Source organism: Terriglobus sp. RCC_193, from assembly GCF_041355105.1.
Taxonomy (GTDB): Bacteria; Acidobacteriota; Terriglobia; order Terriglobales; family Acidobacteriaceae; genus Terriglobus.
In genome coordinates this window covers 634,388-692,058 of sequence record NZ_JBFUPK010000001.1, presented here as the reverse complement: position 1 = coordinate 692,058, position 57,671 = coordinate 634,388, and the positions used below count along the sequence as shown (strand labels likewise).

53 protein-coding genes (2 of these 53 running past the window's edge) are annotated in these 57,671 nt (G+C 58.1%); 25 read left to right on the top strand and 28 right to left on the bottom strand.

Translation table 11 applies throughout. From position 1 onward, the window contains the following. The 12 genes from AB6729_RS02870 to AB6729_RS02815 form a co-directional block, all read right to left on the bottom strand. A protein-coding gene (locus tag AB6729_RS02870) for a hypothetical protein (RefSeq protein ID WP_371080045.1) crosses the window boundary here: on the bottom strand, positions 1–1,007 show its 5' portion. Its footprint begins 472 nt before the window's first position; only the first 1,007 of its 1,479 coding nucleotides appear in the window; its start codon is at positions 1,005–1,007; its stop codon lies off the left edge, out of view. A gap of 2 nt (positions 1,008–1,009) precedes the next feature. Further along, on the bottom strand, positions 1,010–1,444 hold the full coding sequence (locus AB6729_RS02865; RefSeq protein ID WP_371080044.1) for a hypothetical protein: 435 nt from the start codon (positions 1,442–1,444) through the stop codon (positions 1,010–1,012). Between the two features lie 29 nt (positions 1,445–1,473). Then, positions 1,474–2,781, bottom strand: a complete 1,308-nt coding sequence (locus tag AB6729_RS02860) for a FliI/YscN family ATPase (RefSeq protein WP_371080043.1) — start codon at positions 2,779–2,781, stop codon at positions 1,474–1,476. 4 nt (positions 2,782–2,785) lie between these two features. Further along, entirely contained in the window at positions 2,786–3,430 is a 645-nt protein-coding gene (locus tag AB6729_RS02855; protein ID WP_371080042.1) for a FliH/SctL family protein, read from the bottom strand. After that, positions 3,414–4,487: a flagellar motor switch protein FliG gene (gene fliG, locus AB6729_RS02850; protein WP_371080041.1), complete on the bottom strand. Its 1,074-nt coding sequence runs from the start codon at positions 4,485–4,487 to the stop codon at positions 3,414–3,416. The genes AB6729_RS02855 and fliG overlap by 17 nt, the downstream gene beginning before the upstream one ends. After that, entirely contained in the window at positions 4,488–6,170 is a 1,683-nt protein-coding gene (gene fliF, locus AB6729_RS02845; RefSeq protein ID WP_371080040.1) for a flagellar basal-body MS-ring/collar protein FliF, read from the bottom strand. 18 nt (positions 6,171–6,188) lie between these two features. Continuing rightward, positions 6,189–6,509 carry a flagellar hook-basal body complex protein FliE gene (fliE, locus tag AB6729_RS02840; protein WP_371080039.1) on the bottom strand — a complete coding sequence of 107 codons (321 nt, stop codon included), beginning with the start codon at positions 6,507–6,509 and terminating at the stop codon, positions 6,189–6,191. A gap of 19 nt (positions 6,510–6,528) precedes the next feature. Next, entirely contained in the window at positions 6,529–6,975 is a 447-nt protein-coding gene (gene flgC / locus AB6729_RS02835) for a flagellar basal body rod protein FlgC (RefSeq protein ID WP_371080038.1), read from the bottom strand. A 10-nt stretch (positions 6,976–6,985) separates the two neighbouring features. After that, a complete protein-coding gene (locus tag AB6729_RS02830; protein WP_371080037.1) occupies positions 6,986–7,336 on the bottom strand; it encodes a flagellar basal body rod protein FlgB in 351 nt (116 codons plus the stop codon). Between the two features lie 120 nt (positions 7,337–7,456). Beyond that, positions 7,457–8,710 (bottom strand): sigma-54 dependent transcriptional regulator, encoded by a 1,254-nt coding sequence (locus tag AB6729_RS02825; protein ID WP_371080036.1) that lies wholly within the window; start codon positions 8,708–8,710, stop codon positions 7,457–7,459. Then, complete coding sequence (locus AB6729_RS02820; protein WP_371080035.1) at positions 8,707–8,949, bottom strand: hypothetical protein; 243 nt, start codon at positions 8,947–8,949, stop codon at positions 8,707–8,709. Before AB6729_RS02820 ends, AB6729_RS02825 begins: the two co-directional genes overlap by 4 nt. After that, complete coding sequence (locus AB6729_RS02815) at positions 8,946–9,683, bottom strand: response regulator transcription factor (protein ID WP_371080034.1); 738 nt, start codon at positions 9,681–9,683, stop codon at positions 8,946–8,948. Before AB6729_RS02815 ends, AB6729_RS02820 begins: the two co-directional genes overlap by 4 nt. A 238-nt stretch (positions 9,684–9,921) precedes the next feature. On the opposite strand from AB6729_RS02815, the gene lexA reads away from it, so the two are divergent. Both lexA and AB6729_RS02805 read left to right on the top strand, forming a co-directional pair. After that, positions 9,922–10,527, top strand: coding sequence for a transcriptional repressor LexA (lexA, locus tag AB6729_RS02810; RefSeq protein WP_371080033.1), 606 nt, complete (start codon positions 9,922–9,924; stop codon positions 10,525–10,527). Further along, positions 10,520–11,233, top strand: coding sequence for an HAD family hydrolase (locus tag AB6729_RS02805; RefSeq protein WP_371080032.1), 714 nt, complete (start codon positions 10,520–10,522; stop codon positions 11,231–11,233). Before lexA ends, AB6729_RS02805 begins: the two co-directional genes overlap by 8 nt. Here the strand turns inward: AB6729_RS02805 and AB6729_RS02800 are convergent. Together AB6729_RS02800 and AB6729_RS02795 are read right to left on the bottom strand one after the other, a co-directional pair. Next, positions 11,230–12,684 (bottom strand): DHA2 family efflux MFS transporter permease subunit, encoded by a 1,455-nt coding sequence (locus AB6729_RS02800; RefSeq protein WP_371080031.1) that lies wholly within the window; start codon positions 12,682–12,684, stop codon positions 11,230–11,232. The two genes, AB6729_RS02805 and AB6729_RS02800, sit on opposite strands and share 4 nt — an antisense overlap. Before the next feature lie 13 nt (positions 12,685–12,697). Further along, the gene (locus AB6729_RS02795) at positions 12,698–14,110 is read right to left on the bottom strand and encodes a DUF418 domain-containing protein (RefSeq protein ID WP_371080030.1); all 1,413 of its coding nucleotides are present in this window, start codon (positions 14,108–14,110) and stop codon (positions 12,698–12,700) included. Positions 14,111–14,328: 218 nt separating this feature from the next. Here AB6729_RS02795 and AB6729_RS02790 point away from each other — a divergent pair, with 218 nt between their 5' ends. The 3 genes from AB6729_RS02790 (at position 14,329) to uvrB (ending at position 19,393) form a co-directional block, all read left to right on the top strand. Then, positions 14,329–14,670: a PadR family transcriptional regulator gene (locus AB6729_RS02790; RefSeq protein WP_371080029.1), complete on the top strand. Its 342-nt coding sequence runs from the start codon at positions 14,329–14,331 to the stop codon at positions 14,668–14,670. Next, positions 14,667–17,324: an ADOP family duplicated permease gene (locus AB6729_RS02785; protein ID WP_371080028.1), complete on the top strand. Its 2,658-nt coding sequence runs from the start codon at positions 14,667–14,669 to the stop codon at positions 17,322–17,324. The genes AB6729_RS02790 and AB6729_RS02785 overlap by 4 nt, the downstream gene beginning before the upstream one ends. 83 nt (positions 17,325–17,407) lie before the next feature. After that, positions 17,408–19,393, top strand: coding sequence for an excinuclease ABC subunit UvrB (uvrB, locus tag AB6729_RS02780; protein WP_371080027.1), 1,986 nt, complete (start codon positions 17,408–17,410; stop codon positions 19,391–19,393). A gap of 18 nt (positions 19,394–19,411) precedes the next feature. Here uvrB and AB6729_RS02775 read toward each other — a convergent pair whose 3' ends face one another. Further along, entirely contained in the window at positions 19,412–20,200 is a 789-nt protein-coding gene (locus AB6729_RS02775) for an EAL domain-containing protein (protein WP_371080026.1), read from the bottom strand. Positions 20,201–20,443: 243 nt separating this feature from the next. Between AB6729_RS02775 and AB6729_RS02770 the strand changes: the two genes are divergently transcribed. Continuing rightward, positions 20,444–22,615: an Ig-like domain repeat protein gene (locus tag AB6729_RS02770; protein ID WP_371080025.1), complete on the top strand. Its 2,172-nt coding sequence runs from the start codon at positions 20,444–20,446 to the stop codon at positions 22,613–22,615. Further along, positions 22,612–23,190, top strand: coding sequence for a hypothetical protein (locus tag AB6729_RS02765; RefSeq protein WP_371080024.1), 579 nt, complete (start codon positions 22,612–22,614; stop codon positions 23,188–23,190). The genes AB6729_RS02770 and AB6729_RS02765 overlap by 4 nt, the downstream gene beginning before the upstream one ends. A 114-nt stretch (positions 23,191–23,304) precedes the next feature. Here AB6729_RS02765 and AB6729_RS02760 read toward each other — a convergent pair whose 3' ends face one another. Further along, entirely contained in the window at positions 23,305–24,735 is a 1,431-nt protein-coding gene (locus AB6729_RS02760) for a glutamine synthetase family protein (RefSeq protein WP_371080023.1), read from the bottom strand. Between the two features lie 312 nt (positions 24,736–25,047). Between AB6729_RS02760 and AB6729_RS02755 the strand changes: the two genes are divergently transcribed. The 10 genes from AB6729_RS02755 (at position 25,048) to AB6729_RS02710 (ending at position 34,173) form a co-directional block, all read left to right on the top strand. After that, a complete protein-coding gene (locus AB6729_RS02755) occupies positions 25,048–25,611 on the top strand; it encodes a pyruvoyl-dependent arginine decarboxylase (RefSeq protein ID WP_232296297.1) in 564 nt (187 codons plus the stop codon). 266 nt (positions 25,612–25,877) lie between these two features. Continuing rightward, positions 25,878–26,924: a low specificity L-threonine aldolase gene (locus AB6729_RS02750; RefSeq protein ID WP_371080022.1), complete on the top strand. Its 1,047-nt coding sequence runs from the start codon at positions 25,878–25,880 to the stop codon at positions 26,922–26,924. 494 nt (positions 26,925–27,418) lie between these two features. Next, positions 27,419–28,330: a carbon-nitrogen hydrolase gene (locus tag AB6729_RS02745; RefSeq protein WP_371080021.1), complete on the top strand. Its 912-nt coding sequence runs from the start codon at positions 27,419–27,421 to the stop codon at positions 28,328–28,330. Between the two features lie 93 nt (positions 28,331–28,423). Beyond that, entirely contained in the window at positions 28,424–29,473 is a 1,050-nt protein-coding gene (locus tag AB6729_RS02740) for an agmatine/peptidylarginine deiminase (protein WP_371080020.1), read from the top strand. A 120-nt stretch (positions 29,474–29,593) separates the two neighbouring features. Next, complete coding sequence (locus tag AB6729_RS02735) at positions 29,594–30,181, top strand: cytochrome P460 family protein (protein WP_371080019.1); 588 nt, start codon at positions 29,594–29,596, stop codon at positions 30,179–30,181. 10 nt (positions 30,182–30,191) lie between these two features. Further along, complete coding sequence (tadA, locus tag AB6729_RS02730) at positions 30,192–30,638, top strand: tRNA adenosine(34) deaminase TadA (protein WP_371080018.1); 447 nt, start codon at positions 30,192–30,194, stop codon at positions 30,636–30,638. Between the two features lie 22 nt (positions 30,639–30,660). Further along, on the top strand, positions 30,661–31,437 hold the full coding sequence (locus tag AB6729_RS02725; protein WP_371080017.1) for an SDR family NAD(P)-dependent oxidoreductase: 777 nt from the start codon (positions 30,661–30,663) through the stop codon (positions 31,435–31,437). Between the two features lie 23 nt (positions 31,438–31,460). Beyond that, positions 31,461–31,721 carry a glutaredoxin family protein gene (locus AB6729_RS02720; RefSeq protein ID WP_371080016.1) on the top strand — a complete coding sequence of 87 codons (261 nt, stop codon included), beginning with the start codon at positions 31,461–31,463 and terminating at the stop codon, positions 31,719–31,721. Positions 31,722–31,889: 168 nt separating this feature from the next. After that, positions 31,890–33,209 carry an adenylosuccinate lyase gene (gene purB / locus AB6729_RS02715; protein WP_371080015.1) on the top strand — a complete coding sequence of 440 codons (1,320 nt, stop codon included), beginning with the start codon at positions 31,890–31,892 and terminating at the stop codon, positions 33,207–33,209. A gap of 379 nt (positions 33,210–33,588) precedes the next feature. Continuing rightward, positions 33,589–34,173 (top strand): YkgJ family cysteine cluster protein, encoded by a 585-nt coding sequence (locus AB6729_RS02710; RefSeq protein WP_371080014.1) that lies wholly within the window; start codon positions 33,589–33,591, stop codon positions 34,171–34,173. 4 nt (positions 34,174–34,177) lie between these two features. Here the strand turns inward: AB6729_RS02710 and AB6729_RS02705 are convergent, their stop codons facing one another. Then, positions 34,178–35,230 carry a hypothetical protein gene (locus tag AB6729_RS02705; RefSeq protein WP_371080013.1) on the bottom strand — a complete coding sequence of 351 codons (1,053 nt, stop codon included), beginning with the start codon at positions 35,228–35,230 and terminating at the stop codon, positions 34,178–34,180. A gap of 129 nt (positions 35,231–35,359) precedes the next feature. Between AB6729_RS02705 and AB6729_RS02700 the strand changes: the two genes are divergently transcribed. Beyond that, entirely contained in the window at positions 35,360–35,989 is a 630-nt protein-coding gene (locus AB6729_RS02700) for a UbiX family flavin prenyltransferase (protein ID WP_371080012.1), read from the top strand. A gap of 1 nt (position 35,990) precedes the next feature. Here AB6729_RS02700 and AB6729_RS02695 read toward each other — a convergent pair whose 3' ends face one another. Then, complete coding sequence (locus AB6729_RS02695) at positions 35,991–36,962, bottom strand: alpha/beta fold hydrolase (RefSeq protein ID WP_371080011.1); 972 nt, start codon at positions 36,960–36,962, stop codon at positions 35,991–35,993. Further along, the gene (locus tag AB6729_RS02690; RefSeq protein WP_371081184.1) at positions 36,959–37,606 is read right to left on the bottom strand and encodes a nitroreductase family protein; all 648 of its coding nucleotides are present in this window, start codon (positions 37,604–37,606) and stop codon (positions 36,959–36,961) included. Before AB6729_RS02690 ends, AB6729_RS02695 begins: the two co-directional genes overlap by 4 nt. A gap of 100 nt (positions 37,607–37,706) precedes the next feature. Here AB6729_RS02690 and pdxT point away from each other — a divergent pair, with 100 nt between their 5' ends. From pdxT to AB6729_RS02670, 4 genes are all read left to right on the top strand, one after another. Continuing rightward, on the top strand, positions 37,707–38,312 hold the full coding sequence (gene pdxT / locus AB6729_RS02685; protein WP_371080010.1) for a pyridoxal 5'-phosphate synthase glutaminase subunit PdxT: 606 nt from the start codon (positions 37,707–37,709) through the stop codon (positions 38,310–38,312). A 76-nt stretch (positions 38,313–38,388) separates the two neighbouring features. Beyond that, positions 38,389–39,168, top strand: a complete 780-nt coding sequence (locus AB6729_RS02680; RefSeq protein ID WP_371080009.1) for a heme-copper oxidase subunit III — start codon at positions 38,389–38,391, stop codon at positions 39,166–39,168. 455 nt (positions 39,169–39,623) lie between these two features. Continuing rightward, complete coding sequence (locus AB6729_RS02675; RefSeq protein WP_371080008.1) at positions 39,624–39,956, top strand: PadR family transcriptional regulator; 333 nt, start codon at positions 39,624–39,626, stop codon at positions 39,954–39,956. Positions 39,957–39,969: 13 nt separating this feature from the next. Beyond that, a complete protein-coding gene (locus AB6729_RS02670; protein WP_371080007.1) occupies positions 39,970–42,720 on the top strand; it encodes an ADOP family duplicated permease in 2,751 nt (916 codons plus the stop codon). Positions 42,721–42,970: 250 nt separating this feature from the next. On the opposite strand, the gene AB6729_RS02665 is transcribed toward AB6729_RS02670, so the two are convergent. Next, positions 42,971–43,699 (bottom strand): alpha/beta hydrolase, encoded by a 729-nt coding sequence (locus AB6729_RS02665; RefSeq protein WP_371080006.1) that lies wholly within the window; start codon positions 43,697–43,699, stop codon positions 42,971–42,973. Between AB6729_RS02665 and AB6729_RS02660 the strand changes: the two genes are divergently transcribed. From AB6729_RS02660 to AB6729_RS02650, 3 genes are all read left to right on the top strand, one after another. Further along, positions 43,698–44,726, top strand: coding sequence for a M20/M25/M40 family metallo-hydrolase (locus tag AB6729_RS02660; protein WP_371080005.1), 1,029 nt, complete (start codon positions 43,698–43,700; stop codon positions 44,724–44,726). The genes AB6729_RS02665 and AB6729_RS02660 overlap by 2 nt on opposite strands. A 287-nt stretch (positions 44,727–45,013) precedes the next feature. After that, positions 45,014–47,947: an ATP-binding protein gene (locus tag AB6729_RS02655; protein ID WP_371080004.1), complete on the top strand. Its 2,934-nt coding sequence runs from the start codon at positions 45,014–45,016 to the stop codon at positions 47,945–47,947. After that, a complete protein-coding gene (locus AB6729_RS02650) occupies positions 47,940–49,361 on the top strand; it encodes a sigma-54-dependent transcriptional regulator (RefSeq protein WP_371080003.1) in 1,422 nt (473 codons plus the stop codon). Before AB6729_RS02655 ends, AB6729_RS02650 begins: the two co-directional genes overlap by 8 nt. 617 nt (positions 49,362–49,978) lie before the next feature. Here AB6729_RS02650 and AB6729_RS02645 read toward each other — a convergent pair. The 8 genes from AB6729_RS02645 to shc form a co-directional block, all read right to left on the bottom strand. Next, on the bottom strand, positions 49,979–50,902 hold the full coding sequence (locus AB6729_RS02645; protein ID WP_371080002.1) for a diacylglycerol kinase family protein: 924 nt from the start codon (positions 50,900–50,902) through the stop codon (positions 49,979–49,981). A gap of 70 nt (positions 50,903–50,972) precedes the next feature. After that, a complete protein-coding gene (locus tag AB6729_RS02640) occupies positions 50,973–52,046 on the bottom strand; it encodes a zinc-dependent dehydrogenase (protein ID WP_371080001.1) in 1,074 nt (357 codons plus the stop codon). A 117-nt stretch (positions 52,047–52,163) separates the two neighbouring features. Continuing rightward, a complete protein-coding gene (locus tag AB6729_RS02635) occupies positions 52,164–52,853 on the bottom strand; it encodes a nucleoside phosphorylase (protein ID WP_371080000.1) in 690 nt (229 codons plus the stop codon). Then, positions 52,850–53,854 carry a hopanoid-associated sugar epimerase gene (gene hpnA, locus AB6729_RS02630; protein ID WP_371079999.1) on the bottom strand — a complete coding sequence of 335 codons (1,005 nt, stop codon included), beginning with the start codon at positions 53,852–53,854 and terminating at the stop codon, positions 52,850–52,852. The genes AB6729_RS02635 and hpnA overlap by 4 nt, the downstream gene beginning before the upstream one ends. Next, a complete protein-coding gene (locus tag AB6729_RS02625; protein ID WP_371079998.1) occupies positions 53,851–54,261 on the bottom strand; it encodes a DUF6334 family protein in 411 nt (136 codons plus the stop codon). Before AB6729_RS02625 ends, hpnA begins: the two co-directional genes overlap by 4 nt. Positions 54,262–54,265: 4 nt before the next feature. Further along, positions 54,266–54,718 carry a hypothetical protein gene (locus AB6729_RS02620; protein WP_371079997.1) on the bottom strand — a complete coding sequence of 151 codons (453 nt, stop codon included), beginning with the start codon at positions 54,716–54,718 and terminating at the stop codon, positions 54,266–54,268. A 2-nt stretch (positions 54,719–54,720) separates the two neighbouring features. Next, positions 54,721–55,872: an adenosyl-hopene transferase HpnH gene (hpnH, locus tag AB6729_RS02615; protein WP_371079996.1), complete on the bottom strand. Its 1,152-nt coding sequence runs from the start codon at positions 55,870–55,872 to the stop codon at positions 54,721–54,723. A gap of 56 nt (positions 55,873–55,928) precedes the next feature. After that, positions 55,929–57,671 carry the 3' portion of a squalene--hopene cyclase gene (gene shc / locus AB6729_RS02610; RefSeq protein WP_371079995.1) on the bottom strand. The gene runs 291 nt beyond the window's last position, so 1,743 of the gene's 2,034 nt are visible here — the last part of the coding sequence; the start codon falls outside the window, past its right edge; it ends in the stop codon at positions 55,929–55,931.

Sequence of the window (57,671 nt, the reverse complement as noted above, 5' to 3'; positions counted from 1 at the left end):
GTCGGCTCATCGTCCGAAACTATGAACGACCCATTCGATCTCGTCTCCCGCAACAGGGACGCATGAAAAATAGCAGCGGGCTGCGGAGAAGAAACAACGAAGGATGGCTCCCGGAGACTCGTAGTACGACCAGCCTTCGTGTTACTTTCTATCGCAATTGCATCGTGGGAAGAGCTCTGGTCGTCCGCGGAAGATAAGACACTCGCTACAACCTTATCCACCTGGTCCGTGGGCTCATTTTTCTGAGACGCCACTTGCGCCATCGCCACTGGCCACTTAACAGAGCTTGATGGTGCAATCTTCTGAGAAGACGTTGCTGCGCCTCCTGCAACCGGGGAGTTTACCAACGATACTGCCGGTGCAGGAGGTGCTTGCGTATTGGAATCGATGGCGGCACTACTCACGTTCACCACGGTTACTTCTGTCGAAACAGGAGGGATTGTCTCCGAGGCCGCGGTTCGTTTAGACGGCAATTTACTTTTTATGGGAACCTCGGCATCCGTCTTTCGGTCGGGCTTTCCTGTCACCGATCCTTTGGGCATGGGAGGCACAAGGATCACCTGCGGTTCGTCGTCACCGGATTGCGGTACGGCAGGACCATCTGGTTGCAGTTCACTGCCTGGCGGTGCTGCTGCACTGTTCTCTGTGGAGTTCGATGAGACCTGCTGAACAGCAGACTTATCAAGCGCGTTGGGTGCTGGCTGCAGTACGGGCAGAACCACACTATCGTCACTCACAACCAAAGAAGAAAGGTCTGTCGACTTTCCGCTACCCGTTACTACTGTCGCAGCAGTATCCACAATATTTGGCAGCGGAGGAGTTACTTCCCCTGCGGTTTGTAGCTCTAGTAATAGGTCCTTGAAAGGAAGTGAAACAGGTAAACCGTCACCTTTAAACGCTGCCTCAGATGTCACACCTGGCATCGTAGTCGGTATACCGGAAAGAGGAATCGTATTCGGCAGCATCACACAGAGATAGGCATTCGTAATGCCTATCTCGATAAGCATTTCTATGTAGGTTCTAACGGGAGACTTATTTTCCCTCGCGAATTTCCCACCAGCCGCGCTACTTCTTCCAGTTGCTGCTGCTCCTTGCGGCTCGTGAACACACGTTCTTCGCGGACTGCACGTGCCATCACCTGCTCCACCTGGCGCAACTCGCGCCTTAGCTGCACCTCGTTCTGCGCCACAACTGCCACTGCCTGCTCCCGTGTGCGTTGGTGTTGAAGCATCTGCACGGATGCAATCGACGACAATGTCGTTCCTGACCGCGCCATGAGCCACTGCTCGTGATCTCCATCCACCATCGCCGTCATTTGATCGGTGCGGTATGCGGATATTCGTTGTTGCCCGTCGGTGACCGCCTGCATTGCCACAGCGACTTCCGCCTGTGCCATTTTCAGCACAAGAACTGACCGTTGGTGCAGTTGGTCCCGAAGAGACACGATCCTCTCCAGACGCTTCCTGCGCACACTCATGCCATCTCCGGAAGTGCCATCAACCGATCCACTGCATCGTTAAATGACGATAATTCCAGCGGCGTTTGCTCCATCAGTGACCGGAAGCGAGGACGCAACGCAATCGCACAATCCAGCTCAGGATCGGCTCCGGGTTTGTACGCACCCACACGAATCAGGTCTTCACCTTTCACATAAGCGCTCATCAATCTACGTACCTCACGCGCTCTCTCTTGATGTGGGGCGGTTGCCACCGCAGGCATCAACCTGCTCAGCGATCGCAGAACATCGATGGGCGGGTACATCCCTTCACCTGCCATCTCACGCGAAAGAACAAAATGACCATCCAGAATGGAACGAGCACTATCCACCACGGGATCCTGCTCGTCATCGCCCTCCATCAACACCGTATAGAAACCCGTGATGCTTCCATTCGCAAAGTTTCCAGCCCTTTCCAGCAAACGTGCCAACTTCGCAAATGCAGACGGAGGATACCCCTTCGTCGACGGTGGCTCGCCTGCGGCAAGGCCAATCTCTCGCGCAGCCATGGCAAAACGCGTTACGGAATCCAGGATCAGCAATACATGTTTCCCCTGCGACGCAAAGTATTCCGCAGTGGTTGTCGCCGCCAGCGCACAGCGCATGCGCATCAGCGGTGATTCATCCGATGTTGCAATATGAACCACGGAACGTTGGCGTCCCTCTTCACCAAGAGAGTCTTCCAGAAACTCAATTAGTTCTCTGCCTCGCTCCCCCACTAATCCCACAACGGTAAGATCTGCGGCAGTATTCCGCGTCATCATACCCAGCAGAGTGCTTTTACCAACACCCGAACCACCAAAGATGCCTATCCTCTGACCACGCGCAACGGTCAACATCGTATCGATGGCACGCACGCCTGTGCCAAGAGGTTCAATCATGCGAACACGTTCTAAAGGGGCCGGCGCATTGCGATCCAGCGGTAGCTGCATACTCCCATTCACCGGTGGCAGACCATCCACGGGCAATCCATTTGCATCCAACACCCGCCCCAGCATGTCCTCGCCAACACTCATACCGGCACGATGCCGACTGACGCAGACGCGATCACCATAGCGAATCCCGGCACCGGATGTCAGAGGCATGGAAAGTACATGCTGGCCACGAAACCCGATCACCTCTGCCAGATGCCGCTTTCCTTCCGCCGTCTCAATCTCACAGCAGTCGCCGACAGAGCACGGCGGCCCAACAGACTGCACATAATTTCCGTTCGCCTCCACCACTTCGCCATAAAGGCGAACCGGTACGGCATCTCGAAGCTGGTGAAAAAATGTTTCCAGCGCCATCAGCTTATACAACCATGGCGGGTCTGCAACGGAGCAGTTCAAAGAAGCCCCGCTCAATTTCCGCCAACTGTGCCTTCAGCCCAAGCTGCACGCTTCCGCTGCGGGTCTTCAACACAGCTTCACCTTTTGTCATATGCTCATCGGGTTCAATCTGAACGGCTGTTGCCACCTTTTCCAGCATTTCGTTCCAGCACTGAGCTTCTTCTGCGGCAACCCGCAACACCGCTTCGCTTCCATCCGCTACCTGCTCTAGCGCAACACGCGCCGCACCTGCCAGCAGCGTAGGGTCCATTGCTGCCTCACGATGGAGAACACGCTCTGCAATCGCCAGGGATAGACGGACCACTTCACTCTCCACTTCGGTGAAATAGCGTTTCTTCTCCTCCTCGAACTGCTGAACCATTCGCGAAACCGCTGCGCGTTCTGCCGCAACCTTTTGTTCCATCTCCGCTTTCAAACTTTCCATAGCCTCACTCCGACCGCGTTCATGAGCTTCTCGGAGCGTCTGATCCAGTGATGGAATTGGATCGGCCACAACGGTTGGTTCCATCGCCATCGCAACTTCCGATGCCGCCACGCCCTCCTGCACATTGCGAAATGCAAGAGGTTCCACCTTCGGGTCGCACCCGGCTTTATCGTCCCAGATCACCGTCAGCCTCCACCTTCAGAATCATCTTGCCCTCAGCCTCCAGCTTTCTGGCCAACGACAGCAGATCATGTTGCGCCTGAGCGACATCGCGTCCACGGACAGGGCCGAGAGTCTCCATGTCCTCCTGCAACATCTCCACGGCGCGCGAACTCATTGCGGCAAACAAATGCGCCTTGAGATTCTCATCGGCAGATTTCAGTGCCAGCGCGAGCATTCTTTTATCGGCTGCACTGACAAGCTCACGAATACTTCCCGGCGGCACCGTCAACAGGTCCTCAAACGTGAACATCAGGTTGCGAATTCCCAGTGCCAGCGTGGGTTCCTGCTGCTCAATACTGTCCAGAATGCTGCGACTCGCATTGCCCTCCATCCGATTCAGCAGATCGGCCACTGCCTTGAATCCCGCATAGGATTGCCGGCCCGTTGAGCCCAGTGCATGGATTCGCTTGTAAAGAATCATGGCGACACGTTGCGCCATCTCCGGTGAAAACTGGCGCATCTCAGCAAGACGGCGTACAGCCTCCACGCGTAGATCCTCTGGCAATTGCATCAGTACCAAAGAGCCACGTTTCGGGTTCAGATGCGCCAATACCACCGCAACGGTCTGAGGATGTTCTCCCTCCAGGAACTTGCTTAACTGCGTGGGATCCATCTTCTGCAAGGCCGCAAGGTCACTCGCCTTATCTTCCACGCTTGCACGGTTGGTATCGCGAATCAGTTCCTGCGCGCGCTGTCTGCCAAATGTCTCTGTGAGCAATCGTGTGGCATAATCCATGCCCCCACGCAACATGTATTGCTGCGTCTCCTGCAGGCCATAAAATTCCAGCAATACCTGCGTCTGCTCTTCCGGGCTGATATCACCCACACGAGACAGCTCTTCGGTCAGGCGCTGCACCTCCAGTTCACCCAGCTCACGCAACAATGCCTTCGCAGTTTCCTCGCCCAGGGTCACAATCAGGATGGCCGCCTTGCGCAGGGGTGAAATATTCAGCAGCGGCATCTCCGGCAAAGCCAGGCGAGACGAAGGAGAAGGTAATGCAACCGGTGTCGGAGTCATTTAGTCCAACTCCTCGCTACCAGCCCTGATCCAGGAACCGATTAATCTCGTGTTGCTTTTCGGCTCTGCCTTGATCTGTTCCGTCACACGATCAAAGATATGCTGGGTGTTCATGTGGGCGCCGCTTCTTCCTAACACGGCTTCATTCGCAATCGCCTCTTCCGCCGAAGCTGCCGCCAACATTGGACGTTCCGGCATAGGCGCCCGTAACAGGCTTTGTGTCTGTTTCGTCAACGGTCGGAGTACCAACATCCCCAACAGCACAATACCTGCCAATGTTGCCAATGCTCGTGGCAGCGTAGGCTGTGTTCGCAACAGCTCCGTCGTCGACGTTGTAAATCGTGACCAGCCCGACACCTGGGCATCGTCGTTATTCCCGGAAAATGCCAGATTCTCCAGCACCACGGAGTCTCCCCGTCTCTCGTCATATCCCACGGCTGCCTGCGCCAATTGCTGCAGTTGCTTCATCTCCTCCGCGGTGCGATGCTGCCATGCTGTGTGCAGTTCTTTCCCACTCATCTGTCGAATCTCGCGGTCATTCACCACAACCGCAGCAGTAATACGTCGTATACGTCCAGGTGACTCGGCAGTATGGCTCACGTGTCGTGTCACGGCATACTGCGTACTCTCTTCATGCGAGTTCTGTGTCTGACCAGACGTTGCAGTCGATGGGGATGGTCCTGCAGCAACCGCCGCGGTCGTACCGTTGAGTGGAGCATTTTGCGCCGTTGGTTGCGCTGCGGGTGTGTTGCTTCCCGTGCCGGCAACACCACCGGGTCGCGATGCCTGCGCAAGCTGCTCCGTCCGCTGCATACTTAGCGGAGCAGAGAGTTGCGGATCATAAACCTCATCGGTGTGTTCTTCCGATCCCTGCACATAGCTGATCGAAACCGTCGCATGAACATTGCCTGCACCCGCCATCGGCTCCAGCACCTGCGTCAACTTGTTCTGCAGCGCAATCTCTTCTTCGCGATCATTGGCGGACGCAGCATTTGCAGCGAAGTCCATGTGTCCGTCCGCGTCCACCAGCGTCACGGCTTCCGGCTTTAAACCCTCAATCGAACCTGCAATCAGATTACGAATCGCATCACTCTGCTCCCGTGGCAGATTCGATCGCCGCAACTTCAGCACAGCCGAAGCCTTTGCAGGCTGATCTTCCGACGCAAACGCACCCTGCTTCGGCAACACCACATGCACCCGCGCTGAACGCACCGATTGCAATGTTCCAATCGTGTGCTCCAACTCTCCTTCCAGCGCACGCTGATAATTCACCTTTTCATCGAACTCGCTTCCGACCCAGTTCGGCTTATCAAAAAGCTCAAACCCCATGCGCCCGGATTGCGGCAGCCCCGACGACGAAATCGCAACGCGAGCCTTGTCCAGTTGCTCCACCGGAACCTGCAGCGCCGTTCCATCCGGCGTGATCTGATAGCGAATCCCTGCCGCGCTCAATTGCTGTTGCATGGTCGCAGCATCTCTGCCATCCATCCCGCTGAACAGGACGCGCCAATCGGTACGCGTACTCCACCACACGGAAATACCGGACAGGACCAGCAACGCTGCGACACTTCCCACCAACAGATGCCTGCGGGCAGGCTCCATGGCACTCCATCGTTCACGGAACGTCGCCAGCATCGCGTTGCTGCGACTCATCGCCGTTCCTGGTTCCATCGTCGCTGCCATCGTTCCTCGTCCGTCGCGTTAAAACTGCATCTGCATCATCTGCTGGTAAGCAGCCACGGCTTTGTTACGCACCTGTAGCGCAAGTTCAAAGGTCAGGTCCGCCTGCTGCGTTGCGATCATGGCCTCGTGTACATCCACACCCTGACCACTCAACAATCCCGTCACCGCCTGCTGTGCCTTCGTATCGGTAGCGCGAATCTGCTCCTGTGTCGCCTGCACCATATTTCCGAAGACATTTGAAGACGAAACGCTCTCCGCAGAGTTTGGCCCCGCAGCCACCGGAATCCTGCTCTGCAAAAGAGCTTCACGAAGCAATGTGGGATTTTGAATCGGCAACATCTTTTTCTTTTCCTTCCGTTTACTTCAGTAAGTCAATCGAAGCGCTCAACATGCCTTTTTCGGCCTGCAAAGCACTTGCATTCAAGCCATACGAGCGACTGGCGCCCATCAGATCCACCATCTCCGTCACTGGATTAATATCCGGAAAAGAGACATAACCATCTGCATCTGCATCCGGGTGCGAAGGCTCATAACGTCGCAATGCCGGCGCCTCGCTCTTAAGTATCTCTGCTACTTTCACACCACCTTCCGGCGTACTCGCATCGTTCACACCAAAATTTTTCATCGCGGAAGCAAATGGGTTTTCTCCCACGCTCTGCAACACAACACTCTGCCGCTGATACGGAACTCCATCTTCGGTTCGCGTGGTCTCGGCATTCGCCATATTTGCAGCCACCACGTCGGCCCGCACGCGCTGTGCCGTCAGGGCCGAACTCGTCACCTGCATCATTCCAAAAAGATTCATTTAGTTAGGCTCACTTACCATCTGACTTGATCGCTTCCATCATTTGCGAGTACTGATGCCGAAGCAGTTCCACACCGGTTCGAAATTGCAATTGTGTCTGCGCCATCAGCGTCGATTCCCGATCGAGTGAGACATTATTGCCATCCGGCCGCGATGTCAGTCCACCAACATCACTTACCGTCGGATCACCAACAACACTGTGCGCATCCAGCGCCTTCCCAAACTCACCCTGAAAGTCCAGGCCCTGCGTGCGGTAGCCAGGAGTGTCTACATTGGCCATATTCTCCGCGGTCAGCTTCATCTGCTGTGTCGCAAGCGTTAGATAACGCTCCAGTGCATCCGCTGTCGGCATCTCAAGCATCAAAATCTTCCCTTCGCTCAAGTCAGAACGACTTACTGACGATGAAGCAAGCAGAAGACCAAGAGTTAAGCCGCTCCTGTGAGCGGCCTAACTGCAATAGGAAGGTTGATTGCGAATCTTCTAATGTTGCATAGCGGGCATACACCCCGGCAGCCGTATATGTTCCGGCCGAATGCCCGCTTCCTCGCCGCAAAGAATCACTGCGCGATGGATCATGTGACCAAGCTCACGAACATTGCCCGCCCAGTCAAGATCCATTAACAGTGAAAGAGCTTCGCTGCTGATGGATTTGCGCGGCATAGTGTCGCCAAGTTTGCGCAGTGTATGTTCCACCAGCATGGGAATATCCTCGCGCCTCTCACGCAACGCGGGTATCTCCACGGGAAATACAGCAAGGCGATAGTACAGATCCAGCCGGAATCGATGATCATGCGCGAGCTCTTCCAAAGGCTGATGCGTGGCCGCGACAATGCGCACATCCACGCGAATGGGCTCATTTTCGCCCACCTTCTGAATCTCGCCATTCTCCAGGAAGCGAAGCATCTTCGCCTGGAGCGGCAGAGGCATCTCTCCGATTTCATCCAGAAACAGCGTGCCACCATGCGCCGCTTCAATGCGCCCCATACGCGATGTCACAGCGCCCGTAAACGCGCCACGCGTATGACCAAACAACTCAGCTTCCAACAAGTGTTCCGGGATCGCAGCGCAGTTCAGCACCACAAATGGTTTTCCTGCACGAGGGCTCAATCGATGCACAGCCTTTGCAACCAGCTCTTTTCCCGTACCCGTTTCTCCCAGCACCAGAACGTTCGCGGCATGCGGAGCCACCAGGCGAATCTGCTGCGCCAACTCCCGCATCTTCACAGCATCGCCAACAAATTCTGGAAGATGCATCCTGACCTCTTCCGAAACCTCAGGCTGCACTACTTTGACCGCAGTCACAGGCGCAACAGATGGTGGCGTCACAGGCGCATGCAGCCAGGCCGCACCATCAAATCCCCCCGTTGCAGGTGCGGTTTCCATGCAGCTTTCCTGCGCCTCTCGCAGTGCATGCAGAAGCTCATTGCGACGCGCACTACGGGCTGCAGAACCGTTGCAGCTACCGTCCATCTGCAACATATCCGTCGCCGGGCAAAGGGTCGCCGCATATTCCGCAAACTCCGCCGCATCAAGGTCCGGCAGCCAATGATCCACGATCATCGCCTCTGGCGCCATACTTCCAAGATGCATCATTGCCTCGGCCCCGCCAGACGCAGGAAATACATTCCAACGCATGCCTGCAAGCAAAGAAGAAAGCTTGTGTCGCAACTCCGTATCCGGAATCACCAACACCACGGAACGCTGTTGAACCGATGCCGCCGCTACAACACTCATTGCGATCCCTCCGCACGCAAACGCGCTGCTGCCTCACGTACGCGTTCCAGCTCCGAAACCGCTCGACGGCACTCCGTGCGCGCTGTGTTTAACGCATCCTGAATCTGCTCCGGCGCAGTGCGAAGAAAAGCCATCTCCACGGCGAACAGCAACGCGGTCATAGGCTGTGAGAGCGCGTGGATGGCGTCATCCAGTTCTTCCAGCGCAACATCCTTCATGGTCAACTCCATCTGATTCATGCAACCTCCAGGGCTGCATGAAAACCAGCAGCCGGCATTGCGTTGAATCGTGGCGCATCATTTTTATTCGCGGCAATGCAATATCCCTCGCCGCGCATCGTCTGCACCAGCCGCGACGCGCCGACGGTGCTCAACTTGCGGCGAAGATAATTCACATACACATCCACCACATTCGTTCCAGCATCCGGGGACATCTGCCAAACGTTCTGCAGCAATTCACGTCGCGACACAGCGCGGCCCTTCTGTAACAGCAAATACTCCAGCAGCATGAATTCCTTCGAGGTAAATTCCAGCACCTCTTCCTGATACGAAACAGTGCGCTGAATGCGATCCATACGCAGCCCCGCGCACTGCAACACACCGGCTGCGGACCCCATCCTGCGTCGGCCAATCGCGTTACAACGCGCTAATAATTCATACATAGAGAATGGCTTCAACAGATAGTCATCCGCGCCCAGATTCAAACATTCAATCTTTTCCGATAGCTGCGACCGGCCTGTCAATACCAATACAGACATGGACGCAACCCGGTCGTGCAGTGCCCGCAGTACATCCACGCCATCCATCTGCGGCAGGCCCAGATCCAGCACTAACAGATCAGGCATATCTTCCTGAATGCCTTCTAATGCACTTGCGCCATCTGCAACTGCGCGAACGGTGTGTCCTTCCAATTCAAGCGCCTTCTTCAAAAACAAAGAAAGTGCCGTATCGTCTTCTGCCACCATCACTCTCATTGCTGCTCCTTTGCGTCCATTTCTGCGATTCATCTGTCCATCTGTGGCAGGTGAGCTTTTCAATCCGTCACCTGTCTCCATCTCAAGATGACGCGGACATGAGAGCAAAACAATCATTCACTGGCGGCAGTGTGTGCGAGTCGTACCACATCGGGAACAGCTACGCCACCCCATTGCCTATCTTGGTGCAAAAAACTTTTACCTTGCAGTTCGCCTTTTATTCGCTACAATTTCAGCCATGGCGATTACGCGGCGACAAAAAGAGGTTCTGGACTTCCTCTCAGGCTTTACCCAGCGCAAGGGATACTCCCCTTCCTATGAAGAAATTGCGGCTGGACTCGGTCTGAATTCGCTGGCCACGGTCCACAAACACATCACAAATCTGCACAACAAAGGCCTGCTGCAGCGCGCCCATAACCGCAGCCGCTCCATCGACGTCCTCTCACCAAGAAATTCTCGCAAGGGTGGCGAACGCCTACCTCTCCTGGGACGCATCGCGGCCGGTCAGCCTGTGGAAGCCATTGAAACCGCGGAATCTATCTCGCTTTCCGAGATCATCGGCAACCGCGAGGTCTTCGCCCTGGAGGTCCGCGGCGACAGTATGCGCGACGAACACATCGTCAACGGCGACTATGTTCTGGTGGAACGCACCAGCACTGCCCGCGAAGGTGAAATCATCGTTGCCCTGGTCGACGGTTCCGATGCCACGCTGAAGCGCTATTACAAGGAAGGCAATCTGATCCGCCTGCAGCCTTCCAATAATGAGATGGCTCCCATCTTTGCCCCTGCGGACCGCGTCGCCATTCAGGGCAAGGTCCTTGGTATGTTGCGCAAGTATGCCTGAGGAAGCCAGCAGCGTATTACGCTGCGATCTTCTCGTCTTCGATCTGGATGGCACCTTGATCGACTCGGAACAGGACCTGGCTGCATCCGTCAATGCCACACTCGCCTTCCTGGGGCGAGAAAAACTCCCACCCCATCGCATTGCGGAGTTCATTGGCGACGGTGCCGCCATGCTCGTTCGCCGTTCCCTGGAAGCCACAGGCAGCATGGACGAAGTAGCACTCGCACAGGCGATTCCCTTCTTCCTGGACTATTACCGCGCACACAATCTCGACTTCACCTACGCCTATCCCGGCGTAATCAGCGAACTCCGCAAGATCCGTCAGGCCGCACCCGCCTTGCCGATGGCAATCCTAACCAACAAACCTTATCGCCCATCACACGTCATCTGTTCCGGTCTGGGGCTGTCTGAATTCTTCTTTGCTAATTACGGCGGCGACAGCTTCCCCACCAAGAAGCCCGACCCCGAAGGTATGCAGGCACTGATGGAAGAAGCATCACGCCTGTTGGGCAGGCAGGTGTCCCCGCAGCGAACAGTTCTCGTCGGCGACTCGCACGTCGACGTAGCCACGGCACGCAGCGCCGGTGTCCTCTGCCTGGGATGCAGCTATGGATTAGCGCCGGCAAAGCTGCATGAAGCTGGCCCGGATGCCGTCGTCGACAGTCCGACGGAGTGGCTCACCGCCCTGCAAAAACTGCTGCGCTAGCCTTCTGCAGGTGTCGCTTCCCGCTCCTGCCGGATCAGGTTTCCGCTCACCGCCGCACCCGCCGCAGGATGCATTGTCCAGTACGACGGCAAACTCAGCGCAGCCAGCCCTGCCATCACACAGAACGCCACGCGAAAATCAAATGCACTCGCGCCACCCCGCATCAGTGCGCTCCCATGCAGAGCGAGCGCAGAAACAGCCACACCAAGACTCGTCGTCATCTGATTAATCGTTGTGGCCAGTGTCGTGCCGCTGTTCTTCAGCTTCTCTGGCAGGTCCGCGAATCCCATGGTCGTAAGCGCCGTCAGCTCCATGGAGCGTCCCAGCCCGCCTGCAAACAGAACCAGCAGAGTGATCACCTTCGGCGTGTTTGCGTGGAGCCATCCACACGCTACAAGCGCCATCGCGGTCAACGCCCCATTCCATAGCAGGACCGTACGAAAACCATACCGACGAAGCAACGGCCCGGTCAGCGGCTTCATCGCAAGGTTCCCCGCAAACACTGCCATCGTCAACGAACCCGATTCCAGCGGATTCAGCCCGAAAGCCTCCTGAAACAGCAGCGGCAACAGGAACGGCACGGAATACACCGCCATCCGGAACATTGCTCCGGGTCCATTCGACACGCGGAACGTCTCAATACGAAATACTTCCAGCGAAAACAGAGGTTCTTCCGCACGCCGCAGCCACCACACCATCGCGAATGACAGTGCAACAGTTGCCACCAGAAGCACCGCAGCTTTCATCCCCGGGGCGTGCTGCACTTCCAGCGATTCCAGCAGATACATCAGGCAGAACGAAGCCGATCCGGCCAGCAGAAACCCCGGAAGGTCAAAACTCTCGCGAACCGTCTCACGGTCTTTCGGTACCAGTTTCAGCGCCAGCGCAAACAACACAATACCAATCGGAACGTTCAGCAGGAACATCCACGGCCACGTTGTAAACGAGAGAATCCATCCACCCAGCGGCGGCCCTAGGATAGGCGCCACCAGCGCAGGCCAGATCGTGTAAGCAATCGCCTTCATCAACTGCGCCTTGGTCGAAGCCCGCAGCACCATCAACCGCCCCACCGGCACCATCATCGACCCGCCAATGCCCTGCAACACACGTGAAGCCGTAAACAACGGCAGCGTATGGCTAAGTCCACACAAAGCAGAGGCACAGGTAAAGATCAGAATGGCCGATGTGAAAACACGCCGCTCGCCAAACCGTGTTGCCACCCATCCGCTCACCGGAATGAAGATCGCCAGCGTCAGCAGGTAAGCCGTAATACCAACATTCACCGCAATGGCTGACGTGCCAAAATCGCGCGCCATCGTCGGCAACCCGGTCGCGATAATCGTCGCATCCAGGTTCTCCATGAACAGTGCGCCCGCCGCCAGTAAAGCGATAGCCAGCGCATGTCCGCGCAGCGTAGACGGGTCTTCGGTTTTCTTTGAGGTGTTAGCCAAGTCCCTAGTTTAACTAAGCCACCGCTGGCTCCGCTGCGGACACCCGCAGCTTCATCGGCTGGCGATGCCAATACGTAAGCGAACGCCATGCCCACTCCACCGGCCCGAACTGGAAATACCGCAGCCAGATCGCGCTGAAGATCAGGTTAAACGCCCACACTCCCGCCATCACGTAATACACCTTGTAATACGTCATGTAGCCATACCAGTGGGTTGGCCCCCACACAAACAGGAAGCGGCAGATCACACTCGTCGCCAGGTAGTTTGATAGCGCCATCTGTCCCACATTCGCCACGGCCTTCGTCGCCCAACGCAACGCACCGGCACGCACAATTAACAGGATCACCGCGGCATTCGCCAGCGCTCCACTCACGCGACAAATGTCGTAAGGCGCAAAGAGCCAGATGGTGGACTTCACAATCTCAAAGCCGCTCTTCCACGCAATGATCGCACCAGCCGCACCCAACGGCAGCGAAATCGCATAGCCAATCACAGCAGTCCACACATACACCTTTGTCGGCTGCTCGCCGGTAAGAAATCCGTTTTTGTACAGGGCCATACCCAGCAACATAAAGATCAGCACATCCGGAAACGCGAACTGAATCGCCTGCTCTGACTGCAACGCATCCTTCGCATCTGCCCCCAGCGCTTTGGCGTAATTCTTATGGTCGGCAATCTCTTTTTCGGTATCCACACGCAGGCGGCTCCACTGCTTGTCCTGGGACACCTTGTCCACGATGTCTTTGCGTTCCTTCTCCGTCAGCGTTTTGCCCGCATGCAACTTGGCAATCGCGTCATTGCCGCCCTTGTTCGTGAAGTACACGCCCACACTACGCCCAACACCGGCAGCCAACACCCATACCAGCAGCAGCCATCCCGCTGTCCTCCGCAGCATCTTCGACTTCAGATGACGCATCGGATACAGAAACAGCAATCCCGTAATGCCGTACCAGAAAAGAATGTCGCCATTCCAGATCAGGAAGGCGTGCAGCATCCCAATCACCACCAGCCACATATTGCGGCGAAGAAAGATATCCGCCACGCGATCACCGCCGCCACGCCGCTCCGCACGCTCCGTCAGCAATACCGCGCCTGCACCGAACAACATGCTGAACATGGCGCGCATCTTGCCTTCGGCCAGGACCCAGCGCAACATCCACGCAATCGTATTGGCCTTTGCATGCGGCCCATTAAATACCGGCGAAAGCATGCTCAACGGCAATGCATAGTTGGTAAAGCCAAAGGCAAAATCCGTGATGTTCATAATCAGGATGCCCATCAGCGAAAAGCCGCGCAGCACATCCAGCGATCCGATGCGCTCCTGCCGAGCCACTGGCCCAAGCGACGGCTCGGGCGGTCCCGCAAGCTCTTCCGGCGCGCCAACAGGCAAAGCCGATTCATCAAACGCAAACGACGAAGTTGCCATACTCAACTCCATTACGGAACGGCAGTGGATCGTGCAGGCAGACTAACACTGGAATTACCCTGCATAACATCAAACTTTCCCCGAACCTTCTCGATGCCTGCTGCGTATACAGCCCCGAGGAACAACGCACGGGCAAGAATCTCCTTGCCAAATCCTCGTCACAGTGTTCTATTGGATAACCATAGGAGTCCCTATGGGTTCCCTATAGGAGCTATCGTATGAGCGAACGCGCGGATGTGTGGCAGGGAACCCTGAGCCTGATGGTGCTGAAAACCCTGCAAAGCATGGGCGCACAGCACGGCTATGGCATCGCGCGTCGCATCGAGCAGACCAGCGGCGACATCCTCGCACTCAACTACGGCACGCTCTATCCCGCACTCGTGAAGCTGGAACAGGAGGGCTACGTCGCATCGGAGTGGGGAAACTCGGACAACAATCGCCGCGCCAAATTTTATTCCCTCACCCGCGCCGGTCATCGTCGTCTTGCCGCCGAAGCAAAAAGTTGGCAGCAAACCAGTGAAATCATGGCTCGCTTCCTGGCGCTGGAGGCTGCAAAATGATCGCCGCTCTACGCGCCTTCTTCATCCGGCTGCGAGGTCTCTGGATAGCTCCGTCCAGCGAACCCGGCATGCGTGAAGAACTCGCACACGATCTTGCCCTGATGACGGAAGATGGCGAACTCCGCGGTCTTTCCCATGAAGAAGCGCGCCGTCAGGCACTGCTGCAATTAGGAGGACTGGAACAAACCATGCAATCCGTTCGTGATCGTCGCACACTCCCTTCTGTGGAGGAGCTCCTTCAGGACCTCCGCTTTGCCTTCCGCCAGCTTCGCCATCGCCCCGCATTTACCCTGACCGCCATCTTCACCCTGGCACTGGGTTTCGGTGCCAGCATCGCCATCTTCGCTTTTGTCGACGCAGCCATGATCAAGCCGCTGCCCTACCGCGAACCGCAGCGTCTCGCGTGGGTTACCGAGACCGTCGAAATCATGGGCCCCGCCAACCTCTCCTGGCAGGATTATCAGGACTGGCAACGGCAGAACAGAAGCTTTGAATCGCTCGCCGTATGGCGTTACGGTGGCTTCCAGATGCGCATCGGTGAAGGCCTTGTCTTCACGCCGGCAATGCGTGTCAGTGCAAACTTCCTTTCCACGCTCGGCGTTCATCCAGTGGCGGGCCGCGATTTCGCCGCGACAGACAATCTCGTCGGAGCCGCAAAGGTTGTCATGATCAGCTACGAGCTGTGGCGAGACATTTTCCACATGGATCCCGACGTAGTGAATCGCACGCTGGATTTCAGCGGTGACAAATACACCGTCATCGGCGTCCTACCGGAAAAATTCCAGTTCGCCCCACGCGGTCGCCTTCAGGCTCTTACAGCCATCACGCCAGAGCAGGGTTACTGTGAAGGACGCAGAAGCTGCCATTCACTGAATGGAGTCGCACGTCTGAAATCTGGCGTCACCTTCCAGCAGGCAGATGCCGATGTGAAAGCAATCGCGCATAACCTGGAGTCGCAATACCCTGACTCCAACCGCGGCCAGGGCGGCATCGCCATGCCGCTCACAGAACAGATCGTTCGAAAAATCCGTCCTGTGTTCTACGTCCTGTTGTCTGCGGCTCTGTTGCTGTGCTTCATCGCCTGCATCAACGTCGCCAGCCTCTTGCTGGCACGCTCTGAAGGCCGCCGCCGAGAGTTTGCGCTGCGCACCGCACTCGGAGCAACACGCCGCAGAATGTTCCGGCAATTCGCAACAGAAAGCATCACGCTCGTACTCACCGGCACCATTACAGGCATCGCACTCGCTTTATTGAGCGTGCGTTCCATCATGCTTCTGGTACCGCAGAGTATGCGTGACCAGATGCCGTTCTTCGATTCCGTATCCATCAACCGCGACACTCTGTTCTTTGCGGCTTCCATCGCCATCGGCGCCATCATCCTGTTCACACTCATCCCCGGCCTGCGCATTTCATGGAACGCGTTACAGCGCGCCATTGCCGAAGGCAGTGCTGGTGCAGGCTCCGGCAGTCTCAGTTGGAACCGTGTGGGATCGTTGCTGGTCATCGCAGAAGTCGCGGTTGCGGTCGTGCTCCTGGCCGGGGCTGGACTTCTCTCGCGTAGCCTTGCCAATCTTCTGCGCACTGACCTCAACTTCAATCCCGATCATCTGGTTACTGTGAACGTCGTTCCGCCAGGAAAGAAGTTCCCCACAGACGCGGCGCAAATTGCGATGGAGCGTCGGGTCGTAGAACGCCTCTCCACTCTTCCAGGTGTCACCGCAGCAGGATTTGGAAGCCTGTTGCCGGTCACCTTCAACGGCAATACCGATTGGATTCGCTTCCCCGATCGCCCCTACGACGGCAAGCACATCGAGATCAATGGGCGCAGCGCTTCCTCTACCTATCTTCAGGCGCTCGGCGTGCCTCTGCTCAAAGGACGCTTCATCTCCGAGCAGGACACCGCCGACAAACCTTTGGTAGCCGTCGTGAATCGTCATTTCGCGGAGAGTTATTTCCCCGGTCAGAACCCCATCGGCAAGACCTTCGGAGATACCTCACTCACTCCCAAATCCATGAAAACCATCGTCGGTGTCATCGACGATCTGCATGAAGGTTCGCTCGACGATCCCATCTGGCCTGCAGCGTATTACTCCGCATATCAGTCGGTGGATCAGGCGGCCATCGTTCTCCGCGTAGCTTCCGGAGAAAGCTCCATCATCGCGTCTCTGCCCGGCGTGATTCGTTCTGTCGATCCCGATCTTGGTATGAGCGACGTCATGACCATGAACGACCGCATCAACAGTTCGCAAAGCGCTACGCTACATCGCGGTGCCGCATGGCTGGCGGGTGCATTCGCCATAACCGCGCTGCTGCTCTGCGCCGTCGGTCTCTATGGCGTCATCAGCTACTCCATCTCCCTGCGAACCCGCGAAATCGGCGTCCGCATGGCGCTCGGTGCGCGACGCGAATCCATTTACGGCATGGTGCTGCGCGAAGCTGGACGGCTTAGCCTGGCTGGCATCTTAAGCGGTCTGCTTCTTTCCGTACTCGCCGCTTCGCTTCTGAAGTCGGTCCTCTTCGGTGTCTCCGGATGGGATCCTCTCACACTCGGCATCTCCTGCGTCGTACTTGGAGTTTCCACATTCCTGGCAAGCGCTCTACCTGCCCGCCGCGCGGCAACCGCCAACCCCATGGAGGCGCTCCGCACGGAATAAACACCGCATGTGCCAACAGAAAGTCCATCTGTCTTGAGCCATCTCTTCACCGCAAAAAGGCGAAGAAACGGTAAACTAAATGGATGGACTTCCAGCTCGCGACGGACTACAAACCACAGGGCGATCAACCCACCGCCATCGCCGATCTGACGCAGGGATTGCGCGACGGCGAGAAGCATCAGGTGCTCCTCGGCGTCACCGGCAGCGGTAAGACCTTCACCATGGCAAAGGTCATTGAAGCCTCCAACCGGCCCGCCCTCATCCTGGCGCACAACAAGACACTCGCCGCACAGCTGTATCACGAGTTCAAACAGTTCTTCCCCAACAACGCAGTCGAATACTTCGTCAGCTATTACGACTACTACCAGCCCGAAGCCTACATCCCTTCCGGCGATCTCTACATCGAGAAAGAAGCCACCATCAACGACGAGTTGGACAAGCTGCGCCTCAGCGCAACGCGTTCTCTCTTCGAACGTCGCGACTGCATCATCGTCTCGTCCGTCTCCTGCATCTACGGCCTCGGTTCGCCGGAAGCGTATTACGGCATGTTGATGCTGCTCGAAAAAGGCCAGAAGATCCGCCGCGAAGACATCACCCGCCGTCTCGTCGAAATCCTTTACGAGCGCAACGAAGGCGACTTCCGCCGCGGCACCTTCCGCGTCCGCGGCGACATCATCGAGGTCTACCCCACCTACGACGAACTCGCTTACCGCATTGAACTCTTCGGCGACGAGATCGACTCTCTCTCGCAGATCGATCCACTCTTCGGCACCGTCAAGCAGAAGTACGCGCGCCTGCCCATCTATCCCAAATCGCACTATGTCGTACAGCCCGAACGCAAATCCGCGGCCATCGACTCCATCGTGAGCGAACTCACCGATTGGGAAGCACAGCTTGAAAAAGAGGGCCGCATGGTCGAAGCGCAGCGCATCCATCAGCGCACGCGTTTCGATCTTGAGATGATCAAGTCCGTAGGCTACTGCCACGGCATCGAAAATTACTCGCGCCACTTCAGCGGACGACTCCCCGGCGAACCGCCACCAACACTGTTCGATTACTTCCCACGCGACTTCATGATCTTCATCGACGAGTCGCACGTCACCGTCCCGCAGCTTCATGGCATGTGGCACGGCGACCGCTCACGCAAGGGCAACCTCGTCGACTACGGCTTCCGCCTGCCTTCCGCAATGGACAACCGTCCACTCAAGTTCGATGAATTTGAGACCCGCACCGGCCAGATCATCTACGTCTCTGCCACGCCCGGCCCATACGAACTCACCAAGGCCGCGGGCGTGATCACCGAACAGATCATCCGCCCCACCGGTCTTGTCGATCCGCCCGTAGAAATCCGGCCCATCAAGGGCCAGATTGATGACCTGCTCGCCGAAATCCGCGACCGCGTCAGCAAGAACGAACGTGTTTTGGTAACAACACTCACCAAACGCATGGCCGAAGACCTCAGCGGCTACTACACCGAAGTCGGTGTGAAGTGCCGTTACATGCACTCGGAGATCGAGACGCTGGAACGGGTGAAACTCCTGCGCGACCTGCGCAAAGGCGAATACGATGTCCTCGTCGGCATCAACCTTCTCCGCGAAGGCCTCGACCTGCCAGAAGTCTCGCTCGTCGCCATCCTCGACGCGGACAAGGAAGGCTTCCTTCGTTCGCAGGGATCGCTCATTCAGACCATCGGCCGCGCCGCACGCCACCTCAACGGCCGCGCCATCCTGTACGCCGACAACATGACGGACAGTATGCGTCGCGCACTCGACGAGACCAACCGCCGCCGTGAAAAGCAGCTCGCCTACAACGAAGAGCACGGCATCATTCCGCAGTCCGTCGTGCGTCCCATCGGCGAAGCGCTCGTCGGCATTGCCGAAGCCGATTACGTCGATGTCAGCATGGACAGCAGCATTCAGGACTTCGCATCGCAGCAGGAGCTGGACAAGCACATTGCCGGTCTGGAAACCGAGATGCGCGAAGCGGCAAAGAACTTTGAATTTGAGAAAGCCGCGAAGCTGCGCGACACCATTAAGGAACTGCGCACAAAGGAATTCTTCTTCGCTTAGGAGGGGCCTGCAGATCGTCTAACCGATCTGCAGCTCCGGCAACTCGAACTGAATGGCAGGAAGCGATTCAAAGGCGGGGCGGGCAAAGTAATAGCCCTGCTGGTAGACCACGCCCATATCGCGTAGGCGCATCGCCTGGTCATACCGCTCCACGCCCTCTGCAATGGTAACGATACCAAGTTCAAAACAAGCCTGCACAATCGCCTTCACAATCACCTGCGACGTGCGGTCCTCATCCATCGCATGTACCAGCGCCATATCCAGTTTGATCAGGTCAGGCTTCAGTCGCGAAAGCAGCTTCAGCCCGGAATAGCCCGCGCCAAAGTCGTCCATCGCCACCTTCACGCCATACTCGCGATACTCATCGATAATCGGCTTCAGCTTCGCCAGGTCCCAGATCTCTTCATCTTCCACCAGTTCCAGTACCAGCCGTTCCAGCGGAAATCCCATTTCAGCAGCTTCATCGCATGTCCGCCGAAGATCGCTGGCTTCATTCACGGCCGCATTCGGGTTCACATTCACGCAAAGACGCGTGGAACCCGTCGTGAGAAATCCGCAGCGGATCGCCTCAGACATTGCTTTGGAGCGGCACGCACGATCAAACGTATGAAAATGTTCGGTAGGTACACGCGAAAGAACACTGTGCGCAGAGTCGCCGCTCTCAGACCGCACGAGCGACTCGTAACCGTAAACGCTACCGCTGGCCACATTCACAATCGGCTGAAACGCCATGGAAAACTTTGGTATGCCTCCGAGTACACGACCGGAGTGGGGTGCAGACCGCAATTTGCGTTCCTGTTCACGCACCCAGCATTGGTACTCCAAATCCTGCATACTCCTGACTGGCCTCTCTCAAACTGACTCTCGGCAATCCCTTAGACCAGCTCACATCCTGAATGATTCAAACATCCATTCCCGTTCTGGGAAAATTTTGAGGTGAACTACAAAGCTGATAGTAAGGCTACCCCCAAAGGTGGGTCTTCACTATGTACCAAAGGTGTTAGTACCTCGTTCGTGACATCTGAAAAACTGCGATAATCTCCTGAATCCATGAAGCTCCGTTCCCTCGTGGCCACAGTCCGTGGTCACATCCGCAGCACAGTGTCCCGTGTCCCTCGATTTTCCCGACACGGATTGACGCCTGTCCTGCTCTTCATGGCGGCCTTCGCACCTTCTCAAACCCGCCTGATCCTGAACTCTGGCAATACCGTGGCCACGCTTGGCGGCAGCGGCAAGGATGGCGCCACCGCAACTGGAGACGCCCTTACAGCGCGATTCGGGACCCCGCGCACGGTGCAATATGATGTCGCAGGCAACCTCTTCGTCGTCGACAGCCGGAACAACCAGGTCACCCGCATTACCCCCAATGGCCAACTGACCGTCATCGCCGGAACTGGACGCGAGGGCTACGACGGCGATGGTGGCCAGGCCACAAAAGCTCTTCTCAACCGCCCCGTGGCCATTGCCCTCCGCAGCGATGGAACGCTCTTCATTGCAGATACAGGCAATCACTGCATTCGCAGCGTAATGCCCAACGGGACGATCACCACCGTAGCGGGCATCGGTAAACCCGGAGACTCTGGAGACGGAAGCTCCGCCCAAGCCGCCAAACTGCGCAATCCCGCAGGCCTGGCTATGGGTGCAGACGGCACGCTCCTCATTGCCGATACCGGCAATCACCGCATCCGCCGACTCACCACGGATGGAACCATCGTCGCGATTGCTGGCACTGGAAAAGAAGGAGACTCCGGTGACGGAGGGCCAGCCACAAATGCCACATTCCGCAGGCCGGCAGCTCTGCTCGTCTTGAACGATGGCCGCGTCCTCATCGCCGATACCGACGCCCGACGCATCCGCATCCTGTCGCCCAACGGCAACATCGCCCCTTACGGCAACACAAGCTTTCGCAGCCCCGAAGGCATGACCCTCGACGCCTCCGGCAACATCGTCGTCGCCGATGCACAACTCCAGCAAGTGGTGCAAACCGCAGCCACAGGCAACAGTGTTCTGACCGGGAGCGGCAAACAGGGTACGTTGGCCACCGGTGCACTCAACTCCCCCTCCTCTGTCGCAACCGACGCCAGCGGCGGCATCGCCATCAGCGACCGCGGCAATCATCAGGTGCAACATCTCGCATTGCCAACACTGGACTTCGGCAGCATCCCCATCGGGTTGACCTCCTCAGCACAAACTCTGCAACTGCAAAATGCCGGGAACACCCCACTCCCGATCACCTCCATCGCTTTTTCGCCCGCATTTTCCATCACTTCAAACGGCACCTGCGGCACGCTCCCCTTCACACTCGCCGCACACGCACAGTGTTCGCTCCAGTTAGCCTTTACACCACAAACCAACGGAGCCGCCCAGGCAATCGGTCTAATCCAATCAGCCGCAGCGCCGCCCTCGATGCTGCGGCTCACAGGCATCGGAATACCCGGCACCAATCTCGCCACATCACGCATCGCGCTGGTCAGCGACGGTTCCATCAGTTATTCCGGAGCGCCCATCCGGCTCACCACCACCGTAGCGGGCTCTTTGCTGACACCGCCCACCGGCAATGTCGTCTTCCAGGATGGCGCGAATAACATCGCCACAGTGCCGCTCACCTCGGGCACAGCCGTGCTCTCCACGGCAGCACTCACCGCAGGCCCACACACACTTCGAGCCATCTATAGCGGCGACAGCACATACGCCACCAGCACCTCCGCATCCATCACGCAGACGGTCGTTGCAGCACCCGATTTTTCTCTCACCACATCCGCCACCGGTTACAGCGGCAATGCCAACGGCTCAGTCACCGTTCCCATCACGCTTCTTCCGCTGAATGGCACCTTGAATCACGCGACAACGCTCACCATAAGCAACCTGCCCAGCGGAGCCACGGCCACCTTCACGCCATCCACATTCACACTTGGCGGCGATCCGGTCGCGGTATCCCTTCTGATCAAAATCCCCGCAACGCTGGCGTGGCAATCAGATCCTGGCGTTCTGTTCACGGCGTTGCTTCTCTGTGGAATCTTCCCGCTGAAACTAAAACGTCTCCCCGTCTTCCTTCTAATCTTCGGCACGCTCACCTTGCAGGGATGCGGAGGTTTTAGAACCAGCACCGGCCCCTCAGACAATACGCACCGCTACAACTGCACGATCACCGCCACCACAACAGGCGTAGTGGGCGACACGCTCACACACTCCGTCCCCGTAGAACTGGATCTCACTCAATGAAGCTCGTCGTCTCACTGCTTGCTGTCGCATGGTCATGCACGGCAGCACACACCCAGATGCAGGACAACACGCTGCAGGTAGGCCTGCGCTACTCTGCCACAGCCGCCAATGCCCCTCCGGGAAGCTGCGGCTGTTTCATCCTGCAGGGAGGCGCCATCGAAGCCTCCATCCCCGTCCTGCCGCATCTCCGCGCAGTTGTGGAGGTAGGCGGCGGCACGGTGAATCGCGTTCCCGCAAGCACCCGCGGGCTCAGCGAAATCACACTCCTCGCCGGCCCGCGCTACACCATGCCCATCCACCGCATCCGTCTCAACGCGCAGGCACTCGTCGGTGCAGTCCGTGGCTTCGATAGCGACTTCATTCTCACCACCAACACGCACACGGACACATCAACAAATCTCGCTATGGCGTTCGGCGGCAGCATCGATCTCCCCATGAGTCACGCAATCCTTTTGCGTCCGGTACAGGTCGACTATCTGCAAACCAATCTGCCCAACGGCGTCGACAATCGCCAGCGCAACATCCGCTTCGGCGCAGGCATCATCTTCCGCATCCATCTCCCCTCCAACCGCTAAAGTTACTTCCCTACCAACCTCAAAAGCAGAAAGCCCGGCGCGAGGCCGGGCTTCCAACACTGCAGGTAGTAGTACGAATCACGCACAAAGTGCGTCGAGAACGGCACGAAGTGCCTAGAACTGGCCCCAGAGAAGCTGGTTGTAGACTTCGTGGTGGAACTGCACTTCGCTGCCCTTCACAATGCTGCCCAGCAGACGCGGGCTGCGATCTGCGGCGGCCTGCTTCAGGTCTGCAAAACGATCCTTCACATCGGCGCCCAGCAGCGTTGTGGTCCAATCGGCGCCGCGGAAGTTTTCGATCGCCGTGTAGATGTTGTCCGGCAGATAACGTGAAGCCTGACGCAGGTTTTCGATGTTGCTCACCTGTCCATCAAGACCCGTCTTGAAGATGGAGTACAGCACGCCATACGGATTCGCATCCGGGCCCACCGAACGGACCTCAACGCGCGCCGACTTCTCGTTGCCGATGGGAATACGAACCATCGATCCACGATCGGTCGCCGAAGCCTTGATCTGGTTCGGAGCTTCGAAGTGCGGATCCAGGCGGCGGTACGCATTCACAGACGAGTTCAGCAGCAGGCAGAGGTCGTTGCCGTGCGTCAGAACCTTGTCGATGAAGCTCCACGCCAGTTCCGACATGTTCTCTTCGCCAGCCTTGTCGAAGAAGAGGTTCTTCTTGTCCTTGGTGATGGAAACGTTGGTGTGCATGCCGCTGCCATTCACGCCGGTCACCGGCTTGGGCAGGAACGATGCCGTCATACCCATCTGCGTGGCCACTTGGCGACAGATCAGCTTGTAGAGCTGGATCTGATCCGCAGCGGAAACCACATCACCGTAGGTGTAGTTGATCTCAAACTGCGAAGGCGCAACTTCCGGATGGTCCTTCTCGTTTTCAAAGCCCATCGCGCGCTGCACTTCTGCGGTGGTGTCAATGAACTCACGCAGAGGATCACCCGGCAGCGAGTGGTAGTAGCCACCTGCGTTCACATACTCGAACGAACCGGTCTTGTGATAGCTGCGCTCCGCATCCACGCCTTCGAAGAGGAAACCTTCCACTTCGTTCGCAGCGTTCAGCGTGTAGCCCTTCTCAGCAAACTGATGGTTGGCATACTGCTTCAGAATGCCACGCAGATCGGCTGCATAGGGCTGACCGTTCTTGTCGATCACTTCACCGAACACCAGCACCTTGCCGCTACCGAACACGTCGGAAGGTGTCCAGTAAAACGCATTCCAGTCCAGGCCCAGGCGCAGATCCGATTCCTTCTGCGCCGTAAAGCCACGGATGGACGAGCCGTCAAAGGTCAGGTTGTCATAGCTGTTGACCAGGAACTTCTTGTCATAGTCCAGCATGTGCAAACGGCCTTCCAGGTCGCTGAAGCAAACGGTCACGGCCTTGATGCCCTTCGTGTCCGTCAGGTACTTCAGCCGCTCTTCCTGAATCTTGTCGATTGCCACGCGCTGTTTGCGCTGGTCCTTAGCTGCCAGGTTAAGGTCTTCGAGCTCTGCATACGACAGTTCGAGAAAATCGCGGTAATTGCCGGACATACGACTCCTTGGTTTTCCCCCAGGCTGGCTTTGCCAGTACCCCGGTGGGTTTTCGCTACAGATGTGGTGTGAAAAGGCGGTGAATCACCGATTCTTAAGTTAGCAGAAATCCGCCGAAAACCTCTACTGAAGATTGACGTTCTGAGGTACGAAAAAAGAGCCGGGCTTTCGTGAATGTAAATATTTGCGATTCGTGCAATTCTCACGGCTCACACGCCCCGGCAAAGCCTCCAACATGTGATAATTTCATTTGGGCTTCTGCTTATAGGCAGCAGTTCTCGAATCAGTCTGGAGGCTACGACTACATTGGGCATGAACATGGTTCCGAAGCGCATCTTCTTCACGAAGGGCGTAGGAAAGCACAAGGAACGACTGACATCGTTCGAGATGGCGCTGCGCGACGCCGGTATCGCGGCTCAGAATCTGGTACGCGTGTCGTCCATCTTCCCGCCCAAGTGCAAACTGATCACCCGCAAGGAAGGTTTGAAGTACCTGAACCCCGGCGAGGTCGTCTTTGCAGTGGTCGCGGAAAACAGCACGCGTGAAGCACACCGCCTTTGCGTGTCGTCCATCGGCGTGGCTATCCCCACCGATCGCAACACCTACGGCTATCTCTCGGAGCACCACAGCTTCGGTGAGACCGAAGATCAGGCTGGTGACTACGCAGAAGAACTGGCCGCGGAGATGCTCGCCACCACGCTCGACGTGGACTTCGATCCGGACAAGAGCTGGGATGAGAAGAAGGAAATCTACCGCATCTCCAACAAGATCGTGCGCACGGCAAACGTAACGCAGTCCGCCGTGGGCGACAAAAAAGGCCTGTGGACCACCACCATCGCCGCCGCCATCCTCATCATGGATGACGAGGAGAAGTAGCGCTCCGCAGCAATTGGAATCTGCAAAGAGCGCTGGCAAATTCGCCAGCGCTCTTTGCATGTAACGCATAAATGAAGTGTCGTCATCTGAGCGGAGTAACGAATCAGCATCGCTCAAAGAAAACCAGCGAAGCTCATACGAACGTAGTTCGTCATCCTGAGCGAAACGAAGTGAAGCCGAAGGACCTGCTTTCTTCTCGCGCAACTGGAATGCTTCAGGGAAGGCCGAATCACTTCCCTGCAGAAAGAATCCAAAGAGAAGCACACATGAGCCATATCAGCACTGACAATTCGCAACAGTTCGCCAGCGACAACTACTCCGGCATCTGCCCTGAAGCATGGGCCGCCATGCAGGAAGCCAACCACGGCCACGCCACCGCCTACGGTGACGACCCATGGACGGCACGAGCCTCTGATCTCTTCCGCGATCTCTTCGAAACAGACTGCGAAGTCTTCTTCGCCTTCAACGGCACTGCGGCCAACTCCATGTCGCTGGCGTCACTCTGCCAGAGCTACCACTCCGTCATCTGCGCGCAAACAGCGCACGTGGAAACCGACGAGTGCGGCGCACCCGAATTCTTTTCCAACGGCAGCAAGCTCCTCACCGCGCAGACCATCGACGGCAAGATGACGCCGGAAGCCATCCGCACACTTGCCACCTCGCGCCAGGACATCCACTTCCCGCGCCCCAAGGCCGTCACCATCACGCAGTCCACCGAAACAGGCCGCGTCTACTCGCTCGATCAGCTCAAAGCCATCAGCGAAACCACGCGCGAGCTGAAGATGCACCTGCATATGGACGGCGCACGCTTCGCCAACGCAATAGCCCACATCGGCTGCACGCCCGCTGAGATGACCTGGAAGTCCGGCGTGGAAGTTCTCTGCTTCGGTGGCACCAAGAACGGCATGGCCGTCGGCGAAGCTATCCTCTTCTTCAATCGTGCACTCGCGGAAGACTTCGACTATCGCTGCAAACAGGCAGGCCAGCTCGCCTCCAAAATGCGTTTCCTCTCATCGCCCTGGGTCGGCATGTTGGAAAGCGGCGCATGGAAGCGCAATGGCGAACACGCCAACGCGATGGCCAGGCGTCTGAAAACCGCCATCAAAGACGTAGCCAACGCCAGCATCATGTTTGATGTGGAAGCCAACGCCGTCTTCCTGATGGGCAGTGAAGCGCATCTGCAACAGCTTCGCGAACGCGGCTGGCGCTTCTACACCTTCATCGGCGGCGGCGCACGCTTCATGTTCGCCTGGGACACTGATCCCGCCCGCGTTGACCAACTAGCAGCAGACATCCGCACCATCATGAGCTAAACCGGGTGCGACAAAAATAGTATGGGGTGCCCCACATCTCGATTTTGAGATGTGGGATTTCATCTAGCCCCCACCAAACCGGGTGCGACAAAATGGAATGGGGTGCCCCACATCTCGATTCTGAGATGTGGGATTCAACAGACCGGCACAAAACCGGGTGCCCCAGGTGCGCGAAGCTCACCTGGGCATTCGCGCAAAGCGCGAACCATTTGACCAACAGTCATTACTGCCGAGTCTTCAAACATGTAACAACAGCACCATATCGGGCAAATCTGTGTGACAGCACCAAGCCGGACATTTATGTGACAACAGCACTGAACCCGGCATTCAAAACAGCTACATGATTTACCGGCATGGTTATAAAAACAAAACAAACCGATGCAACAAGCGCCAAAGGCGCGACCAGATATTAGCCTAGGCCGAAGGCCTAGGTACACGCAGCAACGAAGATTCAAGGGCCAAAGGCCCGCCCTATACGAAGGGAGCACGACGACATGAAGAAGACCAGCGTAGCCCTCATTCAAATGAGCTGCGAGCCGGACACGCAGAAAAACCTCGACAAGGCCGCCGCGCGCATTGAAGAAGCTGCAAAGAACGGCGCCGAACTTATCTGCCTGCCCGAACTCTTCCGCGCGCAATACTTCTGCCAGCGCGAAGACCACGCACTCTTCGCCACCGCCGAATCCATTCCCGGCCCATCGACCGAACGCATCGGCCAAATCGCAAAGGACAACAAGGTCGTCGTCATCGCCTCGTTGTTTGAGCGCCGAGCGCCGGGCCTGTATCACAACACCGCCGTCACGCTCGAACGCGACGGCCACATCGCGGACGTCTACCGCAAGATGCACATCCCCGACGACCCGCTCTACTACGAGAAGTTTTACTTCACACCAGGCGACCTCGGCTTCCGCGCGCTCGAATCCACCGCGGGCAACATCGGCACACTCGTCTGCTGGGACCAGTGGTATCCCGAAGGCGCACGCATCACGGCACTGAAGGGCGCAGAGATCCTCTTCTTCCCCACCGCCATCGGCTGGCACCCCAGCGAGAAGGAAGAGTTCGGCGAAGCCCAGTACGACGCATGGCAGACCACGCAGCGCGCACACGCCATCAGCAACGGCGTATGGGTATGTGCCGTAAACCGCGTAGGCCACGAACAGGGCGACGTCATCCACAACGACGTGAACATGCCCGGCCCGGAAGGTGCAGGCCTTGAGTTCTGGGGCGGCAGCTTCATCGCCGATCCCTTCGGCCGCATCATCGCCAGGGCATCGCACGACAAGGAAGAGATCCTCTACGCCACCCTCGACCCCGCACTCGTCGAAGTCACGCGCCAACACTGGCCCTTCCTACGCGACCGTCGTATCGACGCCTACGAAGGCATCACCAAACGCTTCCTGCTGTAGGACACGAAACGCATCCTCACGGAGTTCACAGAATCCGTTGCGAACATTGCGAAAACGTTGCGAACATTGCGTTCGCTCTTAAGGATTTTGAAAATGCCCGAAACACCAAACAGCCTCGGCTATCGCATGCCCGCAGAGTGGGACGCACACACCTCCACCTGGATCGCATGGCCGCACAACGCCGAAGACTGGCCCGGCAAGTTCCAGCCCATCCCCTGGGTCTACTCAGAGATCGTCCGCAACCTCTCGCAGGTGGAAGACGTGAACATCCTCGTCAACGACGAGCGTGCGCAAAAAGTCGCCACACGCATCCTCACCCGCGCCGGTGCCAACCTCGCCCGCATCCACTTCCACCTCTGGAAGACCGACCGCATCTGGCTCCGCGACAGCGGCCCCATCTTCGTTAAGAAAGCGAACGAAGTAGCCATCACCAACTGGAAGTTCAACGCCTGGGCCAAGTATCCCAACTGGCACAACGACGACCTCATCCCCTCGCACGTAGCGAAGCTTTACAACATGCCGAGCTTCGAGCCCATGATCGGCGACCACCGCGTCGTCCTCGAAGGCGGCTCCATCGACGTCAATGGCGCAGGCGCGTTGCTGACCACGGAAGAGTGCCTGCTTAGCGAAGTCCAGCAGCGCAACCCCGGCATCAGCAAGCAGCAGCTTGAAACCTGCTTCCACAACTACCTCGGCATCGACCAGGTCCTCTGGCTCAACCGCGGCTGCGCAGGCGACGACACCCACGGCCACGTCGACGACATCGCGCGCTTCACCGCCGTCGACACCATCGTCGCCGCCACCGAGCACAACACCGCCGACGAAAACCATCTACCGCTCGCGGAGAATCTCGACCGCCTGCACAGCTTCCGTCAACCCAACGGCAAGCCCTACAACGTCATCGAACTGCCCATGCCCACACCGGTCATCTTCGACGGCGAACGTCTTCCGGCAAGCTATGCCAACTTCTACATCGCGAACGGCCTCGTACTCGTTCCAACATTCAACGACGCGAACGACCGCATCGCTCTGAACATCCTCGCGGACCAGTTCCCCACCCGCAAGATCGTCGGCATCCACTGCGGCGACTTCATCTGGGGACTCGGCGCACTGCACTGCATGACGCAGCAGGAACCCGCATAGCACTAAAAAAATGAACGCAGCGCTCGCAGAAAATCATCGCGGTCGCTGCGTTCATACTTTTCCAACACAGTGCATGTAAGCTGGAAATGTCCTCGCCATCCAGCCGTTTCGGAGATCATCATGCACAAGGCTTCTCTGGCCGCAGCATCGCTTCTCTGTATCTTCATCGTTGCAGCCCATGCCATTGACACCGCGCTGCAACCAGAAAAATCCATTTCCATCCCCGCTAACTATCGCGAATGGATTTACATGACCAGCGGCATCGACATGACGTACGCCACACCCGGCGCAGTCGGACTCACGCAGGAACACCACTCGGTCTTCGACAACGTCTTCGTCAATCCCGAAGCATGGCAGAGCTACAAGCAGACCGGCCACTGGCCCGACGGCACCACCTTCGTTCTTGAGAACCGCACCGCAGAAGAAAACGTCTCCATCAACAAGGGCGGACACACCCAGGGCGGCGAAGTAAGCGGCCTGGAAATCCATCAGAAGCGCGGCACCGAATGGGCCTTCTACGTCCGCGGCAAAGACGGCACAGAACACCTCATTCCAAAGCCCGCAAGCTGCTACACCTGCCATGAAGCGCACGGAGCAGTCGACACCACCTTCGCGCAGTTCTATCCAACCGCGCTCCCCATCGCGAAAGAAAAGAACACTCTCAGCGACGCCTACCGTACCGAATTAAACCCCGCTGCTGCAAAGTAAACTCAGGTAGATGACCGATCAGGAAGCCATGCACGAAGCCATCGCCGAAGCGCACGCCGCCGAGGCAGAAGGCGAAGTCCCCGTTGGCGCCATCGTGCTTCTTGACGGCCAGGTCATCGGCCGCGGCAACAACCGTGTCATCCGCGACAACGATCCCACAGCCCACGCCGAAATCATCGCCATGCGCAACGCGGCGAAACACCTGCACAACTACCGCCTCACCGGCTGCACACTCGTCGTCACGCTGGAGCCCTGCGCCATGTGCGCCGGAGCCATCCTCCACGCACGGATCGGCCGCCTCATCTATGCCGCGCCTGATCCCAAGGCAGGGGCATGCGGATCAGTGCTTGAAGTAATGAACCACCCGCGCCTGAACCACCGCGTGGAAGTCATCTCTGGCGTCCTCGCCGAAGAGTGCAGCACCATGCTCACCAACTTTTTTCGCGCCCGCCGATAGCCTTCCCTGCATCCAACTCCGCATGAGCGAAGGCAAACTCGCAGGTAAAGTCGCACTCGTCACCGGCTCGTCATCCGGCATTGGTCAGGGCATCGCGATCCGTCTCGCAAAAGACGGTGCCAACATCGTCGTCAACTATTCCGGCAATCCCGCAGGCGCAGACGCCACCAAACAGCAGATCGAAGCACTCGGTCGCAAAGCCATCAGCGTGAAGGCCGACCTGTCCAAAGTCGCTGACTGCCAGTCGCTCGTGCAGGCAGGCATCGATACCTTCGGCAAGCTCGACATCCTCATCAACAACGCAGGCGTTGAGAAAGGTTCCGACTTCACCGAAGTCACCGAAGCCGACTACGACTTCGTCCTCAACGTCAATCTCAAAGGCGTCTTCTTCACCACGCAGGCCTTCGTAAAACATGCACTCGCCAACAACACGCCCGGCCGCATCATCAACATCTCGTCCGTACATGAAGACATGGTCTTCCCTCACTTCGCCAGCTACTGCGCAGCCAAGGGCGGCGTGCGTATGCTCATGCGCGACCTCGCCGTGGAACTCGGCCCAAAGAACATCACGGTGAACAACATAGCGCCCGGCGCCATCATCACCCCCATCAATCAATCTCTGCTTAACGACAAGCCAAAACTCAACGCGCTGTTGCAGAACATTCCATTGGGCCGCATGGGCACAGTGGACGACGTCTCCGCTCTCGCAGCCTTTCTCGCCAGCGACGAAGCGGCATACGTCACCGGCTCCACCTACTTCGTCGACGGCGGCCTCATCCGCAATTATCACGAGCAATAGTGCCGAAGGAGTAAACTGGAAGCATGGATCTGAAGGTTTACACCGCTGACTGGTGCCGCGACTGCTTTGTCGCCAAGCGCTTCCTCGCGCAGCACAACATCCCCTACACCGAAGTCAACATTGAAACGACTCCCGGCGCTGTCGATGAACTCCTGCAGAACGTGGGCAAAAAAGCGATCCCTCAGTTCGTTCTCAACGGCAAGTGGGTGCAGCCGTATCGCCCCGGCCAGGGCTTTCTCTTCGATGAGATGTCGACCCTGCTCGGCGTGCAGCAACCGGGATAACGTCCACTTAAAAGTCATAAGAGCGCGCCCTGCATCGGCAGGGCGTTTCTCATTGCGGGCAACATCAGGCATCGCACAAAAGAATCGCGAATCCTGCGTCCATTAAACTGAATAGAGTGCACGCAGCCTGCGCTTATCCCGGCCACCACGCCAAAGAGGTACGTTCCCTTGATCGATCGCTATACACGCCCCGCCATGCGCCAGCTCTGGTCCGACGAATCGAAGTTCCGTGCATGGCTTGAAGTTGAAGCGACCGCAAGCGAAGTCCTCGCCGACGCAGGCATCGTCCCACAGGAAGCAGCCAAAGCCATCCGCTCCAAAGGCGACTTCGACATCGCCCGCATTCAGGAAATCGAACTCCAGACGCGCCACGACGTCATCGCCTTCACCACCGCGGTCGCGGAAAAGGTCGGCCCCGAATCACGCTGGCTGCACTTCGGCCTCACCTCCACCGACGTTGTCGACACGGCGCAGGCGCTTCTGCTCAAGCAGGCATCCGCAATCATCCTCGAAGGCCTGCACGCGCTGTCCGCTGTCCTCAAGCGCCGCGCCATCGAGTTTGCACTCACACCCTGCATCGGCCGCACGCACGGCGTCCACGCAGAACCCACCACCTTCGGCCTGAAGCTGCTCCTCTGGTACACCGAATCCCAGCGCAACATCGCCCGCTTCTCCGCAGCCGCCGAAGACATGCGCGTGGGCAAGCTCTCGGGCGCAGTCGGCAGCTACGGCACCGTCACGCCACAGTTGGAAGAGGAAATCTGCAAGCGCCTCGGTCTCAAAGCCGCTGAAGTCAGCACGCAGGTACTCCAGCGCGACCGCCACGCCGCCTACATCGGCGCCCTCTCCATCATCGCCTCGTCGCTCGACAAGATCGGCACCGAAATCCGCCATCTTCAGCGCACCGAAGTCCGCGAAGCCGAAGAGTTCTTCAGCGAAAAGCAGAAGGGCTCCAGCGCCATGCCGCACAAGCGCAACCCCATCACCTGCGAGAACATCTGCGGCCTTGCCCGTGTGATGCGCGCAAACTCTCAAGTAGCACTTGAAGATGTTGCCCTCTGGCACGAGCGCGACATCTCGCACTCCTCCGCCGAGCGCGTCATCCTGCCGGACACCACCACGCTCGCCGACTACATGCTCAGCAAGGCAACCAACCTCATCGACAAGCTCATGGTCTACCCCGAGCGCATGTTGAAAAACCTGAATCTCACCGGCGGACTCGTCTTCTCCGGCCAACTCCTGCTCGACCTCGCCGAAGCCGGGATGCTCCGCGAAGACGCCTACAAAACAGTCCAGACCCTCGCCATGAAGGCATGGAAAGAAGACCTCGTCTTCAAGGAACTCGTAGCAGCCGATCCGCAGATCACCAGCCTGCTCCCGCCCGAACGCATCGCCCGAGCCTTCGACGTGAACCGCCGCCTCAACAACGTCCCGGCCATCTTCGAGCGCGTCTTCGGCAAGCCACTATCGGAGCTACAGGCACAGTAGCCCGGACATCCGTAAAAATCGAGAGGCCTGTACGTTGAAAGTCGTCATCCTGAGCGAAGCGCAGTGAAGTCGAAGGATCTGCATTCTTCTCGCACTACTACACTGCATCAGGAAAATCAAATTCCGTAGACAAACCGTCATCCCGAGCGAGCTGTTTTAGAGTCGTCCTCCTGAGCGAGCTGTTTTAGAGCCGTCATCCTGAGCGAAGCGCAGCGAAGTCGAAGGACCTGCATTCTTCTCCTGCCACTACACTGCATCAGGAAAATCAAATTCCGTATACCAGCCGTCATTCTGAGTGAAGCGAAGAATCCCGACGAGTTCTATAGCTGGAATACGCTCTCCCCTTTCCTGCCATAGAAGCAGCCTGAGGACACTACGAATGCACCCACCCGACGACAGTCAACTCATCCAGCTCATGGACGCCGCACTTGCAGACGCCACGCGTCGCAGCGGCCCCTGGCTGGCCTGTCGTCCGGGCTGTAGCCAATGTTGCACAGGCGTCTTCCGCATCAGTCCTCTCGACACAGAACGCATCCGCGAAGGCTTCCGGCTGGCGACTCCCGAAACGCAGCAACACATCCGCACCCGCGTCCAGCAATCCATCGCGGACCTAAGCGCAGACTTTCCCGGCGACACCGCCACCGGCATCCTTTACGAGGACGAAGCCTCCCTCGAACAGTTCGAAGACTTCGCCAATGAAGCAGTCTGCCCCGTCCTTGATCCGGCCACCGGCACCTGCGATCTCTATGCGCACCGGCCCATGACCTGCCGTACCTTTGGGCCGCCCGTCCGCACAGAAGAAGACGGATTCGGTGTCTGCGAGTTGTGTTTTATCGACGCTCCAGCGGAAGCCATCGCCGCAGCCGAGTTGCATCTTCCCGATCCGGCACTCGAAGCCACACTCGACGAACAAACCGGCATCACCGGCACCACCATCGTCGCCTTCGCCCTGCAGGATGGTTAGGCCGTCAGTTGCCGCCCTCTGCCTCAGGCAATGGAACCAGGACAGAGCACATCTTCGCTTCCACAAACGGCGACGGAGTCACCGGCAATTGAAGCCGGTCATCGGCAATCACAATGCCCATCGGCTCCGCTGGCGTTTGCAACTGCGTCATCAAAGGTGCCCCCTTCGGCATCTTGAAGCGCCCGGTACCAACATACGCAGCCACCAGGCTCAGCGCCGTAGTGGGCGAGAAGAACGCCAGCGGAACAATGTATTTCTTCGACCGCACCAGCGACTCGCCAATGCCATCCACCCTGCGACTGCGCGGAATAGTTCCCGGCACTTGCGGTATCTGGAAGGTCTGAAACTGCAACTCTGCATTCTTCTTGCCGAACTTCGTCACCAGCCGCGCCAGGTGTTTCGGAGTAGTCAGCCAGAAGTCCGACATGGAATTCCGTGGGATCGATCCCGGGAATGTGCTGCGCAGGATCGACCGCGCAAAGTCCGCACAGTTCCGATAGAACAGGTTGAACCGGCCTCGATTGTGGCTGTCATTCAACCGGGCAATAATGCTCTCATCCTGTTCCCGCGTGGTCAGCAGTTGAAAGCCATAGATGCGCCGATCGTAAGACGATCCGATCAACTGAATCCACTCGCCGCCGGGCGCGCTGCCATCTTCCCTGCTCGGCGCCAGGCTTAACAGATGGGCCCGCCGATAGCGATCGCGCAACTCCTTCTCCAGCGAGGGCGTAGCCGTCTGCGGCACGTCTGCAGTGTCTTCGACGGCATACAGGTATGGAATCAGCGGTATCGCAACCCAGTCATAGCCGTCCATCCGGTGATAACGACTGATCACCACACCCATCTCTCCTGCGTGGCACAGCCTCAGCCGTGTCGGCGAATCGGCGCAGATGTTATCCAGATAAACAGCAGCATGTCCGGTCGGATTAAACGCGCCAAACGCTCCAAATGGTTCTTCCACCAGCAGGCTGATGCTGGCGTGCGCGCGCAGTGGAGCAAGAAGTGCAATGCACAGTGCGGCGGCGAGAAAGTTTGCGGCCTGTCGCATACGCGGCATGGGCATCTCCTTCAAGGCGTCGAGCTATGGGGTCTGGCGGCCACCCTGGGGGTGTGGCCCATTCTTAATAACGCAATCCGGAATCACTTGTTCCGGTGAAAATTTTGGCATTCGACGATAATCGAAGGCGTGAGTCCATTTTCTCAAAACCGCGACCTCACGCGCGCGCGCCTGACCATTGCGATGACGGGCGCCAGCGGTGCGCTGTTTACCGCGCACCTGCTTCGACTGCTCAACACCGACGATCGTGTGGAAGCCGTTCACTTCATCGCGTCGGATCATGCATTGCGAGTTGTTACGGAAGAACTTAGCCTCACCGGCGGACGTTCCTCCCTCCTGGAGACGCTCCTCGACACCCCGCCCTCCAGCAAATTCACGGTATTCCGCAACGACGATATCGCCGCTCCCGTCGCCAGCGGCAGTCATCCCTCGGACGGCATGATCGTGCTGCCCTGTTCCATGGGAACGCTCGCGTCTATCGCCAACGGCATGGCAGCGCGGCTCATCGACCGCGCGGCGGATGTCACCTTGAAGGAGCAACGGCCGCTGATTCTCTGCGTCCGGGAGACTCCATTCAATCGCATCCATTTGCGCAACATGACGCTCGCGGCCGAGGCTGGAGCAATCATCTACCCCGTGATCCCCGCCATGTACTTCCAACCGCCGAGCCTGGATGAAATTGCTCGCCAATTCAGTTGTCGCGTGTTGGGCCACATCGGCCTGCCGCAACCCTCCGCGTACCGCTGGAAGGAAGATTAGGCTACTCCGGGGCGTCTACGTAACTGGCAGAACGTGATGGTGGCGGGTCTGCGTTGAGGAAACGCAATGTTTCCTCAACCACCGGCGGTGCACACTCCACTGCCGTCAGATGACCGCATTTCCTCACGCCCAGGAACACTGACTGCGGCACCAGGTCATGCAGCCGCAGCCCCACTTCCAGCGGGATCAGGCGATCCTCCGTACCCCACACAATCAGCATCGGCATCTTCAAACCACCCAGGCGGAAGTCCAGCAACTCCCGGCCATGCAACATGCTGCCAAACGACCGCTGCACGATGAACTGGTTTTCCTGAAAACGCCGGACCATCCCTGGAATCATCACAGCGGGGACACGCGTCCGCCACCGGTTCGGCTCAATCTTGTCCATCAGGGCATCAAAGCTGGCGCGGTCATGCGGCGAAAACAGCGAAGGCGGAAAATTCAGAACGAAGTACAGCCCGGCCGAGTCATACACCATCAGCCGCCGTACCATCTCCGGATGATCCAGCGCCATCTTCATGGCCACCCATCCGCCCATGGACCATCCGCCCAGGTCGACTCGTTCCAACTTCAGAGCCCGTAGAAAGTCCGCCGTAATACGTTCTTCCGCATTCAGTGAGAAGTCGCCATCGTCAGGCTTGGGAGAGTCACCGTAGCCCAGCAGATCCAGCGCATATACGTGATATCCGCCCGCTGCCAGCGCAGGAATCATCTTCGCCCAGTCCGAAGCGCGCGCCCCCAACCCATGCACCAGCAGCACCGGCTTCTCCGGCCCGTTTCCCGCAGGCTTGGCCTCCAGGTAATGGATCCGGTAGCCATCCACCATCACGTATTCATGCTGAATCCCTTTGCCGCGCAGGTAAAGGTTCATCGACTGGTTGACCAGCCAGAAAGGATTCCAGTACAGATAGGCGCACGCCACTGCGATCAACGCCGCAACTGCAAGAAGCGCCGTTGTAATGCCGCGCCTCACCGCAGCGGCTTCCCGAACTCTTCCGCAAAGGCCACGTGATTCAGATCGAAGCGGCCGCCATCGTATTTATCCGGCCCCTTCAATCTTCCAATTGCCAGCAGCGACACCACCCAGTAGCTCAACGGCAGGCGCAGAGCTTCCTTCACTTCGTTCTGCTCAAAACCTTCCATCGCAGCGGTGTCATAGCCCATCACTTCGGCAGTCAACTGCATGTAAGCGGCAGCATACGTCACCTGCTTGTTGAGCCAGCCATGCATCTGGTCGGCATTCAGGCTCAGCAGATAGCTTTCGACGTAGCTCTTCAACTGCGCAGCATAGCCTTCGCTCATGCCGCCTTCCAGCCCCATGCGCACAATGTCGTCTGCATCGCGTCGCCAGCTATCCACGTCGCCACAGCAGGCAATCACCACAGATGCCTCTTCCACCTTGGCCTGGTTGTAACAGGCGGCGCGCAGCTTCTTCTTCTGCTCAGGCGACTGCACCACGACAAAGCGCCACGGCTGCACGTTATACCCAGAAGGCGCGGCAATCCCCGCCTCCAAAATCGTACGGATATCTTCTGCCGGAATCGGGCTGCCATCGAACGAGGGCGTACTGCGACGTTCGCGGATGGCATCCGGAAGAGATTTCAAAGTCTCACTCACCGCCACAGTGTAACGGCAGTTGGGCAAACCATCCACCCTGGTCTTACGACTTCAGGGGCACCCCTCGCCGCTCGAAGGATAAATCCAGCTATCATGAATCATGGCCGACAGTTCTACCGCCAGCTTCCAACCAACCATCGGCGTGCTCGCGCTCCAGGGAGCGTTTGATGCGCACGCCCGCATGCTCCAGCAGTGTGGCGCAAAGACCGTCTTCATCCGCAAGCCCGAACAACTGGCAGGCATCGACGGCCTCGTCATCCCCGGCGGCGAGTCCACCACCTTCCTCAAGGCGCTCGAACGTGGTGGCTTTTTTGACGCGCTCCAGGAATTCGTCCAGACCAAACCCACCTTCGGCACCTGCGCCGGCGTCATCCTCATCGCAAAACGAGTCACCCATCCCGAACAGAAATCCCTCGGCGCACTCGACGTCACGGTAGAACGCAACGCTTACGGTCGTCAGAACGATTCCCGCATCCTCGAAGCGGAAACCACCCTGCCCGGTGGCCCGTTTGAGATGGTCTACATCCGTGCCCCCCGCATCACCCAGACCGGCCCCGGAGTGGAAACGCTCGCTGAACGCGATGGCTCCCCGACACTTGTCCGTCAGGGCCATCTCCTCGCGGCAACGTTCCATCCTGAACTCTCGCAAGACAAGCGCGTCCACCAGCTATTCCTCGACTCCGTCCGCGCCGCTCACAAGGGATAACCTTGCCACTGTGAGCCACATCACATGCACGTGGCTCATTTGCGGAGTAGTATCAAGGCCATAACGGCGCTGTCCCATGCCTACTATCCTCCATCCCGATGAGGTCGTCGAAAAGCTCCCACCCCGGCGCCCGGACGAAGCAGACATCGGTGGCGGACGCCTCCCACCCATTGAACCCAAACACACCGGCGGTGGCGGTGACGGCGACAATTGGAGCAACAATCCCGTAGGCCATCGGGGTCCACGCGAAAGACTCCAAACCTACCGCTTCGCTGTCTTCTCTTTCCTTGCAGGCGACCTGATCTTTTTCATGACGCTCGTCAGCGCCTTCTTCGTCACCAAGCACGCCGCGCACATCGACGCCTATAACCACTACGTCAGGATATGGATTCCCATCACCATCCCGTCCATCCTCTGGCTCAACACCGCAGTCCTGCTCATCTCATCGGTCACTATCGAGTTCGCGCGCCGCTCGGTCTTCCATGAGATTGACGTGATGGAAGAATGGCTCGGCCTCGGCAGCCCCACACGCCGCAAAGCGCTCCCGTGGCTCATCGCCACCACGCTACTGGGCGCGGCCTTTGTCTGGGGCCAGATCGTCGCATGGCGTCAGCTCGCCGTGCAGCACATCTTCTACTCCGGTAATCCATCTTCGCGCTTCTTCTATCTCATCACCGGCGTCCACGGCATCCATCTGATCCTCGGCATCCTGATGCTTGTCACCGCCATCGTCGGTCTGCGCTCCCTGAAGAGCATCCAATCCCGCCAGATCATGGTCGACAGCACCTCCTGGTACTGGCACGCGATGGGCATCCTCTGGATCTTCCTCTTCGCCCTCCTCCTCTGGGGCCAATAAGAACCTCGCAAAATCGTAAGAAACAGCAACAGGCACGAAGCAAGTACCCAACGAATCTCCTACGGTTCAAGTACCTAACGAGTCTTCTACGGTTCAACTACCCAACGAGTCTCCTACGGTTAAATAAAAGACCGTCATCCTGAACGAAGCGAAGCGGAGCTGAAGGACCTGCATTCCTCTCAACCCTCTACAACGCACCAGGAAGCCCCAACAAACCAGCACCCACAGAACCGGGTGCCCCAGGTTCGCGAAGCTAACCTGGGTATCGTGCGCAAGCACGACCAGCGAAGCTCAAACGCGCAAAGCGCGTCATCCTGACGAAGCGAAGCGAAATTGAAGGAACCTGCATTCCTCTCCCGCACTACAATCTCTCGCGAAACCCAAAGGCTCCAAACTCTCCCCTTGCACTTCTACAACAACCCCGTGTACCCTTCTGTCGAAGTGAAAGGGGAAGCATGGCTGGCGATCACCTGGACCTACCGCAGGGCACACTCGATCTTCTGATCCTGCGCACGCTCGCATTAAGCCCGCAGCATGGATGGGCCATTTCGGAACGCGTGCAACAACTCTCCAGCGATGCCCTCCGCATCCAGCAGGGATCGCTCTATCCCGCACTCCATCGACTCGAACGGCGCGGCCTCATCAAGGCCAAATGGCAAATCACAGAGAACAATCGCCGCGCAAAGTATTACGACCTTTCCAAAAAGGGCCGCGAACAACTGGAAGTCGAAAAGGAAGCATGGGCAAAACTCACCGCCGCTGTAGCCCAGGTTCTTGAAGCCATGTAAGGAGGAAGCGCCTATGTTCAGCGATCTGCTCTTTCGTCTACGAGCTTTGTTCCGCAGAAACGCCGTCGAACGCGAACTCGATGAAGAACTACGCTTTCACTTCGATCAGCAGGTAGAAAAACACGTGCGCTCCGGTTTGTCCCAGCGCGAAGCCATCCGCAGAACACGACTCGAATTCGGTGGCATGAGTCAGGTGAAAGAAAACTGCCGCGAATCCCGAGGCACCAATCTGCTCGAAACCATCGGCGCCGATATTCTCTTTGCGTTTCGCCAGCTACGCCGCACACCTGCCTTCACCATTACCGCGCTATTAACACTCGCGCTTGGTATAGGTGCCAACGCGGCCATCTTCACGCTCGTGCACGCCGTCCTGCAAAAGAATCTTCCTGTTGCAAACCCCGCATCGCTCGTGCGCCTGGGAGACACCAACGATTGTTGCGTAGGCATGGGTATCAATGATTCTCTGTCGTACTTCTCCACGGATGCATATGAGCAGATAAAGAAGAACACCCCCGAGTTTGAAGAACTCGCCGCCATGCAGGCAGGATTCGCGTATCGCCCCATTGTTGTGCGGCGAGAAGGAACCCAGGATCCACCGCACTCGTCCTCAGGTGAATTCGTCTCCGGCAATTACTTCCGCACCTTTGGTCTGCAACCCCATGCAGGTCGCTTTTTCACGGACGCGGACAATCAACCGGGAGCACCCGCCACCGCGGTCATCGGCTACGAAACATGGCAGACCCGCTTCTCCGGCGATCCGTCCATCATCGGCAGTACATTCCGCGTCAACACGCGTCCCGTCACCATCATCGGCATCGCACCGCGCAACTTCTTTGGCGACCGCCTCATCAGCAATCCACCTGACTACTACTTGCCCATCGAATCGATGCCTGCGCTGGCCAACGCGCCCTACGTGCACGATCCGCAGCAGAACTGGCTCTACATCATCGGTCGCGTAAAGCCCGGCACGGACCTTGCCCAGCTACAACAAAAAATTTCTGCGGTGCTTCGTAATGAACTTGTCGCCGTTGGTCGCCTTTCCCCTGACCACGACAAAATCAAACTCGCCAAAACCCACGTCACACTCACGCCCGGCGGCGCAGGCATCCGCGTCATGCAGCAACAGTACGGCGATCACCTCCGCCTGCTCATGGGTACCGCGGGTCTGGTGCTTCTCATCGCCTGTGCCAACATTGCCAATCTGCTGCTGGTGCGTGGCATCGCCCGCTCAACGGAAATGTCTGTGCGCACTGCCCTCGGCGCCATGCGCACACGCATCATCCGCCAACTCTTAACGGAAAGCGTTCTTCTCGCCGTCCTTGGAGGCCTCGCAGGCCTGGTGATCGCGTACGCAGGAACCCGTATGTTGCTGGCGTTGGCATTCCCTGACGCCACGAACATTCCGGTACACGCCACGCCTTCGCTTGCGGTGATTGGTTTTGCCTGCGGGTTGTCACTCATCACCGGAGTTTTCTTTGGCCTTGCACCCGCATGGAACGCCTCGCGAACACAACCGGCAGACGCACTCCGCAGCAGTTCCCGCACCACAGCTTCCCGTGCATCACTCCTGCAGAAGGGATTGGTCGTCTTTCAGATCGCGCTCTCTCTGGTGCTGCTGATTGCTGCGTGCCTCTTCCTTCAGAGCCTCAACAAGCTGCAGGGCTCTGACCTGAAACTGAACGCAACCAACCGCTACATCATTCACATCAACCCTCAGGCTGCGGGCTACACGCAAACCCACCTCGATGCGCTGTATCACACCATCGAAGACCGCTTCCATGCACTGCCCGGCGTTACGAAGGTCGGCATCGCCTCCTACACGCCTATGGAAGACAACAACAACGGCTGGGGCACGCAGGTTCACGCGCATCCGGATACATCCGCCATCGCCTCTGTCATCCACGCCAACGGCGACTATTTCGATTCCGTGGGAACGCATGTCCTCATGGGCCGCGGCATCAATGAGCGTGATACGCCCACCGCGCCCCGCGTTGCCGTCGTCAATCAGACCTTCGTTCGAAAGATGTTCAACCCCGGCGAAAACCCCATCGGTCAGCGCTTTGGTTTCCCAGGGCCTGAAGGCAACATCGCGTGGGAGATTGTCGGTGTCGTTGAGGATACTGTGTACCAGAGTGTGCGCTTCAAAGACCACCTCATGTTTTTCGTTCCCACCATGCAGCGCCCCGAAGGGGTGAAGTACCCCATCGAAAAAGACGATAGCTTATACGCAGGCGCCATCGTCCTCGCCACGGATCACCCTGTCGACGGAGTGGAATCCATCGCGCAACACACGCTGTCATCCATCAACCCCGATCTCACGGTTGTCCGGTTCGATACGTTCAGCCAACAGATCGCTGCAAATTTCACTGAAGAACGCCTGATCTCACGCCTCACCATGCTCTTTGGTGCGCTCGCTCTCTTGCTCGCAGCCATTGGTTCCTACGGCGTCACTGCGTATTCGGTTGTCCGGCGAAACCAGGAGATCGGCGTCCGCATGGCCCTTGGCGCAAACCGATCCACCGTCATGCTTATGATCCTGCGTGGCGCAACCATACAAACCGCGCTAGGCATGCTCATCGGTATCCCGGTCGCATTGCTCTGCGTGCGTTTCGTTCAATCGCAGCTTTATGAGATTGCAGCCCTTGACGCGGTCATCATCACAAGTTCGGTCGTCGTCCTCGCCCTCGCCGCAGCCATCGCAGCTATTATCCCTGCACGACGAGCCTCATCCATCAACCCCATGGACGCCTTGCGGATGGAGTGACAGACAAAAACCTGTCAAGCCCTGAAGCGACTCAACCTACACAAATCAAAAGAAATAGCGTTGGCATGTTATTTCCACCAAACCACTAAAATAGAAATCAGGGACAAGCTAAAAGCCAGGAGCTAACAGCTAAAGGCTTTAGAAAGACGATTTTGCCTCTAACCCCAATGGGGAGACGATTTTACAGCCACCAGCGCCATAAGCCCAATAGAAAGACGATTTTAGAAAAACAGGGGGGAGGGGGTACCCTCTACTGACCGAAAAACTTCCGACCAAGCCAATCCTGCATAGTCAGGCGCATCGGCTCCAGCTTCGTCTGCGGCGATCCAGGAACACCAGCAAAGAAGTGCTCCGCGCCCTCAATCCACTGCATCTCTGTATCGCCCGCAGCCTCATCGAAGAAGCTCTCCATCACGATGCGCGGTGCAAACGGATCCTGCGCCCCGGTCAGCAGCAGCTTCGGCTGATTGCAGTACGACAGGAACTCATACGAGTAACTCCGGCCACCCGCCGACAGCGGCATCCCAAGCCCCACCAGCCCCTTCACCCGCTCATCCCCGCAAGCCGCCCGAAACCCGATGTTTGCGCCAAATGAAAACCCGGCCAGCAGAATCGGCAAACCAAACTCCTGTTGCAGCCAGTCGAGAGCCGCTTTCACGTCCGCAATCTCGCCCGGTCCGTTGTCATGCGCACCTTCACTCAACCCTGTCCCACGGAAGTTGAACCGCAGCACCGGAACACCAAAGTGTGAGAACGCTTTAGCCGCGTGATAGACCACCTTCGTATGCATCGTTCCACCCGAAGGAGGATGCGGATGACACACAACCGCACTGTAAGCAGCATCGGCAGCGCCCACATCCAGCAGCGCCTCCAGTCGTCCCGCGGGTCCGCGTAGAGTCTCAACAGTCTGTATCGTTGCGGCCATCACGCCATGATAACTGGCGCGGATGCTCTTTGACCGTCGGGTATCCTTAGGCATGGCAATCGATCCTATTCAGCTGACACGACAGCTTGTCGACATTGAGTCGACTACCTATTTCGAGGGAGCGTGCGGCATCTTCCTGCACCAGTACCTGCAGAACCTTGGCTACGAAGTGGAACGCCAACCGGTGGAACAACCGGGCGTCAACGGCGCCGCAGGCGAACGCTTCAACCTGTACGCGAAGATGCCTGGCACACAGCCGAAGATCACCTTCTCCACACACTTCGACACCGTCCCGCCATACTTCCCATCCTCTGAGGACGACACCTACGTCTACGGCCGCGGCTCGTGCGACGCCAAAGGCATCCTCGCCTCGCAGGTTGCAGGCGCGGCGAAGCTGCACAAAGGCGGTTTGCCGGTAGGCCTGCTCTACGTCGTAGGCGAAGAGCGTGACTCCGCCGGCGCCAAGGTGGCGAACGTCGATGGCAAGGGATCGCGCTTCCTCATCAACGGCGAACCCACATCCAACCGTCTCGCACTCGCCACCAAGGGCGCACTGCGCGTGGAACTGCGGGCCAGCGGCAGGATGGCCCACTCCGCATACCCGGAGCTGGGAGAATCCGCCATCGACAAGCTGGTGGATGTCCTCCACGAACTCTCCCGCACCCAACTACCAGTGGACCCGGAGATTGGCGAGTCCACCCTGAACGTAGGCCTCATCAGCGGGGGCCGTGCCCCCAACGTCATCTCCGATGCCGCCGAAGCCCACGTGCTCATCCGCACGGTTGACGATTCGCAGCCTGTGAAGGACATCATCACCCGCGTCGTCGGCAACCGCTGCGACGTGAAGTTCGCCCTGGATCTGTCCGCGGTACGCATGAAGCGCCTACCCGGCTTCGAGACCATGGTCGCGAAGTACGCCACGGACATCTCCTCCCTGACCAACTGGGGCGAGCCGCTCCTGATGGGTCCCGGCACCATCCACGTGGCCCACACCCCCGACGAAAAAGTTCTGAAGTCCGAACTCCTGCAAGCAGTAGACAAGTACGCAGAACTGGCAAACGAACTCGCAAAGCAGCTCTAAACCAAAAGAAGAACACAGAGTTCGCAAAGATATGAAGTTCACAGAACAGGTTTCTGTGTCCTCTGTTTGACCTTTGTGATCTCTGTGTTCTATCGCTATCTATGGGATTTTGTAGATGCTTCCGCTGTTAGGGATTCTTATCTGCTGCAGCGGGTATCATGAAGACGACACAGAGGCGCGATTCTTGAGGCGACAGTGGCGTATATGACGCTCCGCTGGCTGCTGTGGATTGGCCCCAAACGTGCATGTACCTTGTTGATTAACCTGTACCCGGGATCCTGGAGGAGATGGGCAAGGCGCTACAAACCCGCGTGACCGCCGTAGTGTTGGCGCTCGTGACGCTGCTGGTCTGTGCCCTTGGCATCGCCAACTTCCTACAGGAAAGCTCTTACGACGCGCCCACCGATGGCGTGTGGTGGCTGGAGTCCGATGGCGGCCTGCACGCCGAACGTGTTCCGCTCACCTCCCCCGCGCATCGTGCCGGTGTCCGTGAAGGCGATCTTATGGTCGCCGCCGATGGACGTAAAACCCTTACCGTCGCACCACTGGAACGCGAGATGCACCGCGTCGGAACGTACAGCCGCGTCACGTACTCCCTCGTACGCGGTAACGTGCCGCTCGACGTTCCGGTCATTCTGGAGCCCACAGACCACAGCCGCAACCAGGGGCTGCGACTGATCGCCATGGCCTACCTGGCCATCGGCATGTACGTACTGCTACGACGCTGGACCGCCCCCAAGGCGATGCACTTCTACGTCTTCTGCCTGGTGAGCGGTGTCTTGTACAGCTTCCGCTACACAGGCGCCTTCGACACGCTGGACTGGATCTGCTACTGGGGCGCGCTGCTGGCTGGCACTTTGCAGCCTGCGGTGTTCCTGCACTTTGCCGTGTCGTTCGGTGAAAGCGCGATTTCGTTACGGCGCAAGGCACTGGTCGTTCTCCTGTACCTTCCCGGTGCATTGATCTTCGGCCTGCAGGTGGTTGCCATTGAACTGTGGTCTGCGACCGAACGCCTGAAGCATCGGCTGGATCAGATTGGCGTGGGTTATCTGGCGCTGTACTATGTGATCGCGGCGACCGTCTTCTTCTTCCGTTATCGCGCCGCGGACAAGCCGCTGGAGCGCCAGCAGCTGAAGTGGCTGACGCGCGGCACACTATTGTCCGTGGTGCCGTTCACGCTGCTGTATGCCATTCCGTATCTTGCCGATACCGATGTCCCGCTGGGGCTGGCACGCGCCGCGGGCTTCACGCTGATCTTCCTGCCGCTGACCTTCGCGTGGGCGATTGTCCGTTATCGCCTGATGGACACGGACCTGATCTTTAAGCGTGGTGTGACATACACCCTGGCAACAGCCGCACTGGTCGGTGTCTACTTCGGCGTCGTTGCCGTTACGGGCGAACTGGTGCATACACGGCTGCCAAACCTGCGCGTATGGGGATTGATGGCAGGCATCATCGCAACTGCGCTCATCTTCGAACCCATCAAGGCAGCGATTCAGGCACGCGTGGATCGCCTCTTTGATCGTAAGCGCTATGACTATCGCGAGACGTTGATTGAGTTCAGCCGCGGACTCTCGTCACAGACTGACCTTACGACCTTGTCACGATCCGTCGTCGAACGCCTGTCGCAGACGTTGCTCGTATCGCGAGTATCTGTCTTTGTTGCTGCCGACGACGGAACTGGCCGCACCTTCACTCTCGCGGCTTCGCACGGGCTTCCGGAGAACGTTTTGGCAGACCTTCCCGAAGAGTTGTCCCGCAATTCCTTCCTCAACTTCGGTCTGTTGTCGCAGGACCACATCTTCTTTGAGAACCCGCAGATGTTGCCACATCTGGAGCCTGCGGAACAGCGTGTGGCTTCCCTGCTGGATCTGAATTACTACCTTCCCTGCCGCGTCTTCGGCCGCAATGGACATTCCACGCGGCCCATCGCGATCATCGGTCTCGGACGCACACAGGAAGGCGACTTCCTTTCGTCGGAAGATATGGAATTGCTCGCATCGCTGGCGGGTTACATCGGTATTGCTATCCAGAATGCGCAGCTCTTCAATCGCCTCGAAAAGCAGATCAACGAGTTCGAGCGTCTGAAGGAGTTCAATGAGAACATCGTGGAATCCATCAAGGTGGGTATCTTCACGCTTGACCTGCAGAACTGCGTGGAGAGCTGGAACACCGAGATGGAGGTGCTGTACGCACTGTCACGCGCAGAGGTCATCGGGAGACATGTCTCGGAGATCTTCTCACCACAGTTCCTGGAGACATTCCTCGCTGCAGCGAATGAGCCTGGCACACATCACTTGTCCAAGGTGAAGCTGGACCTGCAGACCGGTGAAAGCCGCACGGCGAATATCTCCATTGCGCCGCTGCTGACACGTGACTTCATCTCGGTTGGCTCCATCGTGATGATGGAAGACATCACCGATCGCACGCGCCTTGAAGGCCAGTTGACGCAGGCGGAGAAGCTGTCTTCTATCGGTCTGCTGGCAGCAGGCGTGGCCCATGAGGTCAACACACCGCTGGCCGTCATCTCTTCCTATGCGCAGATGCTACAGAAGCACACGCGCGACGACCAGCGCCTGGCGCCGGTGCTGGAGAAGATCACGCAACAGACTTTCCGCGCCAGCGAGATCGTCAACAACCTGCTGAACTTCTCTCGTACCAGTTCCACAGTGTTCGCATCGCTGGATGTGAACGCCGTTGTACGCGAGACTCTCACGCTGATCGATCACCAGTTACGCACGGCAAAGGTCAACGTGGACATTGACCTACAGCTTCCGCTGGCGAAGATCTATGGCAGCCACGGCAAATTGCAGCAAGTCATTCTGAACCTGTTGTTGAATGCGAAGGATGCCATGAATGAGGGTGGCGGCGGCACCATCCGCATTGCCAGCTTCGACGATGGCCGCAACGTTACGCTGCGCATTGCGGACACCGGCAATGGCATTGCCCCGGAGCATCTGCACCGCATCTACGATCCGTTCTTCACCACCAAGAATGCGCCGCGGCAGGGCCAGCACAAGGGCACCGGACTGGGGCTATCTGTCTCGTACGGCATTGTGCAGGAGCACCAGGGGCGCATCCACGTGGAGAGCAAGGTTGGCACAGGGACCACGTTTACACTGGAGTTCCCAGTGGAACGTATTGGTGGCGCGGATGAGTCCGCTGCACCGGATGCGACATCCCCGGACACTACACAAGATACAAGGACAGTGAATGCCTGAGGCAGTAACACTCGATACGAATAACGCCCTGGGCGCACGCATTCTCATCATCGACGACGAAGCCGGTATCCGCGACTCCCTGGAGACGCTGCTGACCCTTGAGGGCTTCACCGTGGAGATGGCTCCCGAAGGCCAGTCGGGGCTGGAGATGCTCTCCTCCCATGAGTACGACCTGCTGTTGCTGGACCTCTCCATGCCCGGTGAGAGTGGCATTGACCTGTTGCCACGCATCAAGCGCATGCGGCCGGAACTGCCGGTGATCATGATCACCGCTTATGGCACGGTCGGCAATGTGGTGGATGCTCTGCGCGCAGGCGCGGACAACTTCGTCCAGAAGCCCTGGGATAACGAGAAGCTGCTTGCGGACATCCGCACGGCGATAGCCAAGCAGCGTTCGCTGCAGGAGGTGACGCAGCTTCGCCGCACGCTGAAGCAGCGCTACTCCTTCGACAACATCGTGGGCAAGTCCGACGTGATGGGGAAGCTGCTGGACACGGTTGCACAGGTGGCTCCGGCCAAGACCACCGTGCTGATCCAGGGCGAAAGTGGCACGGGCAAGGAACTGATTGCCAAGGCAATCCATACTGCCTCGCCGCGGCACGACAAGCCGTTCGTCGCCATCAATACCGGCGCGGTTCCGACAGACCTGCTGGAATCCACACTGTTCGGCCATGTGAAGGGTTCGTTCACTTCCGCTGTTGCCACGAAGAAGGGCCTGTTCGAAGTGGCCGATGGTGGAACGCTGTTCCTGGACGAGATTGGCACCATGCCGCTGGATACGCAGGCGAAGGTGCTGCGTGCTCTGCAGGAACGCCGCTTCATGCCTGTGGGTGGAACCACTGAGATTGCAGTCGACGTCCGCATTGTGGCTGCGACCAATGTGAACCTGCAGACAGCCGTGAAGGAAGGCCGCTTCCGTGAGGATCTGTTCTATCGCCTGTCCGTTATCAACCTGGATCTGCCGCCGCTGCGTCAGCGTCGTGAAGACATTCCTCTGCTGGCAGCACACTTCCTGAAGCGCTACAGCGACGAGAACGGCTTTGAGCTGCGTACGCTGGCTCCTGACGCGTTGCGCGCGATGATGGATTACGAATGGCCGGGCAACGTGCGCGAGCTGGAGAATGCGATGGAGCGCGGCGTTGTGCTGTCCTCCACCTCAACGGTCACGCTGGAGATTCTGCCGCAACAGTTGAGCGGAACCGTTTACACCGCTGCCGCGCTGGATACGAAGGCAGATTCCAGTCTCTTCGACATCATGGAAGAGATTGAGCGGCGCATCATCTCTGACCGACTGGAACGCTGCAACTGGAACCAGACCGAAGCCGCAGAGTTCCTGAAGATTCCGCTGAGCACGCTGAACCAGAAGATCAAGCGCCTGAACGTAGAAATCAAGAAACGCAAGGATCGGGAGTAAGGCACCCCCTCCCCTCCCCCTATTTTTCTAAAATCGTCTTTCTAAACGGGTTACGGTTTTGATGGCTGTAAAATCGTCTGCCCATTGGGGTTAGAGGCAAAATCATCTTTCTAAAGGAGTTAAGGCGCGCGTCTGCGCGGCCCCTTTCTGTCCTGTTTCTATTTTAGTGGTTTGTGGGAAATACCATGCCAACTCTATTTCTTTTGGTTTGTTGGGGTTGGGTGGTTTGGGGGCTTGACAGTACTTCGTACTGTTCTTGACGCCTTCGGCGTGGTGCCAGCCATGGTCGTTCCGTGGCGCGCGGGGTTTGCTTCATGCTCCTGTTTGTCTTTTTGGCCGCGCGGGTTTCTTGATTGCGATTCTTTACGGCAGGGCTGAAGCCCTGCCCTTCCGAAAGAAGACGCGCTTTGCGCGATGAAGCTTCGCTTTTGCGAAGCTGGTTTGGGTTAGTAGCTGGAAGCTTGTGAAGGCTTTGGCAAGATGAGGGTTCGTCGGGATTCTTCGCTACGCTCAGAATGACGGGCCTTGCCGTTGGGGTTGCGCCCAGGACCAATGACTCCCGCATGGAGTTCACCAGGATGTCGATCTTGTCGAAATGCGTTGGATTCGTTGCTTGGTTACTGCTTCTGTTTTACGTGAGGCATAAGGAGGGTCACTGTCTGCTGGCCAAGTTCGGCTGACAGCGGAAGTGTTCCGATCCATTCGCCGTCCGCTTGTGCGTGGACTTTGCCTTCTGACGACTCGCAATGGAATGCCTGCACATCTGCCGTTTGAAGATACGGGTTCCATCGATCGAGACGTAGCCAGGAACACAGGAACCACAGTGGCAAGCTGAGGAACGCCGGGCACCTCACGAGAACGAGTCGCATGTATTCGTTGTTCAGGGATGCGCCGCGTGCGATGCCGGGGAAGATGCCGCCGAGATTACCGATGCGAAGTGCTATTGCGCTGATTGCCGAGGTTGTGTGCCATGCGGCATCAGGGGTTTGATAACGCACTTGAAACTGATGGAAGCGTGCGCGAAATAGCAGATACAACGCATGCAGCGCGTATGCCCAACGGCCCAGTCTGCTGCGTGACATGGTGAGCATCCGGTACATCAACGCGCCATCCGGGCCTGCGCCGGCCATGATGAGGAAGTAACGCTCGCCTTGCGATGTACTGCAGCGCGCTACGTGTAACTCTCTCTGTGATGTGTTTTGATAAGCCTCCGCCGCTCTTAAAGGATGCAGTGGAATGCCAAGTTCGCGACAGAGAGCGTTTGCGCTGCCGAGCGGAATGATGGCCAGCTTTGCAGTGGTACCTGCGATTCCCTGTAAAGCGTCGTGGATGGTGCCGTCGCCTCCGCAGACGAAGATGATCCGGGCACCGTTTGCGATCGCTTCTCTTGCCTGTTGACCTGCGCTGCCACGATGCGTGGTGGCTGTGATGGAAAGCTCAAAACCAAATGCAGTCAACATGGTCGCGATCTGGTCGATCACAGGTTGACGGGGAGTATGCGCCGTTCCTGACAGCGGGTTGTAGATCAGAGAGCTTCGCATGATGAGGACGCACTTTCAGACGATGTTGTGCGACAGAGCCATGCTACAGTCTGCGTAAAACTGCTATCGCCTACGGCTGGATGACGATCTTCATGCTATCGGCTACCGGGTGCGAAGCGAGGTCGATTCCCTTCACTGCATCTTCGAGGCTGAAGCGATGGGAGATGAGTTTCGTGAGATCAAAGGTGCCGTCGCGGTAGCCGCTGAAGACGAGGTCGATGGCTTCGTCCTGGATGGCGACGGACGATGAGTAAGAGCCCATGAGTGTCTTCTCGTCCATGCAGACGGCGGCGGGATCGAAGGGGGCTTCGCCGTGTTGGGTCTGCGCGAAGAGACAGACGCGGCCGCCGGGGCGGATGGCGTTCATGGCCTGCGTGATGAGGCTGTTTGCGCCAACTGCGAGCAGAGCGACATCGGCTCCACGGCCTTCGGTGACTCGTTTACATTCAGCGATGACGTCGCTATTCGCGTCGAGCGGATGATCGAGGCCGTAGGTCTTTGCGACGGCGTGGCGTTCGGCGTAGAGGTCGCTGGTGAGGACGTGCGGTGTCTTACGTTTTGCCAATGCAGCGAGCAGGATACCGATGGGGCCCTGGCCTATGACGAGGACGGTTTCGTCGGGCTGGAGATTGAGAAGTTCGATGGCCTTGTAGCAGGTGTTGACCGGCTCGATCCATGCGGCTTGTTCGAACGGAATATCGTTAGGTATGTGAACTAACCCTTTTTCAACGATCCAGTCCATGACACGGATGTATTCCGCGAAGCCGCCGCCGGAGGGTTCGCCGAAGCCTCCGGTTGCGCCGACTTTCTTGTAGGTCTCGCACTGCGCAAAGGTCTGTTTGCGGCAGTAATAGCAGGTGCCGCAGGGGATGTGATGGAAGCTCATGACGCGGTCGCCGAGTTTGAAGTTGGTGACGCCTTCACCGACAGCGACGATGGTGCCGCTCATCTCGTGGCCGAAGACGCGCGGCGCGGAGTGCGAACCGGTGTGGATCTTCTTGAGGTCCGTGCCGCAGATGCCGCAGGTGTGGATCTTCATCAGCACTTCGCCCGGACCTATCTGCGGGACGGGGACTTCTTCGATACGGACGTCGTTTACGGCGCGGTAGACAGCGGCTTTTTGCGTGGTAGGGATGGCTTCCATGTTCGTTACCAGTTTAATCTGCTATGGCTTTCTTGAGGCATCGTAGGCAAGGACAGGCAAGCAGGTCCTTCGATTTCGCTGCGCTTCGCTCAGGATGACGAATGTGGAGCGGAAGTGCTAACGCGGGCGTTCGATGCCGATTTCGTCGGCGATGGTGTTGCAGAGATTGGTTGCGGCGAGGCTGGCTTGTTTGCCGAATTGCGAAAGCGCGCTCCAGTAGCGGGGTTTCGTGGCGACATGTGCGACGAAGCGTGCGGTGGCGAATTTGCCTTGCGCGGTGATGAATGGATTCATGTCTGGCAACTCTTCTTCGAGGCTATCGCTGATGGCCTTGATGGCGCGGAAGCCAAGGCCGTTGGCGAGTGCGAGGCGCGCGAGTGTGGCGGCTTCCATGTCGACTGCGACGGAGCCGTCGTACGTGGTGGCAAGGCGATGTTTTTCTTCGCGGCTGGCGACGCGCGATGACGTGAGCAACAGGCCGCCGCTGCCGTCGGCTGCGTACATTTCGCCGGTGTTCAAGTCGCGCACCATGCTGGCGCGGAGAACCGTACCGGGTGCGACTTCTTCGCGGAGAGCGCCTGCCCATCCTACAGAAAGCATCATGAGCGGCTGGCAAACCTGCGTGGCACGGGCGAAGGCACGTGTGGCGGCGGCGGCGCCCATGCCACCGGCGAAGGCCATGATAGGGCCAGCGGGGTGTTGCCAGCCATCGACGCCGTTGACGGATTCCAGCGCGGCCCAGCTACGGACGAGCGGCTTCAGTTCGCCGGGCATGGCAGCGATGATAACGATGGCGTCGTTCATCATGCTTTGCTGTACTGAGGAGCGTAGTTGTTCGCTACGAACCACTCCATGGCGGCTTTCAGTGCGTGGTCAATGGGTTTGACCTGGAAGCCGAGGTCTTGCTCTGCCTTTGCTGATGAGGCCCACATCATTTTCTTGCCCATGCGGACGGCTTCTACGGTGGCACGTGGTTCTTTCTTGAGCAGACGACCGGTGATGGCTTCTTCGAAGAACGCGTAGATCATCGCGACGCCGTGCGGCACCTTTGTGGTGGGCGATGGCAGGCCGCTGATGGCGGCCATGCGATCGAGAATCTGCTTCAGCGTGAGGTTTTCGCCGCCGAGGATGTAACGTTCGCCGGGTGTGCCGCGGTCGAGTGTTTCGACATGCATCCGCGCGATCTCTTCGACGTCGACGAGGTTGAGTCCGGTGTCGACGTAGGCCGGGAAGTTCTTGTTGAGGAAGTCCACGATGATGCGACCGGTGGGAGTGGGTTTGCGATCGAGCGGGCCGATGGGCGTGGTGGGATTGAGGATCATCACGTGTTGGCCGAGGCGAGCGGCGGCGATGGCTTCCTGCTCGGCGAGCCACTTGCTGCGCTTATAGTGGCCGATCATGTCGGCTTCGGTGACGGGTGTGTCTTCGTTGACGATGGTGTTCGTTTTCGTGAAGCCCATCGTGGCGACGCTGCTGGTATAGACCACACGTGGGATGTTGAGTTCGCGCGCGAGCTTGAGGAGTTCGCGCGTGCCTTCGACGTTGGCCTTGTACATGTCGGCTGGGTCCGGCACCCAGAGGCGATAGTCTGCAGCAACATGGACGAGAGCATCGCAGCCTTTGAGCGCGCTGCGAAGTGCTGCTGCGTTGCGGAGGTCGCCGGTGACCGTGTCAGCGGCAATGCCTTCGAGCGAAGCGAGGTTGCTGCTGTTGCGTGTGAGCAGACGGAGGTTTGCACCCTGTGAGGCATAGGCGCGAGCTACGTGGCTACCGACGAAGCCAGTGGCTCCGGTGAGGAAGACGTTCATGCGCGCTGACGGATCTCCAACACTTCGAAGGCAGCTGCGACAACGTTCAAGCCGACTTCCGGCACAACACCGTCGAAGCTGAGGAGTGCGCCGTCGGTATAGCCCTGCTGATTGAGCATGAGCCATCCCCAGAAAAATTCCTTACCGAGGAAGCGGCTCCATGCGGGATCGGTGGTGAGGTCATCGGCATCTTCGAGGTCGGGGATGGGGCCGAAGGTGACAGCGATGGTGTCAGAGTCCTCGTTGCAACGAAAGATAAGGGCATCGGCACCGAAGGCGAGGAATATCTCCTCGCCTTCGCCGGTGTCGTTGCTGAGGACTGCGGTTAGTTGCCTGCCCTGCGCTTCGTGAAAGGGCTGCATCTCGTCATGCAGAGCAATCCCTGCAGCCTGCTGCGCGTCGTTCATGGAATTAGTCCAGTTTTTCGGGTTCGATCTGGATGTTCGTTTCGCCTGCGGCCTTCTTTTCCCAGTACTTCTTGACCCAGGCGTCAAAGGTCTTGCCGGCGGCGGTATCGCGGCCGCTGAAGTTCAGTGCGGCGATTTCGCTGTACGGGATGCTGCGACGTGAGCGGTCTTCGCCCTTGGACGGCATCATGCGGACGAGCGAGTCGTCGAGTGTCTTGCCGTGACGACGGTCGTAGAGATAGCCTTCCACAACTTCGCCGGACTTCAGAGTGAGGGTGACATCGCCGCGGTAGTCGAATGCCTTTTCGAGAGCGTCCTTCACTTCCGCTTCCGTGGCGAGAACCGGGATCCAGCCTTCGAGGTTTTCGCGGTCGCGGCCTGCCATGACCTCGATCTGGTCAGGGTTGAGCTGCTGCAGTTCTTCGATCTTCAGGTGTTCCTGCTGTTCTGTTGCCATGCTTAGTCCCCTGCCACCAGCGATTCGGAATGGTTGACGCGCTCGCTCTCTGCGGAGAGGATGCCGGAGCCGATCTGCACGAGCTGCCCGTGGTTCGTGGGCGCCCACTCGTTCAGATCCTTCAACGCCTTTTCATCTTCGTAGGTGCCGCCGAACATGGCCTTCGCCGTGGCGATGAGGCCCTTCAGCGAGCCGAAAGTGTAGTTGACGCCCGAGGCTTCGTAGCCGGAGTGCACCATGCAGTTGGCGCAGCGCGGGTTGCCGCTTTCGGTGCCGTAGTTGGCCCAATCCACTTCATCCAGCAGTTCCTGGAAGGTGTCAGCGTAGCCGTCCTGCAGGAGGTAGCAGGGCTTCTGCCAGCCGAAGATGCTGAACGTGGGCATGCCCCACGGGGTGCAGGTGAGTTCGCGCTTGCCCATCAGGAATTCCAGGAAGATGGGGTTGGCGTTGAACTGCCAGCGCTTCTTGCGGTTCGACAGCAACGCGTTAAACAGCTTTCGCGAACGGGCGCGGCCGAGGAAGTGCTTCTGGTCCGGCGCCTTGTCGTAGGTGTAGCCGGGCGAGATCATCATGGAGTCCACACCTGCGTCCATCAACTGGTCGAAGTGGCGGCGCACGGAGTTCGGATCGGCACCATCGAAGAGTGTGGTGTTGGTGGTGACACGGAAGCCCGCAGCCACTGCCGCACGGACGCCTTCCATCGCGATGTCGTGTCCGCCTTCACGGCAGACGCCGAAGTCGTGGTGCTCTTTTTCCCCGTCGACGTGCACGGAGAACGACAGATACTTCGACGGCTTGAAGAGGTGCAGCTTCTCCTTGAGCAGGAGCGCGTTGGTGCACATGTACACGTACTTCTTGCGGTCGATGAGGCCCTGGACGATCTCCGGCATCTTCGGGTGCAACAACGGTTCGCCACCGGGGATGGACACCATCGGGACGCCGCATTCTTCCACAGCCTTGAAGCATTCCTCAGGGGTGAGTTCTGCTTTCAGGATGTGTGCGGGGTACTGGATTTTGCCGCAGCCGGCGCAGGCCAGGTTGCAGCGGAAGAGTGGCTCCAACATGAGCACGAGGGGATAGCGCTTGCGGCCGGCGAGCTTCTGCTTGATGACGTAGGTCGCTACCGTCCATGCCTGGGATACAGGAATTGCCATAGGTCTAAGTTCCTCCGGGGCAAACGGCCCCAGCATTACAAACTGGTATTACAAATTTATTCTGCGGAAGCGCGCATCGCCTTATCGTAGGTCGTGAGCGCCAGCAGCGGGAAGTACTGTTTGTACAGGTGGTACCCCAGATAGAACACGCGGGGGAATCCTGTACCGGTGTAGTAGCTTTCGCCGTTGCGGCCCGGGATAAGTTCGCTCCACGTGCCGTCTTCCTTCTGCTGATTGACGAGCCAGCGAACACCCTTGGCCACCGAGTCAGAACGGGTGTCACCACCTGCGAGAAGCGCGAGCAACGCCCATGCTGTCTGCGAGGGGGTTGACGGACCGACGCCGCGTGTTCCCGGATCATCGTACGTAGCGCACCACTCGCCCCATCCGCCGTCCGTGTTCTGCACGGAGCGAACCCATTCGACAGACTGCTGCACCTGTGGCTCATTCTGATCGAAGCCGATGGCTTCCAGTCCACGCAATACGAGGAAGGTGCCATAGAGGTAGTTGACACCCCAGCGACCGAACCACGAGCCGTCTGACTCCTGTTCCTTCAGGATGAACTGCACCGCAGCTTCCACACGCTTGTCGCGGCGGGTGTAACCGTAGGCAGCCAGCGTCTCCAGAATGCGACCGGTGATGTCCACCGTCGGTGGATCCAGCATCGCGTTGTGATCCGCGAAGGGGACGTACTGGAAGATCATCTTCGTGTTGTCACGGTCAAAGGATGCCCATCCACCGTTCTTGCACTGCATACCGAAGACCCAGTTGATGGCACGCTGGCAGATCTCATGCTGCTGACGTTCGTGCGGATGATCGACTGCCTTCAGCGCGAGGAGAACTTCGCCCGTGTCGTCCACATCAGGGTAATGAATGTTGTTGTAGAAGAAGGCCCAGCCACCGGGTTCAACATTCTTTACCTTTTGCGACCAGTCGCCCTTGTGGCGGCTCTCCTTACTGAAGAGCCAGTCCGCCGCAAGAATCATGCGTGGGTCCGTGGGGGAAACATCCGCCGAGCCCAGTGCTGATACTACCTGCGCCGTATCCCATACGGGTGAGAGGCAGGGCTGCATACGGAAGGTGGGCGTGGGGTAATCCGGTTCGCCATTGGGCTTGTCGATGCCGAGCTTTTCAAACTCGTCCATGGCGCGAATCATCTGCGGGTCATCCAGCGAATAGCCGAGATGACGCATGGCAACGATTGCGTTGAGCATGGCGGGATAGATGGCGCCAAGACCGTCGGAACCTTCGAAGCGTTCCAGCATCCACTCTTCCGCCTTCTTCAGCGCGCGCTTGCGCAAAGGACGGATGTGAACACGCTCAGCCAGGTGAGCGATGCGATCCCAGAAGAGGAAGAAGTTGCGCCACGAGATAGGCTTCTTGCGATCCCAACGCAGGTGAAGATCAGCGTTCTTGCGGCCACCTACGAAGAGTTCGTCGATGCCCTGCTCCGGCTGCAAAAGCTTCAGCGGCTTTTTCGCATAGATGATCGACAGCGGCACCAGAATGCCACGCGACCAGGCCGAAATCTCGTAGATGTTGAAGTAAAACCAGTTTGGGAAGAGAACGATCTCCGGCGGAATAGCCGGAACAGCGTCGTAGTCGTATTGGCCGAAGGCGCAGAGATAAATCTTGGTGAAGGTGTTGCATTCCACCACGCCGCCCAGCGACAGCACCGATTCGCGGGCCTTCACCATGACAGGATGATCTGCAGACCAGCCCATCATCTTCAGCGCGTGGTATGCCTTGACGCCGTAATTTATGTTCGACGGGCCGCCGGGATAGACGCTCCATCCGCC

Bases quoted from the DNA above. Each gene is read 5' to 3' on its own strand.
- AB6729_RS02860 (WP_371080043.1), bottom strand. From the start codon at position 2,781: ATGGCGCTGGAAACATTTTTTCACCAGCTTCGAGATGCCGTACCGGTT.
- fliG (WP_371080041.1), bottom strand. From the start codon at position 4,487: ATGACTCCGACACCGGTTGCATTACCTTCTCCTTCGTCTCGCCTGGCT.
- fliF (WP_371080040.1), bottom strand. From the start codon at position 6,170: ATGGCAGCGACGATGGAACCAGGAACGGCGATGAGTCGCAGCAACGCG.
- fliE (WP_371080039.1), bottom strand. From the start codon at position 6,509: ATGTTGCCGATTCAAAATCCCACATTGCTTCGTGAAGCTCTTTTGCAG.
- flgC (WP_371080038.1), bottom strand. From the start codon at position 6,975: ATGAATCTTTTTGGAATGATGCAGGTGACGAGTTCGGCCCTGACGGCA.
- AB6729_RS02830 (WP_371080037.1), bottom strand. From the start codon at position 7,336: ATGCTTGAGATGCCGACAGCGGATGCACTGGAGCGTTATCTAACGCTT.
- AB6729_RS02825 (WP_371080036.1), bottom strand. From the start codon at position 8,710: ATGAGTGTTGTAGCGGCGGCATCGGTTCAACAGCGTTCCGTGGTGTTG.
- AB6729_RS02820 (WP_371080035.1), bottom strand. From the start codon at position 8,949: ATGAATCAGATGGAGTTGACCATGAAGGATGTTGCGCTGGAAGAACTG.
- AB6729_RS02815 (WP_371080034.1), bottom strand. From the start codon at position 9,683: ATGAGAGTGATGGTGGCAGAAGACGATACGGCACTTTCTTTGTTTTTG.
- lexA (WP_371080033.1), top strand. From the start codon at position 9,922: ATGGCGATTACGCGGCGACAAAAAGAGGTTCTGGACTTCCTCTCAGGC.
- AB6729_RS02805 (WP_371080032.1), top strand. From the start codon at position 10,520: ATGCCTGAGGAAGCCAGCAGCGTATTACGCTGCGATCTTCTCGTCTTC.
- AB6729_RS02795 (WP_371080030.1), bottom strand. From the start codon at position 14,110: ATGGCAACTTCGTCGTTTGCGTTTGATGAATCGGCTTTGCCTGTTGGC.
- AB6729_RS02790 (WP_371080029.1), top strand. From the start codon at position 14,329: ATGAGCGAACGCGCGGATGTGTGGCAGGGAACCCTGAGCCTGATGGTG.
- AB6729_RS02785 (WP_371080028.1), top strand. From the start codon at position 14,667: ATGATCGCCGCTCTACGCGCCTTCTTCATCCGGCTGCGAGGTCTCTGG.
- uvrB (WP_371080027.1), top strand. From the start codon at position 17,408: ATGGACTTCCAGCTCGCGACGGACTACAAACCACAGGGCGATCAACCC.
- AB6729_RS02770 (WP_371080025.1), top strand. From the start codon at position 20,444: ATGAAGCTCCGTTCCCTCGTGGCCACAGTCCGTGGTCACATCCGCAGC.
- AB6729_RS02765 (WP_371080024.1), top strand. From the start codon at position 22,612: ATGAAGCTCGTCGTCTCACTGCTTGCTGTCGCATGGTCATGCACGGCA.
- AB6729_RS02760 (WP_371080023.1), bottom strand. From the start codon at position 24,735: ATGTCCGGCAATTACCGCGATTTTCTCGAACTGTCGTATGCAGAGCTC.
- AB6729_RS02755 (WP_232296297.1), top strand. From the start codon at position 25,048: ATGAACATGGTTCCGAAGCGCATCTTCTTCACGAAGGGCGTAGGAAAG.
- AB6729_RS02750 (WP_371080022.1), top strand. From the start codon at position 25,878: ATGAGCCATATCAGCACTGACAATTCGCAACAGTTCGCCAGCGACAAC.
- AB6729_RS02745 (WP_371080021.1), top strand. From the start codon at position 27,419: ATGAAGAAGACCAGCGTAGCCCTCATTCAAATGAGCTGCGAGCCGGAC.
- AB6729_RS02740 (WP_371080020.1), top strand. From the start codon at position 28,424: ATGCCCGAAACACCAAACAGCCTCGGCTATCGCATGCCCGCAGAGTGG.
- AB6729_RS02735 (WP_371080019.1), top strand. From the start codon at position 29,594: ATGCACAAGGCTTCTCTGGCCGCAGCATCGCTTCTCTGTATCTTCATC.
- tadA (WP_371080018.1), top strand. From the start codon at position 30,192: ATGACCGATCAGGAAGCCATGCACGAAGCCATCGCCGAAGCGCACGCC.
- AB6729_RS02725 (WP_371080017.1), top strand. From the start codon at position 30,661: ATGAGCGAAGGCAAACTCGCAGGTAAAGTCGCACTCGTCACCGGCTCG.
- AB6729_RS02720 (WP_371080016.1), top strand. From the start codon at position 31,461: ATGGATCTGAAGGTTTACACCGCTGACTGGTGCCGCGACTGCTTTGTC.
- AB6729_RS02710 (WP_371080014.1), top strand. From the start codon at position 33,589: ATGCACCCACCCGACGACAGTCAACTCATCCAGCTCATGGACGCCGCA.
- AB6729_RS02705 (WP_371080013.1), bottom strand. From the start codon at position 35,230: ATGCCGCGTATGCGACAGGCCGCAAACTTTCTCGCCGCCGCACTGTGC.
- pdxT (WP_371080010.1), top strand. From the start codon at position 37,707: ATGGCCGACAGTTCTACCGCCAGCTTCCAACCAACCATCGGCGTGCTC.
- AB6729_RS02680 (WP_371080009.1), top strand. From the start codon at position 38,389: ATGCCTACTATCCTCCATCCCGATGAGGTCGTCGAAAAGCTCCCACCC.
- AB6729_RS02675 (WP_371080008.1), top strand. From the start codon at position 39,624: ATGGCTGGCGATCACCTGGACCTACCGCAGGGCACACTCGATCTTCTG.
- AB6729_RS02670 (WP_371080007.1), top strand. From the start codon at position 39,970: ATGTTCAGCGATCTGCTCTTTCGTCTACGAGCTTTGTTCCGCAGAAAC.
- AB6729_RS02660 (WP_371080005.1), top strand. From the start codon at position 43,698: ATGGCAATCGATCCTATTCAGCTGACACGACAGCTTGTCGACATTGAG.
- AB6729_RS02665 (WP_371080006.1), bottom strand. From the start codon at position 43,699: ATGCCTAAGGATACCCGACGGTCAAAGAGCATCCGCGCCAGTTATCAT.
- AB6729_RS02655 (WP_371080004.1), top strand. From the start codon at position 45,014: ATGGGCAAGGCGCTACAAACCCGCGTGACCGCCGTAGTGTTGGCGCTC.
- AB6729_RS02650 (WP_371080003.1), top strand. From the start codon at position 47,940: ATGCCTGAGGCAGTAACACTCGATACGAATAACGCCCTGGGCGCACGC.
- AB6729_RS02645 (WP_371080002.1), bottom strand. From the start codon at position 50,902: ATGCGAAGCTCTCTGATCTACAACCCGCTGTCAGGAACGGCGCATACT.
- AB6729_RS02640 (WP_371080001.1), bottom strand. From the start codon at position 52,046: ATGGAAGCCATCCCTACCACGCAAAAAGCCGCTGTCTACCGCGCCGTA.
- AB6729_RS02635 (WP_371080000.1), bottom strand. From the start codon at position 52,853: ATGATGAACGACGCCATCGTTATCATCGCTGCCATGCCCGGCGAACTG.
- hpnA (WP_371079999.1), bottom strand. From the start codon at position 53,854: ATGAACGTCTTCCTCACCGGAGCCACTGGCTTCGTCGGTAGCCACGTA.
- AB6729_RS02625 (WP_371079998.1), bottom strand. From the start codon at position 54,261: ATGAACGACGCGCAGCAGGCTGCAGGGATTGCTCTGCATGACGAGATG.
- AB6729_RS02620 (WP_371079997.1), bottom strand. From the start codon at position 54,718: ATGGCAACAGAACAGCAGGAACACCTGAAGATCGAAGAACTGCAGCAG.
- hpnH (WP_371079996.1), bottom strand. From the start codon at position 55,872: ATGGCAATTCCTGTATCCCAGGCATGGACGGTAGCGACCTACGTCATC.